Source organism: Leyella stercorea (assembly GCF_019052365.1).
Classification (GTDB): domain Bacteria; phylum Bacteroidota; class Bacteroidia; order Bacteroidales; family Bacteroidaceae; genus Prevotella.
This window is the reverse complement of sequence record NZ_JAHQUY010000002.1, coordinates 57,672-98,721: the sequence shown is the minus strand read 5'-3', so window position 1 is coordinate 98,721 and position 41,050 is coordinate 57,672. Positions and strand designations below refer to the sequence as shown.

Here is a 41,050-nt window from a genome sequence, read left to right as displayed (position 1 = left end):
CCAAGGAAGGACACACATTTGCCGGATGGCAGGACGTTCCAGCGACAATGCCAGCACACGACATCGTGGTTATGGGTTCTTACACCGTGAACAAGTACACGCTCACGTATAAAGTTGACGGTGCAGAATACAAGTCTGTTGAGGTTGACTACGGCACTACAATCGTAGCCGAGCCAGCTCCCGAGAAGGAGGGCCACACGTTCTCTGGTTGGCAGGGTCTGCCCGAGACGATGCCGGCAAAGGATGTAGAGGTGACGGGTACGTTCTCTATCAACTCTTACCGCCTGACTGTATACCTTGACGGCGAACTCTACTTAGAACAGACGCTGGAGTACGGCGCAACGATAAGCGTTCCCGACCCGGAGGTTGCGGCAGACAGAGAATTCAACGGCTGGGACATTGAGATTCCGGCGACAATGCCAGCTCACGATGTTGAGGTTCACGGCACGACGACGGTAGTAAGTGGACTGGAAGCGATATTCGCCGACAGTGATATGCGCATCACAATCTGCTCGATGAACGGCGTAGTGCTGTTCCGCAACACGACGGTGAAGGAGGCGGCGCCGAAGCTGAAGCCGGGTCTGTACATCGTTAACGGTCGAAAGATGGTGGTGAAATAGGCTGCCGCTATTCGCAGACACACATAAGTCAAAAACAGAAAGGGCTGGATCCCATGCAAGGAGTCCAGCACTTTTTGCGTTTATGTGTCGGTAGAAGCCTCCGGTTACAGCTGTCTGCCGAACATTAACAGATTGATGCCAAAGATAACGGTTGTTACCAAGGCATGGTAACATCATTACAGATACGCGGTAACGATGTTTCCTGTGCGTGGTAATGATGTTACCTGTGCGTGGTAATGATGTCTCCAGTGCAATAACTTGCGCTAAGCGCTTGTGAATGTAAGCAATAAATTATATCTTTGCACATAATAATAAGAACAACGATATGGTAAAAAGACAAAGGAAGGGATTCTGGGCGCGACTGTTGTCGCTCGTCGTGGTGGTGCTGATACTGGCTGCGGCGGCGATACTGCGCGACGGCAGGATATTAGGACACGACTTGCGAGAGGCGCATGAGGCGAAGGCGCTGAAGAACGACACGCTGGAGATGACGCCCGACGGAGCGTTCGTGGTGAACACAAAGCCGCTGGCAAAGGACGTGCAGGGATACGGCGGACCGGTGCCGCTGAAGATACATATAAAGGACGGCAGGGTGGCGGCTGTTGAGGCTGAACCCAACGCCGAGTCGCCCGACTTCTTCAATCGCGCGAAGGAGCTGCTCAACCACTGGCAGAACAAGTCGGTGGACGAGACGTTGGCAGAGGAGGTGGACGCCGTGTCGGGCGCTACATTCTCGTCGAAGGCGATAATAGCTAACATGCAGCGCGGACTGGCTTACGCCAAGCAGCATGGTCAGTGGGGTGAGGATGGCTCGGTTGGTGCACTTGGGACAAGTGCACCCCCTATAGTGGGGAGTGAGGATGGCTCGGTTGGCGCACTTGGGACAAGTGCACCCCCTATAGTGGGGGGTGAGGATGGCTCGGCTGGTGCACTTGGGACAAGTGCACCCCCTATAGTGGGGAGTGTGAGCAACTCGGTTGGTGCACTTGAGACAAGTGCACCCCCTATAGTTGCGCTGATTGTCGTGCTGCTCGGAGCTGTCGTTCCGCTCTTCTATAACAACCGCCGACTGCATCTTGTGCAGCTCGCGGTGAACGTCGTGGTGCTCGGTCTGTGGACCGGCACGTTCGTCTCCTACACGCTCTTCCTGCGAGTCTTCTCCGGCGGCGTGAGTCTTTCGGCGATTGGTGCACTTGCCGCTCCGCTGCTTATGCTGATAGTGGCGCTGATATACCCGTTGGCGGGTCGGTCGGGTCACTACTGCGCCAATGTCTGTCCGTTCGGATCGGCGCAGGAACTCGCCGGAAAGCTCAGTCGACGCAAGCTGCGCATCACGCCGCGCGTACTGAAACTGCTCTCCGTGCTGCGCAATCTGCTCTGGGGCGTGCTCATGGCGCTGCTGCTCACCGGCACATGCACCGCATGGATCGACTACGAGCTGTTCACGGCGTTCCTCTATTCGTCGGCGTCGGTGTGGGTGACAGTGCTCGCGGCGCTGTTCCTCGTGCTGTCGGTGTGGGTGCCGCGCCCGTACTGCCGCTTCGTGTGCCCAACGGGAGCGCTTATTAAGAGTGTTGAATGAGGAATTGAAGAATTATACAATTAAGCATTATGAATTTACAGAATAAGTCAATCGTTTTAAACGTAGTGCTCGCCATTGCTGTCGTGGTGCTTGGCGTGCGCTTGGTGTCGGGCGCAGAAGACGCCAACGAGTCGCAAACGCAAGAGCAGGCTGTGCTCGACAATATCGCTACGCGTACCAGCATACGCGACTACGAGGCGCGCCCCGTGGAGAAGGAGAAAGTGGAGAAGATGCTGCGTGCGGCGATGGCTGCACCTACGGCGATGAACAAGCAGCCGTGGCACTTCGTGGTTGTAGAACAGCGCAGTGTGCTCGACAGTCTGGCGGGTGCTAATCCTTATGCGAAGATGCTGCTCAAGGCTCCGCTTGCCATTGTGGTCTGCGGCGATATGGATAAGGTGATAGAAGGCAGCGGACGCGACTTCTGGATTCAGGATGCGTCGGCTGCAACAGAGAATCTCTTGCTTGCGGCTCACGCTATGGGTCTCGGCGCCGTATGGACGGGCGCCTATCCTTCCGAGGAACGCAGCAAGGCGATAAGCGCAACGCTCTCGCTCCCCGACAATCTCGTTCCGCTTAACATGATCGTTATTGGCTATCCGGCGGAGCATCCGCAGCCGAAAGATAAGTTCAAGGAGGAGAACATAACTTTTAAAAGTAAAAAAGTAAAAGGGTAAAAAAGTAAAAAGATAAAAAGGTAAAAAAGTAAAACCAAGCTACAATGAAGAAAATTCTATTCTCTCTCGGCATGTTGCTGCTCACCGTTGCAGCCTACGCCGACGGCACAATCCTGTTCAGTACGGCGAAGGGCAGCATCGACGTTCCGCCTTATCGCATACCAGGCATCACCTGCGGCCACGGCGGACGACTCGTTGCGAGTGCGGCACGCCTCGTCTGCGGCACCGACCCCGGCTTCGGACGCGTCGACTGCGTGGCGAAACTGAGCTACGACAACGGCAGAACATGGAGCGAGCATGAGATTGACGTGGCTTGTGGCGACACTTCGCTCATCAACGCCCATAAGACTCCGATGGAAGCTGCCTACGGCGACCCGGCTGTCGTGATGGATCGCGAGCGCAATGAGGTGCTCATTATGGCTGTTGCGGGCTGTACGGTGTACGGCAAGCCCAGCACAAACAGACAGAACCCGGCCCTCATCGCTGCAATACGCAGCACCGACGGCGGACGCACATGGCAGAAGCCGGTTGACCAGACTGAGGATATATACAGCTTGTTCGACAAGGGCAATGTCATAGACGCCGCTTTCGTCGGCAGTGGCAAGCTGTTCCAGAGTAGAGTGGTGAAGGTGGGCGACTACTATCGCATCTATGCCGCACTCACAGCGCGCCCCAACGGCAACCGCGTGATATATTCCGACGACTTCGGACGCTCATGGCACGCTCTCGGCGGCGCTGCTGCTCTGCCCGTGCCCGGTGGCGACGAACCGAAGTGCGAGGAACTGCCCGACGGTCGTGTGATAATAACCAGCAGAGCGTCGGGATGCCGACTGCTAAACATCTACACCTACAGCAACACGAAGACCGGCGAAGGCTGCTGGGACAAGCCCGAGAAGGCTACGATGGACGGACTCGCGCTCGCGCCGAGCACCAACCCCACAAACGGCGAGATGCTCATCGTTCCAGCCATGCGCAACAGCGACGGCAAGCCGATGTATGTAGCGCTGCAGTCGGTGCCTACGGGCACGGGTCGCAACAACGTTAGCATATTCTATAAAGAACTTGCCTCGCCCGACGACATGCGCAACGCGAAAGCCTTCGCCTCGGGCTGGGACGGATGCTATCAGGTGAGCACCACGGTGTCGATGTACAGCAGCATGGATCTGCAGGCAGACGACCGCATAGCGTTCTTCTACGAGGAGACGCTCACACGATGGGGCACAAAGCCCAATCCCGTCAGCACAAGTTTCCCGCAAGGCGAGGGCGAGCACAACTATGACGGCTGCGAACTCGTGTACAAGTCGTTCGACCTGGAGACGATAACCGACGGAAAGTATTGCGTCAACCGACGCATCAACCGTGGCAAATTCCTGAAAGCCTACTATGAGGACATCGTGGACAGCTTCGTGCTGACTGCTGCTCAGAAAAGAAAGGTGAAGGATGTGATAAAGCGCTTGCCTGCCGAGCCTACATCTGCTCAGATGGATGCGATATTGAAAGGCGAAGTGCGATAGAGCAAGAAGATGTAAAGCGGCTCTATGCGCAGAAATAGAATGTAAAACGTAGCGGAGGTCTCCGGCCTCCGCAGCACGCAACAGTAGTAGTCTTTAAGTTGATAAAGATGTCTATCTGACTTGGTGCTGCGGAGGCCGGAGACCTCCGCTACGTTATTTTGACTACGGCAAGAATGCCGTAGCCTCCTATAGTTTCTCGGGCAGTTCGAACAGGCGTGTGCCGTTGCTGCCCTTGATGAGGATGTAGCGGTCGCGAGGCTTCTCAGAAGCAATTGCTTCCTTCACCTCCGCTACGTTCTCAAACTTGCGGAACGCAGCCGGCGTCGCTGTGTGCTCAAACTCCGAGCCAACGAGCCATACCTCTTCGAGCTTCATGCGGCTGAGCTGGTCAACGATGCGCTGATGCTCGTCGTGACTCACGCTGCCAAGCTCCTTCATGTCGCCGATGATAGCCATCTTGTGGTCGGCATTGATAGCCTCGAAGTTGCTGAGCGCCGCCGCCATGCTCGTCGGGTTGGCGTTGTAGGCGTCTACGATGAGGCGGTTGCAGGCTGTCTGCTCAAACTGTGAGCGGTTGTTGCTCGGCGCATAGCCGGTCAGCGCGGCGTCAATCTTGTCTGCCTCCACACCGAAGTAAGTGCCGACGGCGATGGCTGCAAGCATGTTCGTGATGTTGTACGCACCGATAAGGTGGCTGTCAACATGGTGCTGCGCCTTGCCCTCAGCCGCCCACGAGAAGCTGAGCATCGGCTCGCTTTTTACGTCCTCAGCCGCAACGTAAAGTCTTTTATCAGCGGCGTTTAAGCCGTAGCGCACGAGGTTCAGTCCGTCGGCGATGCCGTTGAGATACTGGTTGTCGTTGTCGATGAACACGCAGCGCGGGCGCTTCACCTCGCGTATGGAGTAAGCATCATTCTTGCCGTTGGCAGCCGCACGCACAAAGTCGTACAGTTCGCCCTTAGTCTTTATCACGCCTTCGAACGAACCGAAGCCCTGCAGATGCGCACGACCCACGTTTGTGATGAGCGCATAGTCGGGCTCAACGATCTCCACCAGCGTCTTGATGTCGCCAGGGTGCGACGCGCCCATCTCCACGACCGCGATGTCGTGTGTGGAGTTCAGGCGCAGCAATGTCTTAGGCACGCCGATGTCGTTGTTGAAGTTGCCCTCGGTGTAGAGCACGTTGTATTTCTGCAGCAACACCGCAGCCGTGAGTTCCTTTGTGGTAGTCTTGCCGTTGGTTCCGGTGATGCCGATGATAGGCGTGCCGAGCGCACGGCGGTGATAGCGTGCGAGCTGTTGCAGAGTGTGCAGACAGTTGTCGACGAGAATGAAGCGAGCGTCGCCCTCAACGACGTACTCCGCTTCATCGACAACAGCATAAGCGCAGCCCTTCTCAAGCGCAGCTGCAGCAAACTTGTTGCCGTTGAACGAAGCGCCTTTCAAGGCGAAGAACAACGAACCGACGGGGCAGTCGCGACTGTCGGTTGTAACAACGGGGTGTTGCTTAAAGATTTCGTAAAGTTCGGATATTTCCATTTTGCTTTTATTTTTGTCGGCAAGCGTGCTTGGCGCAGCCGAATCTTTCTTTAGAGTCTGTTTCTCTTTCCTCGAAGGTTTACTTCTACTTCCTCAGAGTTTACTTCTTGTTTCAGAGTTTCACTCCTCCTGTTCCAGTTCGTAGAGTTTCACCCAGTCGATCTCCATCTCGACGGGCAGCTGTTTGGGGTCTGCCTTGCCCACCCACGAGCCTTCAATCTGCATGTCGATGAGCAGATAGAATGGGGCGCCGAACGGATACTGTCCCTTGTCCTTATGCTCCTCAATGCGCGGATAGGAGAACGACGGTTGTCCGTTGACCGAGAACACTATTGAATCGGGCAGAATCTCCACGGCGTAGGTGTTGAAGGCGTTGCGGTCGATGGGGTAGGTGCCGCCGTGCGGCGGGTTCTGGTCCTGCTTCAGAGTGTGCGTGTATGTGGTGTGGATGGTCTGGTATGCTATGTTGTCGTGGTTGAGGTGTTCCATGATGTCGATCTCGCCACCGTGTGGCCATTTAATCTCATAATCGGGCTTCATCCATATAGCCGGCCACACGCCCTGCGCGCAGTCGAAGCGTGCGCGCACCTCCACCTTACCGTATCTCACGGCGTGCTTGCGCTTGGTGTAGAGTCCACCGGTTACGAAGCGAGCCGTGTCGGCTTCGAGGTTGGTGTTGAGAGCGCCGCGCAGAACGAGCTTGCCGTCGCGCACGGCGTATAGCGAGTCGGCGTCCGACATATAGCGGCGCCAGTCGGCTGAGCCGCGGCTTATCTTTGTCCACGAGCGGTTGTCGAAAGTGGTGCCGTTGAAGTCGTCCTGCCAAACGAGGCGGTACTTGTGGGGCGAGGATGCGAGAGCCGTTGCGCAGAAGAGCAGAGCAGCGAGAGTTGTCTTGAGCTTCATGTCTTGATGGGTTTTATGTTGCAAAAGTATGCAAATAATCTGTGTGCGCAAAGAGAATGTCTGTATAAATCGTTGCGCGTGTGCGAAATAATCGGTTTTGGACGTGCGCAGAGCCCAACTTTTTGAGTTAAATATTTGGCAGTTCGGATATTTATTGCGTAATTTGTGGTCGGTTATTAACTAATTATCAAGAGCATATGCAATACACAATAAACGTGCGAGGCCGACTTCTCGACCTCTCACAGCCCATGGTGATGGGCATACTGAATGCAACGCCCGACTCGTTCTACAGCGGATCGCGCAAGCAGACCGAGGCTGAGATAGCCGACCGCGCCAACCAGATAATCGCCGAAGGCGGACGCATCATCGACGTGGGCGCTTTCTCCACACGCCCCGGCGCCGACGAGGTGAGCCTTGAGGAAGAAACCGAACGTCTGAAGCGCGCCCTTGAGATAGTGCGCCGCGAGCAGCCCGACGCCATCGTGTCGGTAGACACCTACCGCCCGCTTGTGGCGCGCAGATGTGTGGAGGAGTTCGGCGCCGACATCATCAACGACGTGTCGGAAGGCGGCATAACGGGCATCGTAGGCAAGGAGATACACGAGGAAGGCGACATGTTCGAGACCGTGGCGCAACTCGGCGTGCCCTACATACTGATGTCGGTGCAGCCGACGCTGGCGAAGATGATGCAGAACTTCGCGGCTGAGGTGCAGCGCCTGCGCGACCTCGGAGCGAAGGACATCATTCTCGACCCCGGCTACGGCTTCGGCAAGACGCTCGAGCAGAACTACGAGATAATGAGCGAGGCGGAGCGCCTGCTTGCGCTTGAGCTGCCCGTGCTTGTAGGCGTGTCGCGCAAGAGCATGATATACCGTCTCGTCGGCGGCGACCCCACGACGGCTCTCAACGGCACCACCGTGCTCCACACCGTGTCGCTGCAGAAAGGCGCCTCGATACTGCGTGTGCACGACGTGAAGGAAGCCTTTGAAACAATTCGAATTGTGCAGCAATTAGGATAAACTCAAAATGCGCGCAGCGCACAATTCAAAACTCAAAACTCAAAATTCAAAACTCACAACATGTTCGACTTCGGAATAAAAGACATCATCGACATATTTCTTGTCGCCCTGATGCTCTACTACATCTATCGTCTGATGAAGGAGAGCCGTTCGCTCAACGTCTTCATCGGCATCATCGTGTTCGTGCTCGTGTGGCTCTTCGTGAGTCAGGTGCTCGAGATGCGCCTGCTCGGAGCCATCCTCGACAAGCTCGTGTCGGTGGGCGTCATCGGCATCATCGTGCTCTTTCAGGAAGAGATACGCCGCTTCCTCTACTCGCTCGGCGCCCACCAGCGCTTCCGCGCCTTCGCCAATCTGTTCGTAGGCGCAAGCAAGGAGAAGATAGTGGACAAGGAGACCATCATGCCCATCGTCATGGCGTGCATCGACCTCTCGCGCGGCAAGGTGGGAGCGCTCATCGTCATTGAGCGCGGCATACGCCTCGACGACATTGTCGACACCGGCGACGTGATAGACGCGCGCATCAATCAGCGACTCATAGAGAACATCTTCTTCAAGAACTCGCCGCTGCACGACGGCGCCATGATAATCGTGGGCAAGCGCATACGCGCTGCCGGCTGCATCCTGCCCGTGTCGCACAACCACGACATACCGAAGGAGCTCGGACTGCGCCACCGCGCCGCGCTCGGCATCTCGCAAGACTCCGACGCCATAGCCATCGTCGTGTCCGAAGAGACCGGTGGCATCAGCGTGGCTATCAAGGGCGCGTTCCAGTTGAGGCTCTCGGCAGAGAAACTCGAGAATATTCTCTCGAAGGAAATGAACCTTTAGGCTGAAAAAAGCCACGTTTTCTTCGAATAATCAACGCATTATTCGTAAATTTGCATTTCTTTAGGAGATGTGCATGCCGATGTCTTGCAGCCTGAAAGTGCAGGCTGAGTCATCGTGCACCGAACGCAACCCGATCGGACACCGAACGCAATCTGATCGGACGGCGGACGCAATCCAATCGGACGGCGGACGCAATCGGTCGCTCTCCCTTGACTTTTATATACGAAAATGGAAAATAAAGATACAAAAAACGCCTATGTGCGCCAGGTGGCGGAGCAGAAATACGAGTACGGCTTCACTACCGACGTGCATACAGACATAATTGAGAAAGGACTCAACGAGGACATCGTGCGACTCATCTCAAGCAAGAAGGGCGAACCCGACTGGATGCTTGAGTTCCGTCTGCAGGCTTTCCGCCACTGGCAGACGATGAAGGAGCCGAAGTGGGGTCACGTGCACGTGCCCGAGATCGACTATCAGGCGATTTCGTACTACGCCGACCCGCTCGCAAAGAAGAAGAACGAGAATAAGGAGATAGACCCTGAGCTGATGAAGACATTCGACAAGCTCGGCATACCTCTCGAAGAACGACTGGCACTCAGCGGCGTGGCGGTAGACGCCATCATGGACTCCGTGAGCGTGAAGACAACCTTCTCGCAGCACCTCGCCGAGAAAGGCATCATCTTCTGCTCAATCGGCGACGCCATAAAGAACCATCCCGACCTCGTGCGCGAGTACTTGGGAAGCGTGGTGCCCTACCGCGACAACTTCTTCGCAGCGCTCAACAGCGCCGTGTTCTCAGACGGATCGTTCGTCTACATACCCAAGGGCGTGCGCTGCCCGATGGAGCTTAGCTCCTACTTCCGCATCAACGCACGCAACACCGGCCAGTTCGAGCGCACGCTCATCATTGCCGACGACGACGCATACGTGAGCTACCTCGAAGGCTGCACGGCGCCGATGCGCGACGAGAACCAGCTGCACGCAGCCATCGTGGAGATTGTCGTGAAGGACAACGCCGAAGTGAAATACTCTACCGTGCAGAACTGGTATCCGGGCGACGAGCATGGCAAGGGCGGCGTGCTCAACCTCGTGACGAAGCGAGGCGACCTGCGCGGCGTCAACTCGAAACTCTCGTGGACGCAGGTGGAGACCGGCTCTGCCATCACATGGAAGTACCCCTCGTGCGTGCTGCGCGGCGACGGCTCGCAGGCGGAGTTCTACTCCGTAGCCGTCACCAACAACTATCAGGAGGCAGACACCGGCACGAAGATGATACACATGGGCAAGAACACCAAGTCGACAATCATATCGAAAGGTATCTCAGCCGGACACAGCCAGAACTCGTACCGCGGACTGGTGCGCGCCACAAGCAACGCCGACAACGCACGCAACTACTCGTCGTGCGACTCGCTGCTGCTCGGTTCCGACTGCGGAGCGCACACCTTCCCATACATGGATATACACAACGACACGGCAGTGGTGGAGCACGAGGCTACGACGTCGAAGATTTCGGAAGACCAGCTCTTCTACTGCAACCAGCGCGGCATACCCACCGAGCAAGCCGTGGGTCTCATCGTCAACGGATACGCCAAAGACGTGCTCAACAAGCTGCCGATGGAGTTCGCCGTAGAGGCGCAGAAGTTGCTCAGCGTGTCGCTTGAGGGAACAGTGGGATAGAAGGAGTTTTGAGTTTTGAATTTTGAATTTTGAATTGTCGGCTACGCCGATGAGGAATTGTTCAATTAGGAGTTGATAACTCAACAATTCAAAACTCACAACTCACAATTCACAACTCAAAACTCAAAAATTCAAAATGCGCAAAGCGCACAATTCAAAATTCAAAACTCAAAATTCAAAACTTAATATATGTTCCGCAGGATAATGACCGTCACAGCAGTTCTCGCAGTCTGTGCCGCAACAGCCTTCGCAGGCGATGACGACGTGTCGCGCCGTTGGGCGGTGATAGCAGGCATGAACCTCTCGTGCCCCACGACGGCAAGCGTTGAGCGTTCGCCACGCGACGCAGGCAACATCGCAGCGTTCGCCTCGCCCCAATGCAACGTGCTGCTCGAATACTATCTGCCGCAGCAGCACTTCTCGCTCGTAGGCGGCTACAACGCCGAGACCGTGCAGTGGTTCGGCAGCAAAGTGGACGCCACAATGCAGAACATAGTGGTCGGCGCACGCTACTATCCCCTGAACAAGTGCTTCGCCCTGCAGCCCTACGCCTCGCTCATGACCAACATTAACGTAGCCGGTCGGCACGTGCAGAGCAGCATGAGCGGATGGAACGCTGACGGCAGCTACGAGCGCAACAGCACAATAAGTCTGCCGCGTGTGAGCGTAGCACCGGCGGTAGGAGTAGACTGCTACATCTTCTCGTCGCTCGCGCTCGAGTTCCAGTACGGCTTCCCACTCGCCATCGACGGCAAGGCGCATGTGGCTACGACCTGCAATGGCAGCCCCGACGTATACAGGCTGCGCTCTAACATGCACCGCCACAACATAAAGATAGGCTTGAAGGCGACGTTCCCGTTCCGCTTCACCTCAGCCGACGCCAACAGCCTCTTCTCGCTCATCGAAGTGGCACTCGGCATATACGACCCCAACGACGAACCGAAACGAGAAACGAAGAAGGAACGACGCCGGATGAAACTCGGACGCGTGCTCGATTCGTATTAAGCTGTGCATTGTACGAAGAGTTGCACGTACAACTCACAATTCACAACTCATTAATTCAAAATCGGCGCAGCCGACAACTCAAAACTCAAAATTCAAAATTCAAAACTCGATATGTTAGAAGTAAAAAACCTCCATGCCACTATCGCTGGCAAGGAAATACTAAGAGGCATCAACCTCACTATAAACGATGGCGAGATACACGCCATCATGGGACCGAACGGTTCAGGAAAGTCTACACTCAGCGCCGTGCTCACCGGCAATCCGCTCTACGAAGTGACGGAAGGCGAGGCATGGTTCAACGGCAAGAACATCCTTGAGATGAAGCCCGAAGACCGTGCGCACGAAGGTCTGTTCCTCTCGTTCCAGTATCCGGTGGAGATACCGGGCGTGTCGATGACCAACTTCCTTAAGGCGGCTGTCAACGAGAAGCGCAAGTATCAGGGACAGCCCGAACTGAAGGCGGGCGACTTCCTCAAGCTCATGAACGAGAAGCGCAAGGTCGTGGAGCTCGACTCTAAGTTCACACGCCGCTCTGTCAACGAAGGCTTCTCGGGCGGTGAGAAGAAGCGCAACGAGATATTCCAGATGGCAATGCTCGAACCGAAGCTCGCCATACTCGACGAGACCGACTCCGGACTCGACGTGGACGCAATGCGCATCGTAGCCGACGGCGTCAACAAGATGCACACGCCGGAGACGTCAGCCATCGTCATCACCCACTACGAGCGACTCCTCGACATGATAAAGCCCGACGTCGTACACGTGCTCTACAAGGGACGCATCGTGAAGACCGCCGGACCCGAACTCGCAAAGGAGATTGAACAGCGAGGATACGATTGGATAAAAGCTGAACTTGAAGAAGAATAAAATTCAGAACAATGACTTCAGAACAACAATACATCGACCTCTACCGCGAATGTCGCGAGCAGATCTGCGCGCACAGCGCTGACGTGCTGAACGCTGTGCGCGACGAAGCCTTCAACAGCTTCGAGCGTCTCGGCTTCCCTTCGCGAAAAGTGGAGCGATACAAATATACAACGATAGACAAGCTCTTCGATCCCAACTACGGACTGAACATCAATCGTCTTGAAGTGCCGGTAGACCCGTATAAGGCGTTCCGCTGCGACGTGCCCAACCTCAGCACATCGCTCTACTTCATCGTCAACGACCAGTTCCGCCAGTCGCTGCAGCCCAAGGAGAACCTCCCCGAAGGCATCGAGGTGGCGTCGCTTGCCGAATACGCGAAGGCTCACCCCGAGTTTGTGGCTAAGCACTACGCACGTCTGGCGAAGAGCGACGAAGACGCCGTGACAGCACTCAACACTATGCTGGCGCAGGACGGTCTGCTCGTTCACGTGAAGCGCAATGTCGTTGTCGACAAGACCGTGCAGGTCATCAACATCCTGCGCTCGGACGTGGCTATGATGGTGAACCGCCGCGTGCTCATCGTGATGGAGGAGGGCGCCAACGCAAAGTTCCTCTTCTGCGACCACGCTGCCGACGACCAGCAGTTCCTCACAACCCAGGTGATTGAGGCTTACGTCGGAGCAAACGCATCGCTCGACCTCTACTGCATGGAGGAGACTCACTACAAGAATACACGCATCTCGAACGTATACGTAGAGCAGGAGCGCGACTCTCGGTTCAACCACAACGTTATCACGCTGCACAACGGCGTCACGCGCAACCGACTCGACGTGCAGCTCAAGGGCGAGGGCGCAGAGTGCTGGTGCAACGGCTGCGTCATAGCCGACAAGACACAGCACGTGGACAACAACACGCTGATAGATCACCAGGTGTCGCACTGCACGAGTCACGAACTCTACAAGTACGTGCTCAACGACAAGGCGACGGGAGCCTTCGCAGGCAGAGTGCTTGTGCGTCACGGCGCACAGCACACCGTGTCGGAGGAGGTGAACCAGAACCTTTGCGCCACAAAGACAGCGCGTATGTACACGCAGCCGATGCTCGAGATATACGCCGACGACGTGAAGTGCTCGCACGGATCTACCGTGGGTCAGCTCAACGATGCGGCTCTGTTCTACATGCGTCAGCGCGGCATCAGCGAGAAGGAGGCAAAGCTGCTCCTCGAGTTCGCATTCATCAACGAGGTTATCGACAAGATACAGCTCGAACCGCTGCGCGACCGCCTGCACTATCTCGTGGAGAAGCGCTTCCGCGGCGAACTGAGCAAGTGTGAGGGCTGCAAGCTCTGCAAGTAATTAGTAGAGAATTCTCACCATCTCACCATTTCAACTTAACAACATCATGTACGATATAAATAAGGTACGCGCCGATTTCCCAATCCTTTCGCGCATCGTCTACGACCGTCCGCTCGTCTATCTCGACAACGGAGCTACCACGCAGAAGCCGTTGTGCGTGCTCGACGCCATGCGCGAAGAGTATCTCAACGCTAACGCCAATGTGCATCGCGGCGTACACTATCTCTCGCAGCGCGCCACCGACCTGCACGAAGCGGCACGCGAGACCGTGCGCCAGTTTATCAACGCGCCGAAGACAGAAGAGATAATCTTCACGCGCGGCACCACGGAGAGCATCAATCTCGTGGCTGCATCGTTCTGCGAAGCGTTCATGGCGGAAGGCGATGAGGTGATAGTGTCCGTAATGGAGCACCACTCGAACATCGTTCCCTGGCAGTTGCAGGCAGCGAAACGCGGCATTGCGCTGAAGGTGATTCCGATGGACGACAGCGGAAAGCTCGACATGCAGGCATACGAGCAGCTGTTCTCTGAGAAAACGAAGATTGTAAGTGTGGCTCACGTGAGCAATACGCTCGGAACAGTGAACCCCGTGAAGGAGATTGTGCGCATAGCGCATGAGCACGGCGTGCCGGTGCTCGTAGACGGAGCGCAATCGACGCCCCATTTCGCCATAGACGTGCAGTCAATCGACTGCGACTTCTTCGCCTTCAGCGGACATAAGATATACGGACCGACCGGCATCGGTGTGCTCTACGGCAAGGAAGAATGGCTCGACCGCATGCCGCCCTATCAAGGAGGCGGTGAGATGATAGAAAGCGTGAGCTTCGAGAAGACCACCTTCGAGAAACTGCCGTTCAAGTTCGAAGCCGGAACGCCCGACTATGTGGCTACGCACGGACTGGCTACGGCGCTCAACTATGTATCGGCGCTTGGCATGGACAACATCGCCGCACACGAGCGCGAGCTCACCGACTACTGCATGAAGCGTTTGGCGGAGATAGACGGCATGCGACTCTTCGGAACCACCGAGGGCAAGGACGCCGTGGTGTCGTTCCTCGTGGGCGACATACATCATCTTGACATGGGCACGCTGCTCGACCGACTCGGCATCGCCGTGCGCACCGGTCACCACTGCGCACAGCCCGTTATGGACCGCTTCGGCATACAGGGCATGGTGCGTGCCTCGTTCGGACTCTACAACACGAAGGAAGAAGTGGACGCTCTCGTGGCTGGAGTGAAGCGCGTGAGCCAGATGTTCTGATGCCGCGCAGCGCAGCACGCAGACATCTATGACGCAGAGGCGCCGCATCGGCAGCCTATCCTCTGCACTTCAGTAACCTATCCTCTGCACTTCAGTACCGCCCATAGCATCCAAGCGCATACGCCGAGATGCACAAGCAGCGAGTCGTATGTAGGGAATACGCACATAACGAAAGCAAGCTGCGCATGCAGGTAGCGCAGAGTCTGACCCATAGTCACCTCGCGCTCGAGCACGCTCGAATAATACTGCCGTAACCACTCCATCGGAGCGGTTGCGGCTTTTTTCATGCCGTAGAGTAGGGCAGAAGTCTGCACCTGCTTTGCGTTGATAACACGGATGTCCGACTGCTGGAGTGTGATGTTCTTTTCCATAATCTATATATTATATAAGGTGATACATATTGTTTCTTATCTTCGCTTGCAAAATTAGTGGGCTTTATGGAAATAACATTTCACTTTCCGTATTTCTTTGTTAAAGAAATATTACAATCGCTTTGTAGTTTGTATTATAAAAGCTAACTTTGCAAACGGAAAAGAGTTGCACCCGTAAGTGGGTTTATTGCACATTGAAACAGACAACAATGAAAAAACAGGAAAGTAAGCCACATTTGCTGCCCCATTACTATACCGACCTCGTCGAAGCAGGCTGCGACGAAGCTGGCAGAGGCTGTCTTGCCGGAAGCGTATACGCCGCCGCAGTCATTCTGCCGCCCAACTACGACAACGCTCTGCTCAACGACTCGAAGAAGCTCACCGAGAAAGCACGCCGCACACTGCGCGACCAGATAGTGCGCGACGCCGTGGCGTGGGCTGTAGGCGTGGTTACGCCCGAGGAGATAGACCGCATAAACATACTCAACGCCAGCTTCCTCGCCATGCATCGCGCGCTCGACCAACTCACCGTGCGCCCCGAAGCCATCATCGTCGACGGCAACCGCTTCACTCCCTACCGCGATCTGCCCCACACAACGATAGTGAAAGGCGACGGCAAGTATCAGTCGATAGCCGCAGCGAGCATTCTCGCAAAGACATTCCGCGACGAATACATGGACCGGCTCGCAGAGGAATATCCCTACTACGACTGGCAGAAGAACAAGGGCTATCCTACAAAGGCGCACCGCGAGGGCATACGCCTGCACGGCACCACGCCTTACCACCGAATGAGCTACAACCTGCTGAGCGGAGGACAACTCGAACTGAAGTTTGAGGAGAGCCCCTCCCAACCCTCCCGGTCGGGGAAGGCTTAGGATTGCTTAGAACAGAACGCCCTCAGCTTAGAAAGACTTAAAAGGTTTAAAAGGTTTAGTCTGGCTTATAAAGGCTTGGAAAGGCTTAGTCAGGCTTATAAAGGCTCAAAAATTCGCAGCAAGTCTTATACCTTCTGTTCAAAAGTCATCGGCACCGTCCGCCGTCCGATCGGTTTCCGTCCGCCGTCCGATCGGATTCCGTCCGCCGTCCGCGTCGACACCGTCCGCCGTCCGCGTCGACACCGTCCGCTGCACGACCCGAAAAAGAAAACTACTGATCTATAGAAAGCAACGAGAAAAAGAAAAACTACAAAACAAATCTACTAAACATCAACAACAATGCGAATGGATAAATATGGTCGAGAACTCGACCTTATACTCATACTGACAGAGAACAACAGCTACACGGCGCAGCAGATAGCTGACCGCCTCGGCATCACGCGCCGCAATCTCTACTATTATTTCGACTACCTGCGCGACTGCGGCTTCAATCTGCAGAAGACCGGCACCACGTATCGGCTCGACCGCTCGTCGTCGTTCTTCCGCCGTCTGCACGAGCACATCTCGCTCTCCGAATACGAGGCTGCATACATCTGCCGCCGACTCGACACCGACGGCACGCGCGACCATACAGCCGTGAACATACGCCAGAAACTCTCGCGATCGTTCAACCTGCCCGACGCCGTCAACCCCGAACTGCAGCGCCGCATGAACGACTGCGTGGCGAAGCTGCGCGAGGCGATGGCTACGCGCAAGATGGTAGTGCTGCACAAGTACGCCTCGCCCCACAGCAACACCGTCACCGACCGCATCGTGGAGCCGTACCAGCTGATGAACGACGAGCGCGACGTGCGCTGTCACGAGATACGCTCGCACGAGAACAAGACGTTCCGACTGTCGCGCATGGAGTCGGTGGAGATAATCGACGTGCCCTGGACCTTCGATGACCGCCACAAGCAGATGTACACCGACATGTTCATGTTCACTGGTGAGCAGCGCTACATGGTGAAAATGCGCATGGGACTGCTCTCCTACAACCTCATGGTGGAGGAGTATCCGCAGTCGGCAAAGTGCTTCACCGCCGATGGTGACACCGCCTGGATCTTCGAAGGCGAAGTGGTGTCGTTCCTCGGCATAGGCCGCTTCGTGCTCGGACTCTACGAGGATATAGAAGTGATTGGCTGCGAGGAGTTTAAGGCTTATCTTGCCGGAAAGAAAAAGAGCATGAACAAGGCTGTATAACAGTAGCGGAGGTCTCCGGCCTCCGCAGCAGTTAGCCTTGTTTATATTCGACTTTGTGCTGCCGAGGACCGGAGACCTCCATTACTAATTTTAATATTCTGTTTTCTCGGCGCTCTCCTCCCACATGCGGAACGCCTTGAGCGCCTCCATGCCCATCAGACGCTGCATCGTCTTGTGGCGCTGTTCGGGCTTGAGCGGTATCTCCTGATAGATGAAGTCGTCGTCGAAGCCGATGGCGGCAGCATCCTTGCGGTCGTTGCCGTAGAAGATGCGGTCGAGATGCGCCCAATAGATGGCGCCCAAGCACATAGGGCACGGCTCGCAGGAGGTATAGATGTCGCATCCGGCGAGGTCGAACGTGCCTAAGCGGCGCGTAGCCTTGCGTATGCAGTTCACCTCGGCGTGCGCTGTAGGGTCGTTGTCGATAGTAACGCTGTTAGACGCCTCGGCGATGATTTCGTCGCCACGCACGATGACCGCTCCGAACGGTCCGCCGCCAGTGCGCACACTCTCCTCGGAGAGCTCTATTGCACGGCGCATAAATTCGTTTTTCTTGTCCATATCTTTATTTTTCTTTAAGGTCATAGGGTAATGTGCTATTTATAGGGGGTGCACTTGTCTCAAGTGCACCAACAAAGCAAGAAGTGCACCAACAAAGCAAGTATGCACCAACAAAGCAAGTATGCACCAACAAAGCAAGTATGCACCAACAAAGCCGCACACGCCGCATGGATTGAAACCGCACAAGCGGTGGTAGAGCACGACGGCTCCCGTTTATGCAAATGTACGCATAATAAACGAATTTATCAAATAATTCTTTTTATTGTTTGTTATTTCGAGGTAAACCACTAAATTTGCTTATGTCTAACCCTATGCCAGATTATATGCTGGCATAACAACATAAGAAATGATGAGAAGTCTACGATTCTTTATGCTGATGGCAGTCGTGATATGCTCACTTGCCGTCAACGCTCAAGACGCCATCGCCAATGACGCCAACCCAACCGCTACTTCGACGGTAACGGTGTTGGAAAATTATGGCACAGATGTCAAGTCAGAGAACTTCACTTTGCTGCAACACAACGACACACTTGTGTCGGACGCCGAATTGCAGAAAAGTATCGCTGAAGACACTTCCGCTAAGCGGTTGAAGAAGGCAAGAATATTCAAGTGGACAGCTTGGGTGGGCGGCAGTGTCTTCTTTTTAGCCAGCTTATATTGCTTATTAGGAACGGCATACGTTGCATCTTTTCAAGAAAACGGCCCCGGAGTTAATCCATTTGCCATCGGATTAGCCGCCTCATTCGGAGCAAGTGTGATATGGACCACGTCATTCCTTATAGCAGCCCATCATCAAAAGAAATTGGCGCTTTCTGCCAACGTCAGCATGCTCAATGATAATCTGACAAACAGAAAAACATTGGGTGTAGGGCTGAGTTTCAAGTTCTGAATAACAAACGGGGCTTGCATGGCTCTGAGGAGCGTACCTCCTATGATTGCAGATGCTGCAGTGGAAAATTATACAAAAAAACAAAAATAATCGGCGATTGTTCGTTTATACCATTGAAATTGACTAACTTTGCTCACATATTACAATTTTTTTGATGTAAATAAAGATTTAGATGAACGTAATTACAAAGACAGTATCATTGCCTGATGGCAGAACCATCAGCATTGAGACCGGGAAAGTGGCAAAGCAGACCGACGGAAGTGTTGTACTGCGTATGGGCAACACCGTACTTCTCGCCACTGTTTGTGCCGCAAAAGATGCAGTTCCCGGAACAGATTTCATGCCTTTGCAGGTAGACTACAAAGAGCAGTACTCAGCAGCAGGCCGTTTCCCTGGCGGCTTCACAAAGCGTGAAGGCAAGTCGGGCGACAACGAGATCCTCACATCGCGTCTCGTAGACCGTGTGCTCCGTCCGCTCTTCCCGTCTAACTACCACGCAGAGGTATATGTGCAGATTATGCTTCTCAGCGCCGACGGCGTTGACCAGCCTGATGCTCTCGCTGGATTTGCAGCTTCAGCCGCTATGGCTTGTTCAGATATACCTTTCGAGTGCCCGATTTCAGAAGTGCGTGTAGCACGCATCAACGGCGAGTACGTTATCAACCCTACCTTCGAGCAGATGAAGGATGCCGACATGGATATCATGGTAGGCGCTTCTGCAGAGAACATCATGATGGTAGAGGGCGAGATGAAGGAAGTTTCGGAGCAGGACATGATCGGCGCGTTGAAGGCTGCTATGGCTGCTATCAAGCCGATGTGCGAACTGCAGACAGAGCTCTCTAAGGAGCTTGGCACAGATGTTAAGCGCGAGTACTGCCACGAGGTGAACGACGAGGAACTCCGCGAGCAGCTCCGCAAGGAGACTTACGACAAGTGCTACGCTATCGCAGAGTCGGGCGACCACGACAAGAAGTCGCGCGAGGAGGCTTTCGACAAGATTCTCTCTGACTTCCAGGAGGCTTACGACGCAGCTCACACAGACCTCACCGCTGAGGAGCTCGACGAGAAGCACGCAGAGATGGTGCGCTACTACGCCGACGTTATGCGCGACTCTATGCGCCGTTGCATCCTCGACGAGGGCAAGCGTCTCGACGGTCGTAAGACTACAGACATCCGTCCTATCTGGTGCGAGGTTTCTCCGCTGCCGATGCCTCACGGAAGCTCTATCTTCACACGTGGCGAGACACAGTCGCTCTCTACATGTACACTCGGTACAAAGATGGACGAGAAGTTGGTTGACGACGTGCTCGAGCGCGGCTACCAGCGTTTCCTCCTCCACTATAACTTCCCGCCGTTCTGCACAGGCGAGGCTAAGGCTCAGCGCGGTGTAGGCCGTCGCGAGATTGGTCACGGCCACTTGGCATGGCGCGGTCTGAAGGGTCAGATTCCTGAGGACTTCCCTTACACAGTGCGCCTCGTGAGCCAGATTCTCGAGTCTAACGGTTCGTCTTCAATGGCTACAGTATGTGCCGGCACACTCGCCCTCATGGACGCAGGTGTTCCGATGAAGGCTCCGGTATCAGGCATCGCAATGGGTCTTATCAAGAACCCGGGCGAGGAAAAGTACGCTGTGCTTAGCGACATCCTCGGCGACGAGGACCACCTCGGCGATATGGACTTCAAGACAACCGGTACACCCAAAGGCTTGACAGCTACACAGATGGATATCAAGTGCGACGGTCTGAGCTTCGAGATTCTCGAGAAGGCTCTTATGCAGGCTAAGGAAGGCCGCGAGCACATCCTCAAATGCATGATGGAGACTATCTCTGAGCCGCGCAAGGAGCTGAAGCCGCAGGTACCGCGCATCGTTCAGATCGAGATACCGAAGGAGTTCATCGGCGCTGTGATTGGCCCTGGTGGCAAGATCATCCAGCAGATGCAGGAGGACACCGGCGCTACTATCACTATCGACGAGGCAGACGGCGTAGGCAAGGTGCAGGTATCGGCTCCTAACAAGGACGCTATCGACGCTGCGCTTGGCAAGATCAAGGCTATCGTGGCTATCCCTGAGGTAGGCGAGGTATACGAGGGCACAGTTCGTTCAATCATGCCTTACGGCTGCTTCGTAGAGATCATGCCGGGCAAGGACGGATTGCTCCACATCTCTGAGATCGACTGGAAGCGTCTTGAGACAGTTGAAGAGGCTGGCATCAAGGAAGGCGACAAGATCAAGGTGAAGCTCATGGAGATCGACCCGAAGACTGGCAAGTACAAGCTCTCTCACCGCGTGCTTCTCGAGAAGCCGGAGGGATATGTAGAGCGTGAGCGCCGTCCGCGTGGCGAGCGTGGTGAGCGTCGTCCGCGCCGTGAGGGTGGCGAGCGTCGCGACGGTCGTCGTGAGAACCGCGAGCATCGTGAGCCGCGCGACTTCAACGACTCGCTCGATCACAACAACGACTTCTAATCGCTGAAGACAAACACGGAAGCAGCAGGACACATGCTCCGCTGCTTCTGCTAAATACATAAAAAAAAGCTGCATCGCAATTCGGTTTGCGATGCAGCTTTTTTTATTTAATGCACTCGTTGCGCAGAAACTCCTCGTACTCGTTGCGGTATCCGTTGAACACGTTGATGTCAACCTCGGGCGTAATGCCGCGCACATGTCCGTCGGGGCAGAGCTGCCAGTAGGCGAGGCGCACGTCGGGCTTGTACTCGCCGTAGCGGGCAATCCACACGATATAGTCGCGCTTCAGGTCGGGTGCGAGCGGCAGGTAGCGGTTAACGAACGACTGCGATATGTAGAGCACCGGTCGGGCGCCCGTAGCCGCCTTCACAACCCTGATCCATTGGCGCACGCTGCGGAACAACGCCTCCGGTCCGCCCATGGCGCGTATCTGAGCACACGTCGGTTCGACGTCGAGCACCGGCGGCAAGTCGCCCTTGCGGAACGTGCTGTACTTCAGGAAGTGGCGTGCCTGCTTGGCGCCGGGCGTGCGAGTGGAGAAGAAGTGGTAGGCGCCGCACTTTATGCCTTGGGCGCGAGCCGCAGCATAGTCGGTGCGGAAGTAGCGGTTCTTTATCGTTGCGCCCTCCGTCGACTTGATGTAGCAGAACGACACGGGATAGTCGACTGCGCCAGCGATGCGCTTCCTTGATAGCTTGCCGAGATTGGTGATGCGCACCCGCTTCCAGTCGATGCCATAGCGCTTGCGTCCTTTCTCGTGCTGAAAGCGCGATATGTCGATGCCGTAGATGCGGTCGGCGCGATACTCAATGCGCTCGCCCAGGAAGCGGTTGCGTTTCCATTCGCCCAGCTGCATGTGCTTTCCGGCTGTGAGTGCGAAGCCGAATCCGTTGCGCTTGCCGTCAGTCCATTCGCCCTGATAGAGGTTCTGCTTGCGGTCGGTGAACGTGCCGTGTCCGCAGGCTATTGCGTCGCGGTTGAGCGTACCGCTGTACGTGCCCGTAGAGTCGCGCCATGTTCCGCTGACGAGCGTGTCGGCGCGCCATCTGCCCACGATGCGGTGGCCCAGCGAGTCGTGGCTGACGCCCTTTCCGTAGCGCTTTCCCATGCGCCACTGTCCGGCGTACACCACGCTGTCGCCCACGTAGAGCACGCCGTATCCGTCGTACTTGCCCTGCTTCGTGCCGCCATAGTATCTTGTAGCGCCGTGCCCAATTATTGCCTCGCCGTCGTGCGGAATATCGTTGCATCCGCAGAGACAGAGTAGGGCGAGACACAGCGAGATAGTGTATCTGATTGCCTTCATTGTCGTTTCGTTTTTAGTAACTTTCGCATAAATAGAGTTCTTACTCATCCTCCATACAATGTATTATATGATTTGTGGATGCTTTGTGGCTGCGTGGGTATGGCATGAATGTCATACCATCCTATCACTCGAAGTTCAAAATCCTCCTTATCGTTTTCCTTGCAGCGATGGTGTCGCCGCTCACCATGCCTACGAATCTGCCCTTTGTGCTGAATACGGGCGTGCCGTTGCCAGCCAGCATTTGCGGCAGATTGTGCTTGCCGCCTTGCGCTATCCGTGCAGGAAGGATGCGTGCCGAGACCGTGTCGCACTCCATGCCTTTTACAGCTATTGTCGGGAAGCCTACGGCGCGTGCTTCGCCGATGTCAGAAGCGTTCCACGGCAGCAGAGCGAGCGTCGCTACGCCCTCCGGCGTCTTGCCTTCGGCGGTCTGCAGCAGCGTCAGTCCGTCGGCAGAACCCACGAAGCGCAGCCGGGTGCGCACCAGCTTGCCCTCCTCCGTGCGGTAGGTCGCCGTGTATTCGTGTCGCGTCTTAACGCATACGCCGTGCTTGCCGGCAGTAATGCTGTCGATGATGTGCAGCACACGCTCAGCCTCGGCATACTCGCTGCAGACGCGAGTGTCCAAAGTCGCCACATCCTGATAGCCGTAGTCGTGCACGCTGTGAACACGCATATAGTAGTTGAGCTCCGACTTCTGATGCTTCAGCGTCTTGAGCCGTGCGGCAGCCGCCTCGCGGCAGAGGCGCATTATCGTAGAGTCGGCGCAGGCGCGCAGAGCGTCGGTCGGTGTCTCTATCGCCGTGACAATCCTTCCCTCGCACGACGGCATCATGAGCCATCTGTTTGTCCAGAAACCAGCCGAATAAGTGCTATGGAGGGCCTCGTTGCGCACGGTTCTTAGGTCGCTCACAGCCGAGTCGCCATAACATTCGGCGAAGTAGAGCAGCGGTTTGCCGTCCACCCGCACCTCGTGCCACGACTCTGCGTTCACCACCACGGCGCAGCGCTTCATCTCGTCAGCCGACGACGGCAGCAACCGCCATACAGCCCACGACGCCAGCGCTACGCCGAACACGCAGGCTGCAATGTAAAAAGCTTTCTTATATGTATCTTTCATAGTGTTTTACGCTTTTTGTAATTTCATGCGAAATTACAAAATATATCAATAAGTTCGCGCTTTTTTTAGCATATATTTTGTGAATTGCTACGATAGTCGTATCTTTGTACATACTTATATATACATAAAGAGTATGAATACATCTGAGTTTTTCAGCAAGTTCAAGAGCCGTTACCTCTGGGGGAATATCGCCGCAATGGTTGCGGTGGTGTTTGCAGTGTGCATAGGAGTGAAGTTCGGACTTGATATATACACCCATCATGGCGAAGTGGTGCAGATACCCAACGTGCGCCACAAGGCGTTCAGCGACGCCGAGTATCTGCTCAAGCAGAGCGGACTGCAGGTGGTGGTGAGCGACACGGGATACGTGCCAGGCATGCGCCCCGACTGCATCCTCGAACAGTCGCCTGCGCCGGGCGAGCGTGTGAAGTCGGGTCACGTGATATACCTCACCGTGAACGCCACGCAGACGCCTACCATCACCGTGCCCGACGTCATCGACAACTCGTCGTTGCGCGAGGCGATGGCTAAGCTCTCGGCGATGGGCTTCAAGCTCACGCAGCCCACGTTCGTAGACGGCGAGAAAGACTGGGTGTACGGGCTCACCGTGAAAGGACGCCACGTCGTTGCAGGCGACAAGGTGTCGGTGAACGACTACATCACAATCGAGGTGGGTAGCGGACAGCGCGATGTCGACATGGACATCAACTACACCGATGCTCCGATAGAGGACGCCAAGGAAGACGAGTTCTACGAGTCGGGCGATGTAGACCAGTTTCATGAAGTGACAGGTCCGACGGAGTAGAATAAAAGTAAAAAGGTAAAAAAGTAAAAAAAAACCTCCCAACCCTCCCCGTCGGGGAGGGCTTAGAAAGGCCTAAGAAGGCTTAGTTCGGCTTAAACGCTGCCTTAGACAGGTTTAGTTTGGCTTAAACGCTGCCTAAATTCGGCTTAGCCTAAAAGACAAGAATATGATAGAAGAAGATATCCTCACACCCCCAATCGAAGACGACGACGAAACCGGTCAGCTCTACGAGCACTTCCGCTTTGTTGCCGACCCAGGCCAGGAGCCGCAGCGCGTCGACAAGTTCATGTGCGAGAAGTTGCCCCATTCGTCGCGCAACCGCATACAGAAGGCTGCCGATGCAGGCTTTGTACACGTCAACGAGCGCCCCGTGAAGAGCAACTACAAGGTGCGTCCAAACGATGTGGTGACGCTCATGCTCGACCGTCCGCGCCACGACACAAGCATCGTGGCAGAAGATCTGCCGCTCAACGTAGTGTACGAAGACTCGGATGTGATGGTGATAAACAAGGAGGCGGGCATGGTGGTTCATCCAGGAGCCGGCAACTTCACCGGCACGCTCGTCAACGCCATCGCTTGGCATCTGCGCGACCTGAAGAGCTACGACCCCAACGACCCCGAAGTGGGACTCGTGCATCGCATCGACAAAGACACATCGGGTCTGCTCGTTGTGGCGAAGACTCCGCAGGCTAAGACGTCGCTCGGCTTGCAGTTCTTCAACAAGACAACCCATCGCTCGTACAACGCTCTCGTATGGGGCAACCTCACCGAAGACGAAGGACGCATCGAAGGCAACATAGCACGCGACCCGAAAGACCGTCTGCGCATGACCGTAATGTCGCCCGACTCGGGCATCGGCAAGGAAGCCGTAACCCACTGGCGTGTGCTTGAGCGCTTCGGCTACGTGACGCTCGTCGAGTGTCGCCTTGAGACCGGACGCACACACCAGATACGTGCCCACATGAAGCACATCGGTCATCCGCTCTTCGGCGACGAACGCTACGGCGGCATGGAGATTCTGCGCGGCGAGCGCTCGGCTACATACAAGGCGTTCATCAACAACTGCTTCAAAGCCTGCTCACGCCAGGCGCTGCACGCCCGTACGCTCGGCTTCGTCCATCCGAAGACAAAGCAGCAGATGGACTTCACATCCGAGTGGCCCGACGACTTTGCACAGCTCATAGAGAAGTGGCGCGGATACATGAAGGGCACAACCCGCGACACATTCAGCACTGCACAGCAGTAAGAGCATAGAACTGCGATAAGTTTTCCATCAAAGGCTTAGAAAGGCTTAAAGAGGCTTAGTTCGGCTTAAACGCCGCCTTAGTTTAGTAAAAAGAATACTCACCCCTAAAACAATAATCACTATGGATACATTAAAACGCAACATTGCCATCGTTTGCGGTGGCGACTCTTCTGAGCACGACGTATCAATACGTTCTGCGCAGGGTTTGTACTCCTTCTTCGACAAGGAGCGTTATAACATTTATATCGTTGACGTGAAGGGTCAGGACTGGCATGTCAACCTGCCCAACGGCACAACAGCGCCAATCGACAAGAACGACTTCTCGTTCGTGCTCGACGGCAAGGCTGTGGTGTTCGACTACGCCTACATCACTATCCACGGCACACCGGGCGAGAACGGCGTGATGCAGGGCTACTTCGAACTGCTACACATCCCGTACAGCACAAGCGGCGTGCTCGTTGAGGCTATGACCTTCGACAAGTACGTGCTCAACAACTATCTGCGCGGTTGGGGCGTGAACGTGGCGAAGAGCATCCTCGTGCGCCGCGGCGAAGAGTCGAGATACTCTGACGAGTTCATCGAGAAGGAGATTGGTATGCCTTGCTTCGTGAAGCCGGCTGCCGACGGATCGAGCTTCGGCGTGTCGAAGGTGAAGAACGTAGACCAGCTTGCGCCGGCTCTGCGCGTGGCTTTCATGGAGAGCGACGAGGTGATGATAGAGAGCTTCCTGCAAGGCACCGAGATCTCAATCGGCTGCTACAAGACACGCGAGAAGTCGGTGGTGTTCCCTGCAACCGAGGTCGTTACAAGCAACGAGTTCTTCGACTACGACGCAAAGTACAACGGACAGGTGCAGGAGATAACTCCGGCGCGCATCTCTCCCGAGACTGCAAAGCGCGTGGCTGAGGAGGTGAGCCGCATCTACGACATCCTCCACTGCAATGGCATCATCCGCATCGACTTTATCATCTCGAAGGATGCAGACGGCAACGACAAGATAAACATGATTGAGGTGAACACTACGCCGGGCATGACTGCCACCAGCTTCATTCCGCAGCAGGTGCGCGCCGCAGGTCTCGACATCAAGGAAGTGCTGACCGACATCGTAGAGAACCAATTCAAGTGTTGAATTCAAAATTCCCCTATGACACCTGAACAACTCCACAAATACGACTCTATCCGCCCGTTTGAGCCGGAAGAGCTCCCCGAAGTATTCGACCGTTTGGTGCAGAACGAACAGTTCTGTCAAGTGCTGGCATACCTCTATCCCGGTGTGCCCGTTGAGGCTATACGGCAGAAGATGCACCAATGCAAGACCAATCTCGAGTTTCAGAAAGCGTTCTGCTACGGCTTCTTGAAGAACCTGCTTGCCAAGGCATCGCTCGGCTGCGACGCCGACTTCGCAAGCCTCGATCTCAGCAAGCGCTACACCTTCATCAGCAACCACCGCGACATCGTGCTCGACTCGGCGCTGCTCCACATGCTGCTCTTCGACGCCGGCTGCGATACAACCACCGAGATAGCCATCGGCGACAACCTCCTCAAGCTGCCTTGGGTGAAGGACATCGTGCGCCTCAACAAGTCGTTCATCGTGCAGCGCTCGCTGCCTATGCGACAGATGCTCGCTGCGTCTAAACTGCTCGCCGAGTACATGCACTTTGTCATTGCCGAGAAGAACGACAACGTATGGATTGCGCAGCGCGAAGGCCGCGCCAAGGACTCCAACGACCGCACCGCAGAGGCTATACTCAAGATGATGACCATGGGCGGCGAGGGTTCTATAAAGGAACGCCTGCTCTCGCTCCACCTCGTGCCGCTCGCCATATCATACGAGTACGACCCGTGCGACTTCCTCAAGGCACAGGAGTTCCAGTTGCGCCGCGATGTGGCAGACTGGAAGAAGGGTCCGATGGATGACGTGGTGAGCATGCAGACCGGCATAATGGGCTACAAGGGACACATCCACTACCAGGCTGCGCCGTGCATCGACGAGTGGCTGCGTGCGCTGCCCGACGACATGCCGAAGAACGAGTTCTACGTTGCTGTTGCCGAGCATCTCGACCACGAGATATGGCGCGGCTACCGCTTGTACCCGTCCAACTTCGTGGCGCTCGACCTTCTGCGCGGCACCGACGAGCACGCCGACCGCTACACGGCTGAAGACCGCCAGCGCTTTGAGGCTTATCTCGACGCACAGCTCAAGAAGATACAGCTGCCCAACCCTGATTGGGCGTTCCTGCGTGAGCACATACTCACCATGTACGCCAACCCGGCTATCAATCAGCTCAGTGTGATTTAAATATAGTAGCGGAGGTCTCCTGCCTCCGCAGCAACCGGCGATATTAGTGTTCGACTTGGTGCTGCGGAGGCCGGAGACCTCCGCTACTTTTTTTTAACCCTCTTTTTTTACCCAAAACCCTCATGCCAATGTCCTACATATTCCGCGAACATATCAAGCAGAGTCTTGCGGTTATAGCTTTTCTGATAACCCTCACAGCCTGCACCTCCGAGAGCTACGACGCCGGCGACGGACCGAACAGCTATCTCACCGCCGACCTCGTGCTGCTGCACACGTCGCAAGACAAGTCGGTGCGTTCGGCTCTGCTCGACGATGGCACCACGCTGCAGTTCTCCAACCCGTTCGCGCAGGACTGGCTCACACGCCCCGACTCTGTCTACCGCGCCCTGCTCTATTACGACAAGACGGTAGCTGCTTCTGACGCTGCAGCCTCCAATCCTACGGCTACGTCTATTGTTCGCGCGCGCTCCGTCCGCCCCGTTTCCGTGCTTCGCCCCGTTGAGGCTGAGGATATGGAAACGCTGCGCACCGACCCCGTGGGCTTCGAGAGCATCTGGCTGTCGAAGAACAAAAGCTACATCAACCTCTCGCTGCTCCTTAAGAGCGGCAAGACAGAAGCCGACGACGCCCTGCACACCCTTGGCATCGTTAGCCACGGCACGACCACCGACGCCGACCGACGCCGCACACTCCACCTCACACTCTATCACGACCAGGGCGGCGTGCCCGCTTATTACACCGTGCAGCAATATGTCAGCATCCCCACGCAATTGCTTGAGGAAGCCGACACCGTAGAACTTACCCTTAACACCTATAACGGCAAGAAAGTAGTGAAGGTAGCCGTTAGCAATCTATAAACATACAATCTATGCAGTATTGTAAATCAATAGTTTCCGCCATACTCGACAGAGCGTTGCGCAGAACAAGTTCATTCTTCGTCTCTATCCTGCTGCTTACTATAGCCACACCGGCTATGGCTGCCGCCCCCGACACAATCAGTACGCTCACAAGAATGTCTATAGTCAAGATGAAGGCGGCGTTCAACAAGCGCGGTGCGGACGTGTGCCGCAAGATGAGCAGCGAGGTGCGCCCATATATCGACGCTATATGCAGCGTGTTAGACAGCACAGCCATGTATGACGCTCAAGCCAAGGCACGCATAGACAAGCTGGAGAGCAGAATGGCGCAAGCCTCTTCGCCGCAGCAGAAGTACGAGCTGTGGACAATGCTCTTCGACGAATACGCACGTCTGTCCTTAAAGCCGGCGCTTGATGCTGCGCAGCAATGCGAGGCTGCAGCCCTTCAGACCGGCAACTATAGTCTGGTAGCGCAGGCTATATTATATAAGGTGGAAATATACACCAACTGTGGCTTCTTCCGTGAGGCATCAGAAGCGCTTGCTACCATCGACGAAGAACGCTGTACGCAGCCCGTAAGAATAAACTATCTCGTGGCAGCCTTCAATCTTGAGTTTGAAAACGGCTTCTACTTCCCCCGCCGTATGTCAACCCCCAACGTCTACTATCAGCGCATGCAGGCATATTACCTCCAGGCGTGCAAGCTGTTGCCGAAAGATTCGTGGATACTCGACGACATGAATGTGAAGCTCAACTTCCACCTTACCAAATACGCTGAGGCGGTGAAGTGGAGCAAGCGTCTGCTTAAGAAACTCTCGCCCACGTCCGACTATTATCCGAACGCATTGGGCAACCTCGGCTACAACTATATGGGAATGTGCGAATATGCACTTGCTGCAAAATACATATCGCTGTCGGGCATAGAAGAGATACGGCGCGGCTCGAAGGAGTATGCAGCCGCACGCAAGATAGCCGAGGTGGCGTACATCACGGGCGACGTCACACGCTCGTACATGCTCATCAATGTGGCTATGCATAACGCCGAGGTGTTCCACTCGCGCTACCGTTACTCGGAGATAGCCGCAAGCTATCCGAAGATAGACCGCGACATGTATGCCTATACGCAGAAGCAGCGCATGCGTCTGCTCATAGGTTTCGGTGCTCTGGCTGTTGTAGTGATGCTGTTGTGCGGTGCCATATTGAAAGTGGTGCGCCAGTCGAGAAAGCTCCATCGCCAGAAGTCACTCATCGAGCATCAGGTGGAGAGCCTTTCCGACAAGAGCCGCCAGATAGAAGACATCAACGCCCGTCTACTTGAGGCAGGACACATCAAGGAGGCGGTGCTCGGACAGCTCATTGTGGCAAGCGCCAACCACCAGTCGGCTATAGAGAAGCTGCGCAAGGAGGTGTTGCGCCGTCTCACCATCAAGGACTACGACGGACTGCGTGCCGTGTTCGACCAGCAGCACGGCGAAGCGTTCGACACGCTCTATTCGCTCGACAACATGCTGCTGATGCTCTACCCCGACTTCCCCGAGAAGTTCAACAGTCTGCTGCACGAGGAGAACCGCGTGACGCCGCGAAGCGACGAACGCTTCACGACAGAGATGCGCATCTTCGCACTCATCCGACTCGGAATAACCAAGAACGACGACCTTGCCCACTCGCTCAACTATTCGGTCAACACCATAAAGAGCTACAAGACACGCGTGCTCAACGCCTCGCTCTATGAAAAAGACGAATTCTACAAACGCCTTATGGCTTAAAACCGAGTGGAAGGAGCATTTTTAAGTGATATTTTTTATCGCATTGCTCCTTTTTCTTGTTTGTTGTTATCGCAGACAGCGTATTTTTCCCGTTTGAAAAGGTATATTCTGAAGTATACAACAAAAACATAACTTGCTGATAATCAATAACGGTATATACCACATGGTGGGTATATACCGTATATTTTTTGCAAACGTTTGAACGGGAAGCTAATTTTGCAACCGAAATCAGACGCAACCCGATTCGGACACTATAGAAATCAGGACGCGATATGATTCAACCGAAACCGAAACTTGCAACGTTAAACCGTAAAAACTTAAATTATTATGAATCGCAGAAAGTTATTGTTACCATCGCTTCTGGCAGTGGCTTCTATTTTCCTCGCATTGTCTGCAAATGCCGACACTTTGAATAAGTCGGTCATTGCATTGGAGGACACCACAAAAACCGCAAGCAACGACCACGGCGTAATGCTCAACGCAAAGGATGCTACCGAGCCTCGTCAGGTAGAGATAGGTCTGCCTATGAGCTACACCGCAGTATCTGTAGACGGCTTGCCTGCCGTATACTATTATTGGCCGAATACCACCAGCAACCACTGGCGCGGCGAGCAGTTGCTGGCACGTCAGGGCTTGCAGAACATCGCCACGACAGCCATCAAGTTCGGCGAGATCGGCTATGGTGTCGACTCGTATATGGAGCGTGGCGGCGAGAAGTTCAAGGGCAAGCTGAAGTATCAGACCAACACATTCGGCGCACAGAACTTCGACCTCAACCTCTCTGGCAAACTCGCCAAGAAGACCTACTTCACACTTAGCACCTACCAGAACTTCGACCCGGGCAGCATGAACCTGAAGTTCACCAACTATATCGACCGTGCACAGTTCTACACAGCCGGACTCACACATCTCTTCAACGACGACCGCGGACGCTTCAGCGTGTTCTACAAGTATAACGAGACCCATCCGCTTACAGCGCTTGCCAACTACGCTCCGTTCACATACGACGGCGACGGCAAGGTGTCGGAGCTTAAGAACTTCCGCATGGGCCGCGACTCGTATCTGCCCGTAGACGGCATGATGCAATACCGCGACGTGAAGACCGGCAAGCTCGTAACCGACAACCTCTACGACATTATCAAGACACGCACACACGAGGCAACAGCCCTTCTCGACTACGATCTGGGCAACAACCTCTCGCTGGCTGTAAAGGGTAAGTTCTCTCACTCTAAGGGACACAGCGGCGACCAACTCACAATGGGCTTCTACGAGGATGCCGACGCTACGTATGCCGACAACGGCGATGCGTTCCACGGCACCATCCAGCGCCGACTCTCGCAGATTAACGCTTTCTGCGTGAAGGACGCTTTGTTCGTAGCCGAACTGCAGAAGAAGACCGCCAGCCACGACTGGGCTTTCGGTATCAACGAGCTGTACAGCAACATCGACTATGCACGCAGCACCACACAGTATTATCATGAAGTGGCGCCCAATCCGCGCAAGCTCATCTATAACGGCGTTGAGTATGCCAACCTCAACGGTTCTAGCGAGTACGACAAGGGCTTCGAGAACAAGCTCGCAGCATACGTAAACGACACATGGCGCGTTTCGCGCAACTTCCGTATGGGCTATGGCGCACGTGTCGAGCTGTTCAACCTCGGTGTCGACTATATCGGCGACAAGCGCTTCAGCGACTTCCATATCGGCGCCAACTATACCGATGCAGAAGGCAACAAGAAGACCGTAGGCATTACCCACCACACAAACACCGGCTTGAACTACGCCGTATCTGTTTCGCCTACATATAACATCACACACAACTTCGGACTCACCGGCGAGATCAACTTCCTCAGACAGTATCGTCACCTGGAGGCTTACTCAGGCACCTCGCTGCCTTACTACAACAACCGTCCGTTCATCCTCGGACGTGCCGGCATCTTCTTCAACAGCTCGTTCGTGAACCTCGTTTCGGCATTCACATACGCACGCCGTACCAACGACTACAGCCGTCTGACCGTGATGAGCGAGAACCCGAACGAAGACCCCGTAATGGTAGGCGCATCAAGCGGTATCGAGACAATGGGATGGACCACCGACGCTATGTTCACACCGTTCAAGGGCTTCACATTCCACGCTATGGTCACATTGCAGAGCCCGAAATACACAGGCTACAAGTTCGAGGCATTCAACAAGACTTACGACTTCAGCGGCAAGACCGTTACAAAGCAGTCGAAGCTTATCGTTGAGCTCGACCCCAACTACACATACGACCGCTTCAATATCTGGGCCTCGTTCCGCTATTACGGCAAGCAGTATGCTAACGTAGGCAACTCGGTATACTTCAACGGACGCTGGGAAACCTTCGCAGGCGCAAGCTACAAGGCAAGCAAGATGCTCACATTCAACGTGAACGTCGTCAACTTCCTCAACCAGCGCGGCGCTCAGGGCACTATCCCTGGCTCTGAACTCATCACCGACGGCTCGCAGTATGCAGGCACCATCATGGCTGGCAACTATATCCGCCCGTTCACAGTGGAGTTCGGCGCAAAGCTCAACTTCTAAAGTCAGAGTAGAACAGACAGTATAGACAAGTAGTATAAATAAGTAATAGGAATACATAATAACCATTTAATTAAAAGCAAAATCTATGAAAAGAATTTTTGTAGCAATGGCTGCTCTGCTCGCATCTTTGAGCATGAGCGCACAGCAGAACATCTCGTTCCGCGAAGGCAAGCTGGTTTCGCCGCAGGTGAACAGCGACCGCACCGTTACATTCCGCATCAAGGCTCCGAAGGCCAAGAGCGTGAAGGTGCTGGCAGACTGGGAACAGAACAATGGTCAGGGCACGATGAAGAAGGGCAAGGACGGCGTATGGGAGTACACCACTCCGCAGCTCACCTCAGAGATGTTCACATATCGCTTCGACGTAGACGGCGTGGTAAGCGTCGACCCCGTCAATCCGTTCACACGCCGCGACGTGGGCAACGTGTTCAGCATCTTCTATGTTGGCGGTGGCGCTGCCGACGAGTATCAGGTGAAGGACGTAGCTCACGGCCAGGTACGTACTGTGTGGTATCACTCTAACACCGTTAATGCCGACCGCCGCATGAACGTATATCTGCCTGCCGGATACGGCAAGACAGACAAGAAGTATCCGGTGTTCTACCTGCTCCACGGAAGTGGCGGCGACGAGAACGCATGGCTCGAGCTTGGCAACATCTCGCGCATCATGGACAACCTCATCGCTGAGGGCAAGTGCGAACCGATGATCGTAGTAATGCCTAACGGCAACTTCGGCAAGCAGGCTGCTGCAGGCGAGACAGCAGAGAACCTCAACTACAAGCCGGTGATGACCAACTTCCTCCCTCACTACAAGGACGGACTCTACGAGATGGCTTTCCCCGAAATCGTGAACTATGTTGACGCTACGTTCAACACCATAGCCGACAAGCAGCACCGTGCTATCGCCGGTCTGTCGATGGGTGGTATGCACACGCTTATGATCACAGCCAACTATCCTGACATGTTCAACTACATCGGTCTCTACTCTGCTGGCGTTGACTTCACAAAGATCAATATGGAGGCGATTCCGGCATACGCCAACCTCGACGGCAAGCTCTCTAAGCTGGCTCAGAGCAACCCGAAACTCTACTGGATCGCTTGCGGCAACGCCGACCGACTGATGCCGTTCAACAAGCAGCTCATGGAGCGCATGAACAAGGACGGTCTGAAGTACACATTCCACGAGAGCTCACGCGGCCATCTCTGGAGCAACTGGCGTCAGTACTCGCTGTTGTTCATCCCACAGCTGTTCAAGTAATGCACTTTGAGCAATAATGCACTTGAAACAATAGGCAAAGCATAAAACAAAAATTAAAGAATTAGTACATATTTTATTGCTGTCAGCTAAAAGCTTCTTATTTCCGAAGACTTTTGGCAGACAGCAATATTTTTTTAACTAAACGCTTGCTGCGTTTTTAGGATTTTTAGGAATATCTTCTTGTTGCGTATATTTTTAACGCATATCTTTGCAATCAGTATATGAAACGTGTGTAAGTCTTTCGTTTATGCATCAAAAACGACTGAAATGATAACAAAAACACACATACTTATCTGTTAACTCTATCTATTAATTTAAAAACCTATTATTATGATTAAAAAAACTCTTTTCTCGTTTCTTATCGCCCTGGTAGCTTTTGGTTTTACAGCTTGCGACAGCGACGATAACAATGGACAGTTGGGCGTACCAGACAGCGCCAAGCCATCAAAAGAATTTAAAGTAGGCAATTGCGACAAGGAGAAGAATGCCGACGACGCCATCAAGCTGAACGTGAAGTCGTGGGGCAATACCAACCAGGAGTTCGCCTCGATTGAGCTTTTCGCCGACGGCCACTTCCTCATCACAAGTCCGAAGGCAGGCAAGCTGCCCAAGAGCAAGATGAGCGTAACGCGCGCAGCCGACGGTTCGACAATGTTCAAGAAGTCGGGCGGTCAGCCGCTAAAGACACGCGCCGTTGACGCCAGCGGCACGATTGTCATCGACGGCGGTCTCTACATCTACGGTACATACACTCGCGTTAAGGAAGGCGTTTATCAGCTGAGCAACAACACCAAGATAGAGATAAAGGACGGAAAGCTGACAGGAACAGCCACTGTGACATACACCAACAGTCTCGGCATGTCTATAACAATCACCGTCACCATTGATACAACCACCAAACAGGACGACCCGCTCCGCCATATCTGCCGCTCGTGGAGAATGGACAGCGCAGAGAACTGGCTGCTCGCCGGCGACGTGATGATCGGCTACGGCAAGCAGTGGCTCGAGAAAGGCCGCGTTATGCAGCAGACAACGCTCACTCCTGAGGGCAAGGGCATGGGCTTCGACGAGGACGACCTCATTGACGACAATGACGACTACTGCTACCGCGTGATCTTCTCGCCGTGCGGCACCTTCGTTTGCTTCTACGTAGACGGCGATGTTGAAATCGGAACATGGGAGTGGACTGACCCTTATAACGGCGTTTTGCGCTGCTGGGAGACGTTCGACTGGGACGACGACGATGATGATGACGACGACGACAACGACTTCGCCGACATGACAGTGCGCTTCGATGGCAAGCAGATGCGCATCTACGGCGACTTCATGGACACCGAGGACGGCGTACTCTTCCGCACGTTGTCTGTAGCTACATTCAGCGCAAAGTATTAAAATACATATCCTAACTTCTATAAATGAGGAGTGTGGAGTGTGTGGACCGGTTTCCGCACATTCCACACTCCTCTTTTTTTGTTTAACCCCGACGAATACCTGCTAAAGCCTAACTGTTACTGTCCGGTAAAACTAATATGGCGGTCAAAGACGGGCTGAAAGCCCAACAAATAATGTGATTACCGCGCTGTGGTAACGCCATTACCGCATACAGGTAACAACGTTACCGCGCAGAGGTAACATCGTTACCAGTTCGTGGTAACAATCATTACTCGTATGTTATGATGTGCAAATCGCAGAAAACTACAGAATATGACAAGCTATATTTTGCCGTAAACCTGTGTTTTTGTAACTTTGCACATCTCTTTATATAAGACAAGCGCACCCCATCACAAATGTTTGTAAGACAAGCGACAATGGAAAATCAATTTGTAAAGCAATACCCCGAGCTTATGCGGGGCAAGAAACTGATGTATGTACACGGTTTCGGTTCGTCGGCACAGTCGGGCACGGTGCAGATGCTGCGCACGCTGATGCCCAACGCTACGGTTGTGGCGCGCGACATTCCGCTGCATCCCGAAGAAGGACTGCAGATGCTGAAGGCGATGGCAGCCGAGGAGCAGCCCGACCTCATCATAGGCACGTCGATGGGCGGCATGTATACCGAGATGCTCACCGGATTCGACCGCATACTGGTGAACCCAGCCTTCGAGATGGGCGACACCATGTCGAAGTTCACGGGCAAGCAGGTGTTTCAGAACCCGCGCGAGGACGGAGTGCAGGAGTTCATCGTGACGAAGGGACTCATAAAGGAGTATCAGGAGATGACTACGCACAACTTCGAGCACGCCGCCGACCCCGACGAGCGCACACGCGTCATCGCACTCTTCGGCGACAACGACCCTGTAGTGCACACCTACGACCTCTACCACGAGCACTATCCTACGGCGATAGGCTTCCACGGCGAGCACCGCCTGACCGACAAGGTGGCGATGCACTATCTCATACCCGTGATACGCTACATCGACGACCGACAGGAAGGCCGCGAGCGCCCCGTCGTATACGTAGACATCGAGACGCTGCGCGACTCGTACGGCAACGCCACGGCGTCTATGCACAAGGCTTACGAGATGCTCATCGAGCACTACAACGTGTACATCGTGGCGCCGTCGCCGTCAGACAATGCGCAGCAGATGGTGGACGACACACGCTGGGTGGAGCAGTTCCTGAGTGCTCCGGCTTGGGGACGCATCGTCTTCACCAACCAGCGCCAGATGCTCTACGGCGACTATCTCATCACGCCCGCCGCACAACCGAAGCCCACGCTGCAGGAGCAGCCCGAATTCATGGGCACGCAGATAGAGTGGGGCAGCGACGAGTTCAAGACATGGGAAGAGATAATAGTGTTCTTCGACCGACTCGGAGGGCAGTAACTTTAAAAAAACAATGGCAAAAGAACAGACCGCCGTGCGCGACCGCACCCACACCAACCTCCGCGAGCCGCGCCGCTACAAGGTGATAATCTACAACGACGACTTCACGACGATGGAGTTCGTGGTGCTCGTGCTCACCTCCGTCTTCTTCAAGTCGGCGGAGGAGGCAGAAGCCCTTATGCTCGCCGTGCACAAGAGCGGCAGCGCCGTGGTGGGCATATACAGCTACGACGTGGCGATATCGAAGGTGAGAAAGGCCACGATGATGGCGCGCGAAGAGAACTTCCCGCTGCGCCTCGAATGCAAACCGGAATGAAATATGAACAACAGCAAGAATTTAGCAAACGCAATAAAGCAGGCAATCGAAGACTGCGACTTCTGGCGCCACGAGTTCGTGACGCCGGAGCACGTGCTCTACGCCTTTGCCTCACAAGACCAGTTCGCAAGCGCCAGCGAATTGCTGCCCCACGACGCCTCGTGGCTCATCACACAACTCGAGAAGGAATTCCTGTCGATGGAGGTGGTGCCCGAGACACAGAAGTACGTCATCGAAGGCTCGCAGCAGTTCTCAGAGATGATGTCGCTCGCCATCAAGCAGGCGCAATACTCCGACCAGGACACGCTCGACGTGCCGCACGTCGTGGCAGCTATGCTCATGCTCAACGACTCGCAGGCAGCCTATCTTCTCGACCAGTTCACGGGCGACGAGAAGGGCGAGTTCATGCAGTCGCTCGTGTCGGCATACGCCGTAGACGAAACGGGCGAAGCGGCTGACGGCGGCGACGCCAACGCCCCCGCACCGTGGCGCAAGCTCGTCACCTGCGTCAACGACACATACGCCGACCATAACCCGCTCATCGGTCGCGAAGCCGAACTGGAGCGCACTATGCAGGTGCTCTGCCGCAAGGACAAGAACAACCCGCTGCACGTGGGCGAGCCGGGCGTGGGCAAGACAGCGCTCATCTACGGACTCACCGCCCTCATAGAGCGTGGCGCAGTGCCCGAACGCCTGCGCGGAGCACGCGTCTACATGATGGATATGGGCACGATGGTGGCAGGCACACAGTTCAGGGGCGACTTCGAGAAGCGCATAAAGATGGTGATGGAAGGACTCGCGCAGGAGGGCAACGCCATTCTCTGCATCGACGAGATACACAACCTCATCGGAGCCGGACGCAACGGCGATGCATCGCTCGACGCCTCTAACATGCTGAAGCCTTATCTTGAGAGCGGAGCGATACGCTTCATCGGATCGACCACATACGACGAGTACAACCGCTACATAGCCAAGCAGAAGTCGCTCGTGCGCCGCTTCCAGCAGATAGACATCGCCGAGCCGTCGGTAGACGACGCCATACGCATCGTGGAGGGCCTGCGCCCGAGCTACGAGAAGTTCCACGGCGTGAAGTACGCTGCGGGCGTCGTTGAGTTCGCCGTGCGCAGCGCCGCCAAGCACATACGCGACCGCTTCCTGCCCGACAAGGCAATCGACCTCATCGACGAGGCAGGCGCCTACCGCGAGACCCATCCGCTCACCACGCAGAAGCGTCAGACCGTAGACCGCCGGCTCGTCACCGACATTCTCGCACGCGTCTGCAAGATTGACGCCGAAGCACTCAAGGAGCAGTCGAACGACGCGCTGCGCACGCTGGAGAGCGACATAAAGAAGGAGATATTCGGTCAGGACGAAGCCGTAGGCCGTGTGGTTGAGGCTGTGCAGATGTCGAAAGCCGGACTCGCCGACGACACCAAGCCGATGGCAAGTCTGCTCTTCGTCGGTCCGACCGGCGTCGGCAAGACCGAGGTGGCGCGCGTGCTCTCAGAGCGAATGGGCATGAAGCTCGTGCGCTTCGACATGAGCGAGTACGCCGAGAAGCACGCCGTGGCGAAGCTCATCGGTTCGCCGGCAGGATACGTGGGCTACGAAGACGGCGGACTGCTCACGGCAGCCGTGCGCAAGACGCCCAACTGCGTGCTGCTCTTCGACGAGATAGAGAAGGCGCACCCCGACATCTTCAACATCTTCCTGCAGATGATGGACTACGCCGCGCTCACCGACAACCACGGCGAGCGTGCCGACTTCCGCAACGCCATCATCATCATGACCTCCAACGCCGGAGCGCAGTACGCCTCGCGCGCCAGCATCGGATTCACGGGCAGCGTGTCGCGCGGCGACGCCATGCTCACTACAGTGAAGAAGACGTTCAAGCCCGAGTTCATCAACCGCCTCACCGACATCGTTGTCTTCCACGATATGTCGCGCCAGATGGCATCGCTCATCCTCGACAAGAAGCTCGCGCAGCTGCAGACCAAGCTCAGCGCAAAGAATGTGACGCTGCACCTCAGCGCCGAGGCTCGCGAACTGCTCCTCACAAAGGGCTTCACGCCCGAGTACGGAGCGCGAGAGCTCGACCGCGTCATCGGCTCGATGCTCAAGCCGCTGCTGATGAGAGAGATACTGTTCGGACGATTGAAGAAAAGTGGCGATGCCGTTGTCGATGTAAAGGACGGCGCATTGCGACTTGCGTAACATTCCACATTATGATATACAGAATAGGTAAAGAACTGATATTTCCTCAGCCCGTAGACGTGGAGCCCGACGGACTCCTGTGCGTTGGCGGCGACCTCTCCGTCGACCGACTGCTGCTCGCATACAGTCATGGCATCTTTCCGTGGTTCTCGTTCCGCGACTACGACGAGCCGCTGTGGTACTGTCCGCAGGAGCGCTTCGTCATCTTCCCCAACGAGATACACGTGTCGCACTCGATGCGCACGCTGATTAACAAGGGCAAGTACGACGTGTCTATCGGCGATGACTTCGACGGCGTGATACGCGGCTGCCAGAAAGCCGACGGACGCTACGACTCGGAAGGGGCGTGGCTTAGCGAGGACATCATCCGTGCATACACCGAGCTGCACCGCCAGAACCTCGCGCAGAGCGTGGAGGTGTGGGAGGGCGACCGACTCGTGGGCGGACTCTACGGCGTTACGCTCGGACGCTGCTTCATCGGCGAGAGCATGTTCTCGCTCGTGCCCAGCGCAAGCAAGCTCGCGCTGATCTTCCTCGCCGAGTTCATGCAGGAGAACGGCGGACTGATGATAGACTGCCAGATAGAAACGCCGCACCTCAAGTCGATGGGCGGACGCACCATCTCCTACAAGGAGTATATGAAGATTCTGCAGCAAATATAGGAGACTACGGCATGCTTGCCGTTGCTACGCTTATATATAAGTTGTATTAAAATAATAGAAACTACTAAAACAAATCAAACAAATATGCAGATAAACAAGACAATAGCGCTCTCGCTGCTCGCAGCGTGGGCGACACAGCCGACGATGGCGGCGAAGAAACAGAGGGCGAAGGCGGACACGTCGCGACCGAACGTGATTATGATTGTGGCTGACGACCTCGGCTACGGCGACCTCGAATGTTACGGCGCGAAGAACGTCGAAACGCCTAACGTGAACCGACTCGCTGCTGAAGGTGTGCGCTTCACCGATTGCCATGCAGCGGCTTCTACCTCAACGCCGTCGCGCTACTCGCTCCTGACAGGCGAGTATCCGTGGCGCCGACCAGGCACTGACGTGGCGCCGGGCAATGCGGCGATGATTATAAAGCCCGAGCAGTTCACCATAGCCGACATGTTCCGCTCGCAGGGCTATGCTACGTGCGCTATAGGCAAGTGGCACTTAGGACTGGGCGACCGCACCGGCGAGCAGGACTGGAACGCGCCGCTGCCGGCGTCGC

General features: G+C 55.2%; 35 protein-coding genes (1 of these 35 running past the window's edge). 29 read left to right on the top strand and 6 right to left on the bottom strand.

The window, feature by feature from the left end:
* The 4 genes from KTQ90_RS00925 to KTQ90_RS00905 all read left to right on the top strand — a co-directional run.
* On the top strand, positions 1-620 hold a 620-nt coding region (locus KTQ90_RS00925; RefSeq protein ID WP_217316863.1), incomplete at its 5' end, for an InlB B-repeat-containing protein.
* A gap of 325 nt (positions 621-945) precedes the next feature.
* The gene (locus KTQ90_RS13635; RefSeq protein ID WP_254359337.1) at positions 946-2,202 is read left to right on the top strand and encodes a 4Fe-4S binding protein; all 1,257 of its coding nucleotides are present in this window, start codon (positions 946-948) and stop codon (positions 2,200-2,202) included.
* A gap of 29 nt (positions 2,203-2,231) precedes the next feature.
* Positions 2,232-2,879, top strand: a complete 648-nt coding sequence (locus tag KTQ90_RS00910; RefSeq protein ID WP_217316862.1) for a nitroreductase family protein — start codon at positions 2,232-2,234, stop codon at positions 2,877-2,879.
* A gap of 44 nt (positions 2,880-2,923) precedes the next feature.
* Positions 2,924-4,393 carry a sialidase family protein gene (locus KTQ90_RS00905; RefSeq protein ID WP_217316861.1) on the top strand — a complete coding sequence of 490 codons (1,470 nt, stop codon included), beginning with the start codon at positions 2,924-2,926 and terminating at the stop codon, positions 4,391-4,393.
* A 186-nt stretch (positions 4,394-4,579) separates the two neighbouring features.
* On the opposite strand, the gene KTQ90_RS00900 is transcribed toward KTQ90_RS00905, so the two are convergent.
* Together KTQ90_RS00900 and KTQ90_RS00895 are read right to left on the bottom strand one after the other, a co-directional pair.
* On the bottom strand, positions 4,580-5,932 hold the full coding sequence (locus KTQ90_RS00900; protein WP_217316860.1) for a UDP-N-acetylmuramoyl-tripeptide--D-alanyl-D-alanine ligase: 1,353 nt from the start codon (positions 5,930-5,932) through the stop codon (positions 4,580-4,582).
* 120 nt (positions 5,933-6,052) lie between these two features.
* Complete coding sequence (locus KTQ90_RS00895) at positions 6,053-6,838, bottom strand: glycoside hydrolase family 16 protein (RefSeq protein ID WP_217316859.1); 786 nt, start codon at positions 6,836-6,838, stop codon at positions 6,053-6,055.
* 197 nt (positions 6,839-7,035) lie between these two features.
* On the opposite strand from KTQ90_RS00895, the gene folP reads away from it, so the two are divergent.
* The 7 genes from folP to KTQ90_RS00860 all read left to right on the top strand — a co-directional run bounded on the left by folP (position 7,036) and on the right by KTQ90_RS00860 (position 14,856).
* On the top strand, positions 7,036-7,857 hold the full coding sequence (folP, locus tag KTQ90_RS00890; RefSeq protein ID WP_217316858.1) for a dihydropteroate synthase: 822 nt from the start codon (positions 7,036-7,038) through the stop codon (positions 7,855-7,857).
* Positions 7,858-7,917: 60 nt separating this feature from the next.
* On the top strand, positions 7,918-8,688 hold the full coding sequence (cdaA, locus tag KTQ90_RS00885) for a diadenylate cyclase CdaA (protein ID WP_217316857.1): 771 nt from the start codon (positions 7,918-7,920) through the stop codon (positions 8,686-8,688).
* A gap of 228 nt (positions 8,689-8,916) precedes the next feature.
* Positions 8,917-10,368, top strand: coding sequence for a Fe-S cluster assembly protein SufB (gene sufB / locus KTQ90_RS00880; protein ID WP_217316856.1), 1,452 nt, complete (start codon positions 8,917-8,919; stop codon positions 10,366-10,368).
* Between the two features lie 189 nt (positions 10,369-10,557).
* A complete protein-coding gene (locus KTQ90_RS00875) occupies positions 10,558-11,373 on the top strand; it encodes a hypothetical protein (RefSeq protein WP_217316855.1) in 816 nt (271 codons plus the stop codon).
* A gap of 111 nt (positions 11,374-11,484) precedes the next feature.
* On the top strand, positions 11,485-12,240 hold the full coding sequence (sufC, locus tag KTQ90_RS00870) for a Fe-S cluster assembly ATPase SufC (protein ID WP_217316854.1): 756 nt from the start codon (positions 11,485-11,487) through the stop codon (positions 12,238-12,240).
* A gap of 11 nt (positions 12,241-12,251) precedes the next feature.
* Complete coding sequence (sufD, locus tag KTQ90_RS00865; RefSeq protein WP_217316853.1) at positions 12,252-13,595, top strand: Fe-S cluster assembly protein SufD; 1,344 nt, start codon at positions 12,252-12,254, stop codon at positions 13,593-13,595.
* Between the two features lie 46 nt (positions 13,596-13,641).
* Positions 13,642-14,856 carry a cysteine desulfurase gene (locus KTQ90_RS00860; protein WP_217316852.1) on the top strand — a complete coding sequence of 405 codons (1,215 nt, stop codon included), beginning with the start codon at positions 13,642-13,644 and terminating at the stop codon, positions 14,854-14,856.
* 77 nt (positions 14,857-14,933) lie between these two features.
* Here the strand turns inward: KTQ90_RS00860 and KTQ90_RS00855 are convergent, their stop codons facing one another.
* Positions 14,934-15,227: an ATP-binding protein gene (locus KTQ90_RS00855; protein WP_217316851.1), complete on the bottom strand. Its 294-nt coding sequence runs from the start codon at positions 15,225-15,227 to the stop codon at positions 14,934-14,936.
* A 209-nt stretch (positions 15,228-15,436) separates the two neighbouring features.
* Here KTQ90_RS00855 and KTQ90_RS00850 point away from each other — a divergent pair, with 209 nt between their 5' ends.
* On the top strand, positions 15,437-16,102 hold the full coding sequence (locus KTQ90_RS00850; protein ID WP_217316850.1) for a ribonuclease HII: 666 nt from the start codon (positions 15,437-15,439) through the stop codon (positions 16,100-16,102).
* Between the two features lie 345 nt (positions 16,103-16,447).
* Positions 16,448-17,344, top strand: a complete 897-nt coding sequence (locus tag KTQ90_RS00845) for a helix-turn-helix transcriptional regulator (protein ID WP_217316849.1) — start codon at positions 16,448-16,450, stop codon at positions 17,342-17,344.
* 90 nt (positions 17,345-17,434) lie between these two features.
* On the opposite strand, the gene KTQ90_RS00840 is transcribed toward KTQ90_RS00845, so the two are convergent.
* Positions 17,435-17,905, bottom strand: coding sequence for a nucleoside deaminase (locus KTQ90_RS00840; protein WP_217316848.1), 471 nt, complete (start codon positions 17,903-17,905; stop codon positions 17,435-17,437).
* A 346-nt stretch (positions 17,906-18,251) separates the two neighbouring features.
* On the opposite strand from KTQ90_RS00840, the gene KTQ90_RS00835 reads away from it, so the two are divergent.
* Positions 18,252-18,794 (top strand): hypothetical protein, encoded by a 543-nt coding sequence (locus KTQ90_RS00835; protein ID WP_217316847.1) that lies wholly within the window; start codon positions 18,252-18,254, stop codon positions 18,792-18,794.
* Positions 18,795-18,966: 172 nt separating this feature from the next.
* Positions 18,967-21,258, top strand: a complete 2,292-nt coding sequence (gene pnp / locus KTQ90_RS00830) for a polyribonucleotide nucleotidyltransferase (RefSeq protein WP_217316846.1) — start codon at positions 18,967-18,969, stop codon at positions 21,256-21,258.
* Between the two features lie 103 nt (positions 21,259-21,361).
* Here the strand turns inward: pnp and KTQ90_RS00825 are convergent, their stop codons facing one another.
* Positions 21,362-22,564 (bottom strand): GH25 family lysozyme, encoded by a 1,203-nt coding sequence (locus KTQ90_RS00825; RefSeq protein WP_254359335.1) that lies wholly within the window; start codon positions 22,562-22,564, stop codon positions 21,362-21,364.
* Between the two features lie 124 nt (positions 22,565-22,688).
* Positions 22,689-23,684 carry a serine protease family protein gene (locus tag KTQ90_RS00820; protein WP_217316844.1) on the bottom strand — a complete coding sequence of 332 codons (996 nt, stop codon included), beginning with the start codon at positions 23,682-23,684 and terminating at the stop codon, positions 22,689-22,691.
* A gap of 133 nt (positions 23,685-23,817) precedes the next feature.
* Between KTQ90_RS00820 and KTQ90_RS00815 the strand changes: the two genes are divergently transcribed.
* The 14 genes from KTQ90_RS00815 to KTQ90_RS00750 all read left to right on the top strand — a co-directional run.
* Positions 23,818-24,489 (top strand): PASTA domain-containing protein, encoded by a 672-nt coding sequence (locus KTQ90_RS00815; RefSeq protein ID WP_217316843.1) that lies wholly within the window; start codon positions 23,818-23,820, stop codon positions 24,487-24,489.
* 166 nt (positions 24,490-24,655) lie between these two features.
* A complete protein-coding gene (locus KTQ90_RS00810; RefSeq protein ID WP_217316842.1) occupies positions 24,656-25,735 on the top strand; it encodes an RluA family pseudouridine synthase in 1,080 nt (359 codons plus the stop codon).
* Between the two features lie 121 nt (positions 25,736-25,856).
* Positions 25,857-26,864 (top strand): D-alanine--D-alanine ligase, encoded by a 1,008-nt coding sequence (locus tag KTQ90_RS00805; protein WP_217316841.1) that lies wholly within the window; start codon positions 25,857-25,859, stop codon positions 26,862-26,864.
* 15 nt (positions 26,865-26,879) lie between these two features.
* A complete protein-coding gene (locus KTQ90_RS00800; RefSeq protein ID WP_217316840.1) occupies positions 26,880-28,034 on the top strand; it encodes a 1-acyl-sn-glycerol-3-phosphate acyltransferase in 1,155 nt (384 codons plus the stop codon).
* A 128-nt stretch (positions 28,035-28,162) separates the two neighbouring features.
* Positions 28,163-28,891, top strand: coding sequence for a NigD1/NigD2 family lipoprotein (locus KTQ90_RS00795; protein WP_217316839.1), 729 nt, complete (start codon positions 28,163-28,165; stop codon positions 28,889-28,891).
* Between the two features lie 11 nt (positions 28,892-28,902).
* A complete protein-coding gene (locus KTQ90_RS00790; protein WP_217316838.1) occupies positions 28,903-30,657 on the top strand; it encodes a DUF6377 domain-containing protein in 1,755 nt (584 codons plus the stop codon).
* Between the two features lie 327 nt (positions 30,658-30,984).
* On the top strand, positions 30,985-33,219 hold the full coding sequence (locus KTQ90_RS00785; protein ID WP_217316837.1) for a TonB-dependent receptor: 2,235 nt from the start codon (positions 30,985-30,987) through the stop codon (positions 33,217-33,219).
* A gap of 85 nt (positions 33,220-33,304) precedes the next feature.
* The gene (locus KTQ90_RS00780; RefSeq protein WP_217316836.1) at positions 33,305-34,477 is read left to right on the top strand and encodes an alpha/beta hydrolase-fold protein; all 1,173 of its coding nucleotides are present in this window, start codon (positions 33,305-33,307) and stop codon (positions 34,475-34,477) included.
* A gap of 330 nt (positions 34,478-34,807) precedes the next feature.
* Entirely contained in the window at positions 34,808-35,869 is a 1,062-nt protein-coding gene (locus KTQ90_RS00775) for a hypothetical protein (RefSeq protein WP_217316835.1), read from the top strand.
* Between the two features lie 416 nt (positions 35,870-36,285).
* Positions 36,286-37,302 carry a YqiA/YcfP family alpha/beta fold hydrolase gene (locus KTQ90_RS00770; RefSeq protein WP_217316834.1) on the top strand — a complete coding sequence of 339 codons (1,017 nt, stop codon included), beginning with the start codon at positions 36,286-36,288 and terminating at the stop codon, positions 37,300-37,302.
* A 13-nt stretch (positions 37,303-37,315) separates the two neighbouring features.
* Complete coding sequence (locus KTQ90_RS00765; protein WP_217316833.1) at positions 37,316-37,618, top strand: ATP-dependent Clp protease adaptor ClpS; 303 nt, start codon at positions 37,316-37,318, stop codon at positions 37,616-37,618.
* A gap of 3 nt (positions 37,619-37,621) precedes the next feature.
* Positions 37,622-39,832: an AAA family ATPase gene (locus KTQ90_RS00760; RefSeq protein WP_217316832.1), complete on the top strand. Its 2,211-nt coding sequence runs from the start codon at positions 37,622-37,624 to the stop codon at positions 39,830-39,832.
* Between the two features lie 11 nt (positions 39,833-39,843).
* The gene (aat, locus tag KTQ90_RS00755) at positions 39,844-40,494 is read left to right on the top strand and encodes a leucyl/phenylalanyl-tRNA--protein transferase (protein WP_217316831.1); all 651 of its coding nucleotides are present in this window, start codon (positions 39,844-39,846) and stop codon (positions 40,492-40,494) included.
* 84 nt (positions 40,495-40,578) lie between these two features.
* A protein-coding gene (locus tag KTQ90_RS00750; protein ID WP_217316830.1) for a sulfatase family protein crosses the window boundary here: on the top strand, positions 40,579-41,050 show its 5' end (the start). The gene runs 1,094 nt beyond the window's last position; the window shows 472 of its 1,566 coding nt (coding positions 1-472); it begins with the start codon at positions 40,579-40,581; its stop codon lies off the right edge, out of view.

Coding starts and splice junctions, on each gene's coding strand:
- KTQ90_RS13635 (WP_254359337.1), top strand. CDS start 946: ATGGTAAAAAGACAAAGGAAGGGATTCTGGGCGCGACTGTTGTCGCTC.
- KTQ90_RS00910 (WP_217316862.1), top strand. CDS start 2,232: ATGAATTTACAGAATAAGTCAATCGTTTTAAACGTAGTGCTCGCCATT.
- KTQ90_RS00905 (WP_217316861.1), top strand. CDS start 2,924: ATGAAGAAAATTCTATTCTCTCTCGGCATGTTGCTGCTCACCGTTGCA.
- KTQ90_RS00900 (WP_217316860.1), bottom strand. CDS start 5,932: ATGGAAATATCCGAACTTTACGAAATCTTTAAGCAACACCCCGTTGTT.
- KTQ90_RS00895 (WP_217316859.1), bottom strand. CDS start 6,838: ATGAAGCTCAAGACAACTCTCGCTGCTCTGCTCTTCTGCGCAACGGCT.
- folP (WP_217316858.1), top strand. CDS start 7,036: ATGCAATACACAATAAACGTGCGAGGCCGACTTCTCGACCTCTCACAG.
- cdaA (WP_217316857.1), top strand. CDS start 7,918: ATGTTCGACTTCGGAATAAAAGACATCATCGACATATTTCTTGTCGCC.
- sufB (WP_217316856.1), top strand. CDS start 8,917: ATGGAAAATAAAGATACAAAAAACGCCTATGTGCGCCAGGTGGCGGAG.
- KTQ90_RS00875 (WP_217316855.1), top strand. CDS start 10,558: ATGTTCCGCAGGATAATGACCGTCACAGCAGTTCTCGCAGTCTGTGCC.
- sufC (WP_217316854.1), top strand. CDS start 11,485: ATGTTAGAAGTAAAAAACCTCCATGCCACTATCGCTGGCAAGGAAATA.
- sufD (WP_217316853.1), top strand. CDS start 12,252: ATGACTTCAGAACAACAATACATCGACCTCTACCGCGAATGTCGCGAG.
- KTQ90_RS00860 (WP_217316852.1), top strand. CDS start 13,642: ATGTACGATATAAATAAGGTACGCGCCGATTTCCCAATCCTTTCGCGC.
- KTQ90_RS00855 (WP_217316851.1), bottom strand. CDS start 15,227: ATGGAAAAGAACATCACACTCCAGCAGTCGGACATCCGTGTTATCAAC.
- KTQ90_RS00850 (WP_217316850.1), top strand. CDS start 15,437: ATGAAAAAACAGGAAAGTAAGCCACATTTGCTGCCCCATTACTATACC.
- KTQ90_RS00845 (WP_217316849.1), top strand. CDS start 16,448: ATGGATAAATATGGTCGAGAACTCGACCTTATACTCATACTGACAGAG.
- KTQ90_RS00840 (WP_217316848.1), bottom strand. CDS start 17,905: ATGGACAAGAAAAACGAATTTATGCGCCGTGCAATAGAGCTCTCCGAG.
- KTQ90_RS00835 (WP_217316847.1), top strand. CDS start 18,252: ATGATGAGAAGTCTACGATTCTTTATGCTGATGGCAGTCGTGATATGC.
- pnp (WP_217316846.1), top strand. CDS start 18,967: ATGAACGTAATTACAAAGACAGTATCATTGCCTGATGGCAGAACCATC.
- KTQ90_RS00825 (WP_254359335.1), bottom strand. CDS start 22,564: ATGAAGGCAATCAGATACACTATCTCGCTGTGTCTCGCCCTACTCTGT.
- KTQ90_RS00820 (WP_217316844.1), bottom strand. CDS start 23,684: ATGAAAGATACATATAAGAAAGCTTTTTACATTGCAGCCTGCGTGTTC.
- KTQ90_RS00815 (WP_217316843.1), top strand. CDS start 23,818: ATGAATACATCTGAGTTTTTCAGCAAGTTCAAGAGCCGTTACCTCTGG.
- KTQ90_RS00810 (WP_217316842.1), top strand. CDS start 24,656: ATGATAGAAGAAGATATCCTCACACCCCCAATCGAAGACGACGACGAA.
- KTQ90_RS00805 (WP_217316841.1), top strand. CDS start 25,857: ATGGATACATTAAAACGCAACATTGCCATCGTTTGCGGTGGCGACTCT.
- KTQ90_RS00800 (WP_217316840.1), top strand. CDS start 26,880: ATGACACCTGAACAACTCCACAAATACGACTCTATCCGCCCGTTTGAG.
- KTQ90_RS00795 (WP_217316839.1), top strand. CDS start 28,163: ATGTCCTACATATTCCGCGAACATATCAAGCAGAGTCTTGCGGTTATA.
- KTQ90_RS00790 (WP_217316838.1), top strand. CDS start 28,903: ATGCAGTATTGTAAATCAATAGTTTCCGCCATACTCGACAGAGCGTTG.
- KTQ90_RS00785 (WP_217316837.1), top strand. CDS start 30,985: ATGAATCGCAGAAAGTTATTGTTACCATCGCTTCTGGCAGTGGCTTCT.
- KTQ90_RS00780 (WP_217316836.1), top strand. CDS start 33,305: ATGAAAAGAATTTTTGTAGCAATGGCTGCTCTGCTCGCATCTTTGAGC.
- KTQ90_RS00775 (WP_217316835.1), top strand. CDS start 34,808: ATGATTAAAAAAACTCTTTTCTCGTTTCTTATCGCCCTGGTAGCTTTT.
- KTQ90_RS00770 (WP_217316834.1), top strand. CDS start 36,286: ATGGAAAATCAATTTGTAAAGCAATACCCCGAGCTTATGCGGGGCAAG.
- KTQ90_RS00765 (WP_217316833.1), top strand. CDS start 37,316: ATGGCAAAAGAACAGACCGCCGTGCGCGACCGCACCCACACCAACCTC.
- KTQ90_RS00760 (WP_217316832.1), top strand. CDS start 37,622: ATGAACAACAGCAAGAATTTAGCAAACGCAATAAAGCAGGCAATCGAA.
- aat (WP_217316831.1), top strand. CDS start 39,844: ATGATATACAGAATAGGTAAAGAACTGATATTTCCTCAGCCCGTAGAC.